Raw genomic sequence first — 55,845 nt, 5'->3', positions numbered from 1 at the left:
TGGATCGGCGCTTCGGCAAGGGCTTCACCGCCAGGGTGAAGGGCGCGATCCTCAGCTGGCGCCCCAGCAACCCGGAGCAGAAGCAGATCCTGGGGCTGTTCGGTGCCCAGCAGTTCACCGGCGCCGATGCCAAGGCCTACGGCCAGATCGAGCAGGTGGGCCGCCAGATCGGCAAGATCCGCTGAGTGCACGGGCGTCGGCTGTCGGCGGCGGTGCGCCGCGGCGGTCGGCGGCCGCTGACAGGCACGGCGGGCTCCGGCGCACGGGGTCCGCGATCTCCTGCACAATCAACGGCGAAGGGCGCCGGCTGAGCCGATGGATCTGCTGATCGATCTGGTGCTGTTGCTGGCCGGCTTCGTGCTGTGGATGCGCAGCAGCAGCGAGGGCGATGACGTCTGGTCGCTGTTCCTGCGGGTGCTGGTCTGCCTCGATCTGGCCTTCCTCGCCGTCGGCAACGGCCAGCTGCTGCTGGAACTGCCGCTGCTGGCCCTCGCCCTGGCCCTGCCCTCGGTGCGGCGGCTGGAGCAGCGGGAGCGGGAGGTGCGATGAATCCCCGCGGTCCCGATCTGCTCGAGGTGGTTCTGGTGGCGCTGATCCTGGTGCTGGTGGTGTTCCGGCTCACCCACGTGTAGCCCGACGGGCAGGATGGCTCCACTCCGGTTCCCCCCTGCCTCCCGCCCGCGCCATGGCCGTCCCGCCCGAGCCCGGCCCCCTGGGCCCGGGATTGCCCTGCGTTCCGGTGCTGGAGCTGCAGTCCGTCACGGTGGCGGGACGGGGCCGACCGCGGCTGGATGCCGTGTCGCTGCGGGTGGGGCCCGGTGAGCGGGTGGCGCTGCTAGGCCCCAGCGGCGCCGGCAAGAGCACGCTGCTGGCGGTGGCCAATGGCCTGCTGCGGCCCAGTGCCGGCGTCGTGCGCTGGCAGGGGGCGCCGCCGGCCCGATCCGCCCGGGCCCGTCGCCTGCAGCAGGCCCGCATCGGCACCCTCTGGCAGGACCTGCGCCTGATCGAGGAGCTCACGGTGCAGCAGAACCTCAATGCCGCGCGCCTGGCGGTGTGGGGCTGGCCGAAGGCCCTGCTCAACCTGCTGCTGCCCCTGGAGACCGCCGCCTGCCGCGAGGCCCTGGCGCGGATGGACCTGGATCCGGCCCTGCTGGCCCAGCCGGTGTCCGCCCTCTCGGGGGGCCAGCGCCAGCGGGTGGCGATCGCCCGGGTGCTGCGCCAGGAGCCCCAGCTGCTGCTGGCCGATGAGCCCCTGGCCAGCCTCGATCCCCGCCTGGCGACGGATCTGCTGGCCCTGCTGCTGCGCCAGGCCGAGGCGCCACGGGCCCTGCTGCTGAGCCTGCACCGCCCCGACCTGCTGGCCGGCTTTGATCGGGTGATCGGCCTGCGGGCCGGCCGGATCCAGTTCGATGGGCCGGTGGCAGCCGTGGGGGACGCGGCCCTGGCGGAGCTCTACGGCAGCGAGGTGCCGTGAGGGTGCGGTTGGCGCCGCCGCTGCTGCTGCTGGCGCCGGCCCTGGTGCTCTTGCCGATCGCCCTGGCCCTGCCGGGCCTGCTGCATGGCGGCGGCTGGGACCTGGTGGGCCAGTTCCTGCTGGCGGCCGTGCGGCCCTCCCGCGATCCCCTGGTCCTGGCCTCGGCGCTCCAGGGCCTGGCGGTGACCGCTGGCATGGCCCTGCTGGGCTGGACCGCCAGCCTGGTGCTGGGGCTGCTGCTGGGGCTGGCCAGCTCCCGCACCCTCTGGCACACCCTGGCGGGGACCCCCTGGCCCGCCCAGCTGCTGCGGCGCCTGCTGGCGATCCCCCGCTCCATCCACGAGCTGATCTGGGGCCTGCTGCTGCTGCAGGTGCTGGGCCTGCAGCCGGCCGTGGCCGTGCTGGCGATCGCCATTCCCTTCGGCGCCCTGGTGGCCCGGGTGGTGAGCGACCTGCTCGATGCCCTGCCCACCACGGGGCTGGAGGCCCTGCGGGCCGGCGGTGCCCCGGGTCCGGCGGCCCTGCTCACGGCCCTCGGTCCACCGCTGCTGCCCGGCGTGATCAGCTACGGCGGCTACCGGCTGGAGTGCGCCCTGCGCAGCGCCACCCTGCTGGGGGTGTTCGGGCTCGGGGGCCTCGGCACGGACCTCAAGCTCACCCTGCAGTCGCTGCAGTTCGATGAGCTCTGGACGGGCCTGTGGCTGTTGCTGGCGCTGATGCTGCTGCTGGAGGCCGGCATCGGCCTGCTGCGGCGCCGCTGGGGCATGCCCCAGCGCCTGGGGCTGGCGTCCGCTGGCGTGGGCCGCAGTGGCCGCGAGCTGCTGCTGGCCCTGCTGCTGCTGATCCCCCTGGTGCTGGCGGTGGCCAAGGGCCTGGAGGTGACCCCCCTGGCCCTGCTGCACTGGCAGCCACTGCCGCCCCTGCCCGCCGGCGGCTGGGAGGTGGCCCTGGCCCTGCCCTGGCCGGGCCTGGTGGGCAACACCCTGCTGCTCACCCTGCTGGCTGCCGGCCTGGCGGTGGGGCTGGCGCCGCTGCTGTTGCTGCTGGTGGCCCCCTGGCCCTGGGGCCGGCTGCTGCTGCGGCTGGCCTGGGCCCTGGGCCGCCTCTGGCCGCCGCCCCTCACGGCCCTGCTGCTGCTGCTGGTGCTCCAGCCCGGGGTGGTGACGGCGGCCCTGGCTCTGGGCTACCACAACCTGGGCATCCTGGGCCGGCTGCTGCTGGAGGCGAGCGAGGCCGCTGGCCCCGAGCGCCAGCAGGCCCTGGCCTCGGCGGGGGCGGGTCCGCGGCTGGCGCTGCTCTACGGGCGCTTCAGCGGCCTGGCCCGCTCCTACCTGGCCTACGGCGCCTACCGGGCCGATGTGATCCTGCGGGAAACGGTGGTGGTGGGCCTGGTGGGGGCCGCGGGCCTGGGCAGCCAGCTGCTGGAGACCCTCAGCGCCTTCGCCTGGGATCAATTGCTGGCCCTGCTGGCGGTCTACGCCCTGCTGACCCTGCTGGGGGAGGATCTCAGCGACCGGGCCCGCCGCCGCCTGCTGGCGTCCGCCTGAGGTCCCCTCCGTTCCCAGTCGTCCCCTGCCGCCCATGCCCCTGGCCATTCCCCGCAAGCTGATCGTGCTGGGGGACAGCGGCGTCTACGGCTGGGGTGATCCCGACGAGGGCGGCTGGTGCGAGCGGTTGCGGCGCCACTGGATGGGCCTGCCCGAGGGGCCGGTGCTCTACCCCCTGGGGGTGCGGGGCGACGGTCTGGAGCGGGTGGCGGCGCGGCTGGCGGCGGAGGTGGGCTGCCGCGGCGAGCTGCGGCGGCAGCGGCCCCACGGGATCCTGCTGGCGGTGGGCCTGAACGACACGGCCCGGGTGGGCCGTCCGGACGGCCGCCCCCAGCTGGCCGAGGACGCCTTCCTGTTCGGCCTGCAGCAGCTGCTGCGGGAGGCCCGCACGATCGCGCCGGTGCTGGTGCTGGGGCTGACGCCGGTGGTGGAGGAGGTGATGCCCTACGCCGAGGTGCTCTGGTACGGCCTGCAGGCCGTGCGCCGCTACGAGGGGCTGATCGAGGAGGCCTGCCTGGAGGCCGATGTGCCGTTCCTGCCGCTGGTGGACCAGCTGCTGGCCGATCCCGTCTGGCCCCAGTGGCTGAGCGGCGACGGGCTGCACCTCAACGGCGAGGGCCACCGGGCCGTGTACGAGCGGGTGCGGCGCTGGCCGGCCCTGCTGGAGTGGGCCGGCCTGCAGCCGCTCCTGGCGGCGACCCCCCTGGCCTGAGGGAACGGCCGGGGCCGGCGGGCGGCTCCCGCTGGGCTGTGGGCCTGTCCCCCGAACGGGGGAGGGGAATTCCCCTGCCGGCGGGAGGAGCCGATGGGACCACCGCGCTGACGCTGAATCTGAGGTTTCCCAGATCCGGCCATGCCGTCCTCCCGCACCGCCACCGCCGCCAGCCCCGAACCGCAACGGAACGCGGGTCGCCCCTGGCCCCGCCCGCAATCCCCCAGCGGCCAGCACCGGCCGGCTCCTGAGCGAGGCCCCCGCGCGGGCGGTGCCGCCCCGGCCCACCGCCACAACGCCCAGCAACTGGCGGCCTACGGCGGCAGCCGTTGCCCGCGACTGCGCAACCGGGTGGTGAGCGCCAACCTTGGCCTGGTGCGCCAGATCGCCCGGCGGGAGGCCGCCCGCTGTGCCATCCCCTTCGAGGACCTGCTCCAGGAGGGCAGCATCGGCCTGATCCGTGCCGTGGAGGTCTTTGATGGCCGCCGCGGCGCGGCCCTGAGCAGCGTGGCCGTTCCCTACGTCCGCGGCCGGATCCGTCAGCACGTGCGCGACCGTGGCTGTCTGGTGCGCGGCTGCCGCGGCCTTCGGGAGCTGCACCACCGCGGTCTGCGGCTGCAGCAGGAGCGCCTGCATCGCGGTGCCCCCGCCCTCTCCGACGTCGCCATGGCCGAGGCCCTCGGCTGCACGCCCGCCCGCTGGCGGGAAGCCCTGGGGCAGGCCCGGGCCCAGCGGCTGGGAAGCCTCGATCAGCCACTGGACGCCAACGCGCCGGCTGCAGGTGGGGGTGCCGGAGGCGGGGCCCTGGACGGACTGGTGGATCCGCGCAGCGCCGGTGATCCCCTCGACGGCCTCCAGGCCGAGGAGCAGCATCGGCTGCTGCGGCGCCAACTGGCTGCCCTCGACCCCCAGCAGCGTGCGCTGGTGCTCGGGAGAGTCCTGGAGCAGTGCTCCTGGCGGGAGCTGGGGCGTCGGCTGGGCACCAGCGCCCGGGTGGCCCAGCGCCGCTTCGAGGCTCTGCTGAGCCAGTTGCGGCTGGAGCTGGCCCCCCGGTTCGCGAGCTAGCTAGGCCAGCAGCAGGGCCTGGGCCAGACCCATGGCCAGCAGGGCGGCGATCAGGGTCTGCAGCGCGTTCACCAGCTCATTGCTGAGCCAGGCCAGGCGTGGCTGCAGTACCGCGCCGACCAGGCTTTCGATCAGGGTGGCCACCAGCCCCACTCCCGCCACCAGCAGCCAGGGCTGCCAGCCCTGCAGCAGCCCCAGCTGCAGCAGCACCAGGGCCATCAGGGCACTGCCGGCGGCGCTGGCGGCGGTGCCCTCCAGGCTGATGGCCCCCTCGGTGCCGGGCGGCACGGGGCGCAGGCTGGTGATCAGCAGCGTGTGGCGGCCCCAGCGCTTGCCGATCTCACTGCCGCAGGTGTCGGCCAGCTTGGCGGCGAAGCTGGCACTGAAGCCGATCAGCAGCAGCGTCACCGGCGCCGAGGGCAGCGTGGTGAGCAGGGCCAGGGCCGCGCCGGTGGCGGCCGAGCCCCAGACGTTCTCCGGGCCGCGCCGACCACCCCGCGCCTCCGCCAGACCCAGCTCCTGCTTGCGCCGGTAGCCGAGCCTGGTCACCAGGGAGCCCAGGGCCAGGTAGAGCACCACCGCCAGCCAGCCCCGCCAGCCCAGGCTGCCCCAGAGCAGCGTGCCGAGGATGCCGGCATGCACCCAGCCCGAGCGGGTGAGCAGCGGCAGCCGCTGGGCCAGGGCGATCAGCACGGCATTGAGCAGCAGGGCCAGCAGCCAGCCCTGGAGGCGCTCCGGCGAGGCCAGCACCATCAGCTCCAGCATCGGGGGTGGCGAACGCGAGGGACCCCAGCTCAACACGGCGGCGGACCAGCTCTGTTGCACAGCCCTAAGCCGAGCCCGTCTGGGGCGCTGCGGCGGCGGATAATCGGGCCCACCGCCTCGACTGCCGGCGCCATGGTCTTCAACCGAAAGGGCTCGTTCTTTCTGAAACTCGACGACGAGGCCCCCGAGCAGCCGGTCGCCGTCGCCCCCGTGGCGGCCGCCCCCGCCGCCGAGACACCGGCCAAGGGTGCCGCTCAGCCCGCCATTGCCGTCCAGGCCACCAGCGCTGTCAAGGTCGCCCCTGACGCAGCGGCCCCCGCTGCCGCCGCTGCCGCGGAGACGGGCCCGGTGCTGACAACGGCCGAGGCCATCGCCGCCGAGCTGCGGGCTGCCCAGGCGAACCGCCCGGCCCCCAGCACCGCCACCTTCGCCCCCGATTGCCTCACCCCCGGCAGCGCCCTGCCGATGCGCCGCCGCCGGGCCGGCGCCAACCTGGCGGAGTTCAAGGCCGTCGCCGGCAGCCTGCTCGGCAAGAAGTGAGCCTCAGCACCCCCAGCGCCTGGTCCGCCAGGTGCTGAGGCGGGCCAGCCCCGCCACCGCGGCGGTGGAGCTGCGCAGGATCTGGGGCCCCAGGCTCACCGGTCGCCAGCCGCTGGCCTCCGCCAGCCGTTCCTCTTCGGGGCTCCAGCCCCCCTCGGGCCCGCAGGCCAGCCAGAGGGCAGCTGGAGCGCGCTTCTCTGCTCCAGCCCCTCGGGTCTCGACGGCGGAGCCCGCCAGGGGGAACGCCTCCTCCAGCACCGCCTCCAGGGCCGGCAGCGCCCCACGGCGGGTGGTGGTGAACAGCCTTAGCGATTGTCCGCCCGCGCCAGGCGTCGATCCCGCCGCCGCGTCCCTGCACTCCGGGCTGGCCAGATCCTGGCGGGCGGGCCGTGGCTCCGCGATCTCCGGCAGCCACAGCCGCTCGCACTGCTCCGCCGCCTCCCGGGCGATCGTTCGCCAGCGCTCGGCCTTGAGGCCCCCCAGCACGGCGCCGTGGTCCGCGAGCCAGGGCACCAGCCGGTCGGCCCCCAGCTCCACGGCCATGCGCACCACCAGGTCGTAGTCGCGCTTCACCACCGCCGCCGCCAGCACCAGCTGGGGCGCCGGGGCCGCCAGGCGCTGCAGCGGCTCCGTCAGGGGTTGCTGCAGCCGCGCCCAGTCGCGCTCCTCCAGCACCGCCTCCCAGAGGCCGCCCGCCCCGTCGGTTACGGCGAAGCCATCGCCGGGGCCGTAGCGCAGCACCCGCGTGAGGTAGCGGCTCTCCTCCGCGGTGAGCTCCAGCCGCGGTGCCTGCCGCGCCAGCCGCTCGGGCGCGATCAGGAGCCGGCGCCGTTCGCGGGCCATGGCTCAGGCGTCCGGGTCGTCGAGGGGGAACAGGCTGTCGGGGTGCTGCTCCACGGGCCAGTCGTCGTTGACGCCGCCGATCAGCAGTTCCTGGATCTCCACCACGTCGCTGTTGAGCTGGTTGAGGCTGTTGATCAGCACGTCGAGGGCCACCCCATCGCTGGTGCCCAGGTCCACCCAGCAGCGGGCCCAGTCGGCCTGGTACTCCATCACGCCCATGTTGTGCATCAGGGCCGGCAGGGCCCGCTCGGCGCCCTCGCCGTCGTAGGCCATCCAGCTCACGTCGGCCCCCTCCTCGTGCACCTGCAGGTTTTCGGCGTTGAAGCCGCCGAGCTTGCCGAGGAAGAACCAGCTGTCGAACAGCGTCTCCACGTAGCTCCGCTCGCCCTGGCCCGGGGGCGCCGCGAAGCGCAGCCAGATCCAGCAGTTGAAGGGATCGAACTCGCGGAAGCGGATCTCCATGGGGGGCGATGCGGCGGTGGGCCCATCCAACATGCTGGGGCCACCCCCGGGCCAGCCCGGGAGGGCCAGCCTCGGCCCGATCCGGCCTCCCCCATGCTCGAGCTGCAATCCCTCCACTACCAGGCGGCCACCGCGCCGGAGCCGGTGCTGCGCGGCGCCAGCCTCACCCTGGAGCCGGGCCAGCCGTCGCTGGTGGCGGGCCGCAGCGGCAGCGGCAAGACCACCCTGCTGGAGCTGATCAGCGGCCTGGCCGACCCCCAGCGCGGCGCCATCCTCTGGAACGGCTCACCCCTCAACGCCCGTCAGCGCCGCTGGCTCTGCGGCCTGGTGTTCCAGTTCCCCGAGCGCCATTTCCTCGGGCTCACGGTGGGCCAGGAGCTCAAGCTCGGCCAGCGGCGCCTGGCCAGCGAGCAGATCGAGCGGGTGCTGGCCCAGGTGGGTCTGGCGGGTCTGCCGCTGCAGCAGGCGCCGGAGCGGCTCAGCGGCGGCCAGCAGCGGCGCCTGGCCCTGGCGGTGCAGCTGCTGCGCGATCCGAAGGTGCTGCTGCTCGATGAGCCCACCGCCGGCCTCGACTGGTCGGTGCGGGGCGAGGTGCTGCAGCTGCTCAACCAGCTCAGCCGCGAGCGGGTGCTGCTGGTGGTGACCCACGAGCCCGAACTGTTCGAGGGTGTGGTGGACCGCCGCCGCGCCTGGCGCCTGGAGCAGGGCACGCTCCGTACGATGCCCTGAGTTGTGGCCCGGCGGGCAGGGAAGACACGGGCATGGCCGATCAACTGGTACGCGCCACCGCCGCCGGGGGCGGCATCCGCCTGGTGGCCGTGAGCACCACCACCACCCTGCGCTACGCCCGGCGCCGGCACGAGCTCTCCTTTCTCACCACGGCCCTGCTGGGTCGGGCGATGACGGCCGGCCTGCTGCTGGCCAGCTCGATGAAGGTGCGCCATGGCCGCGTGAATGTGCGCATCGCCTCCGATGGGCCGGTGCGGGGGCTGATGGTGGATGCGGGCCGCGACGGCAGCGTGCGCGGCTACGTGGGCAACCCCGGCCTCGAACTGGATCTGGTGACGGAAGCGGACGGCCTGCACCACTTCGACTTCAAGGCCGCCACCGGCACCGGCTACCTGCATGTGGTGCGTGACCTGGGGGAAGGGGAGCCGTTCAGCTCCACCGTGGAGCTGGTGAGCGGCGGCATCGGCGACGACGTGGCCTCCTACCTGCTGCACTCCGAGCAGACCCCCTCGGCGGTGTTCGTGGGCGAGCAGATCGACAGCCACGGCGTGCGCTGCGCCGGCGGCGTGCTGGTGCAGGTGCTGCCCAAGGCGGCCCGCGAGCCGGCCCTGGTGGCCCTGCTGGAGGACCGCTGCCGCGAGATCCGCGGCTTCAGCAGCCGCCTGGCGGAGTGCCAGGGCAACCTGCAGGCCCTGCTGGAGGACATCTTCCCCGACCTGGATCCCCAGCTGCTGGAGGACGCCGAGGCCAAGACCGAGGTCAAGTTCCACTGCCCCTGCAGCCGCCGCCGCAGCGTCAATGCCCTCAAGCTGCTGGGCCAGGTGGAGCTGGGCGAGATCCTGCGGGAGGACGGCAAGGCGGAACTTACCTGCCACTTCTGCAACGAGGTCTACACCGTGGAAGCCGCCGAGCTGGAGGAGCTGATCGCCGAGCTGGCGGCAGCCTGAGCCGGCGCGGAGTTGCCGCGGCTCGGGCGCGGTCCGGGCGGCTCAGGCGATCAGCAGCGCCCCCAGCAGCAGCAGCAGGATCGCTGGCAGGCTCTGCACCTGCTGCGGCGACAGCGGCAGGCCCAGGGGCAGGGCCGGATCGAGCAGCTGCAGCACCAGGCCACCCACCAGCAGACCCAGGCTGAGCAGCAGCACGCTCCAGCCCACCGCCGCCAGCAGGCGGCCACTGCGCCGCTGCAGGTTCACGACCGTCACGCCCGTGGCCAGGGCCAACACCAGTTCCGCCGAGGCGGCGGGGGCGAACAGCAGCAGCGCCAGCAGGGCGCCATGGCCGGCCAGGGGGAACCAGCGCTCGCGGCCTTCGGCCAGGGCGACGCGCGGCAGGCTCAGCTTGGGGGGCTGGAAGGCGGGGCGACCCAGGGACGGCAGCGAGGGCAGCGCCGGCAGGGCCGGGCGCGTGGGGGGAGTGGCCAGGGCCGGGCGGGTGGCCTCCCGCTGGGAGGCGCTGCGGGCGGCGCTGCTCACCTTGCCCTGCTGGCGCTCCTTGAGCCGGTCCATCAGCACGGCGTCGTAGGCGGCCTCGATGCGGGCCTTGGCCTGGGGGTCATCGCCCAGCTCCGCCAGCCGGGCCTGCTTGGCCTCCTGCACGGCATCGAAGCTGGCCTCAGGGCTGATGCCCAGGCGCTCGTAGGGCGACGGCTGGTCGCCGCCGGCGCGATCGGCGAAGGGATCGGATCCGGCTCCCTGGTTCATGCCTGGCCCCTCGGGCAGCGCGTGCTGTCCCGAGCGTAGGGAGCCGCGGCTCAGAACAGCGGTTCGCTGTGGCGATAGCCACCTTGCTGCAGGCGGCGGCACTGCAGTTCGGCCTCCTCGCTCGGCAGCCATTGGCGGCGCTTGAGCAGGGGCATCTGCGGGGGCAGGTGGGTGCCCTCGCGCATCTCCACCTGATCGGCGCCAGCGCCGGACTGGTCGGCGATGGGGCTGCCGCCATGGACGGCGGCGCGGCTGGCCGCCGGCTGGAAACTCACGTAATCGCTGCCGCCGTCGGCGCGAGGCCGAACGAGCCAGAGAGGTCGGGCCATCGGGATGACAGGTGCTGTGACCTTTCGTTGCAAACGATTCTGGCGGAACCGCTCGCTCGCCGTGGCTCTAGATCTGCGGCTCAGAGCGCGATCGGCTCCACCCCACTCACCACCGGCGCCACGGCACTCAGCTCCAGCTCCGGGTGGTCCTCGGCCAGCTGCCCCAGGTTCCAGTCGTTCTTGAACAGCAGCACCGGCCGGTCCCAGGCATCGCGCACGGTCTTGCAGTTGAAGATGCGCCCCACCTGCTCCAGGGCCGGCCAGCCGCCCACCACCCAGCGGGCCACCGAGAAGCCCAGGGGCTCGATGCGCGTCTGTACGCCGTATTCATTCTCAAGCCGGTATTGCACCACCTCCAGCTGCAGCTGGCCCACCGCCGCCAGGATCGGATCGCGCTTGCTCTGGTCGGTGTCGTAGAGGATCTGCACGGCACCCTCTTCGCGCAGTTCGTTCACCCCCTTGCGGAAACTCTTGAAGGCCGAGGGGTTGGGATTGCGCAGCCAGGCGAAGATCTCCGGGCTGAAGCAGGGAATGCCCTCGTACTCCACTTTCGGCCCCACATACAGGGTGTCGCCGATGGCGAACATGCCCGGGTTGTTGAGGCCGATCACATCGCCGGGGTAGGCATCGTCCACCACCTCGCGGTCCTGGCCGAACAGCTTCTGGGGGCGTGAGAGACGGATCGAGCGGCCGGTGCGGGCGTGCTGCACCGTCATGTCCTTCTCGAACTTGCCGCTGCACACCCGCACGAAGGCCACCCGGTCGCGGTGGCGGGGGTCCATGTTGGCCTGCAGCTTGAACACGAAGCCGCTGAAGCCCGGCCGCAGCGGATCCACCGGACCCTCGCTGCTGCTGCGGGCGATCGGTTTCTGGGCCAGCTCCAGGAAGGCATCGAGGAACGGCCGCACGCCGAAGTTGGTCATGGCCGAGCCGAAGAACACCGGACTGAGTTCACCGGCGTGCACCAGCTCCAGGTCAAGGTCGGCGCCGGCCCCATCCAGCAGCTCCAGTTCCTCCAGGGCTGCAGCCAGGAGGTCCGGCTCCACCAGCCCGCTGTCCGCAGCCTCCTCGGCCGAGAGGCGCCGCTCCTCGCTCTGGCGACCCCGTTCGGCCCGCTGGAACAGGATCACCTGCTTGCTGCGGCGGTCGATCACGCCGCGGAAGCGGTCGCCGCTGCCGATCGGCCAGTTCACAGGCCAGCAGGCCAGTCCCAGCTCCTGTTCGATCTCATCGAGCAGCTCGAGGGGCTCGCGCCCCGGCCGGTCCATCTTGTTGATGAAGGTGAAGATCGGGATGCGCCGCATCCGGCACACCTCGAACAGCTTTCGGGTCTGGGGTTCGAGGCCCTTGGCCGCGTCCTCGAGCATCACCGCGTTGTCGGCGGCGGCCAGGGTCCGGTAGGTGTCTTCGGAGAAGTCCTGGTGGCCGGGGGTGTCCAGCAGGTTGATCGTGCTGCCGCTGTAGTCGAACTGCAGCACGGTGGAGGTGATCGAGATGCCCCGCTGTTTCTCCAGCTCCATCCAGTCGGAGGTCACCTTGCGCTGCTCCCCCTTGGCCTTCACGGCGCCGGCCTGCTGGATCGCACCCCCGTAGAGCAGCAGTTTCTCGGTGAGGGTCGTCTTGCCCGCGTCCGGGTGGGAAATGATCGCGAAGTTGCGGCGGCGGCCCACGGCCTCGGCCAGGGAGGCGGCGTCGGGGAGGGTCTGGGTGGGGCTGGTCATGGGGCCAGCCTGCCAGGCCAGCCGCAGTGGCGCTGGGGCCGGCGGTGTCCGTGTCAGCGCCGGACGTCGGGGGCGTTGGCCACCAGCAGCAGGCCGCCGATGATCGCCACGTTCTTGAGCAGCTGGATGCGCTGCAGCGGATCGCCCACCTCGCCGTGGAAGATCAGGCTGGTGGGCACCAGGAACACCAGCAGCAGCACCGCCCCGAGCCGGCTGCGCCAGCCGCTGATCAGCAGGGCCGAGCCGGCGGTGAGCAGCACCACGGCGGCACCCAGCAGCAGGGAGGGAACGGGAAGCCCCTTCGCCGCGATCGTGGCGGCCACGGCGCTGAAGCCGCTGAGCTTGCCCACCAGCGCGTGCACGAACACCAGGCCGATCAGCACCCGGGCGATGGCGTCCACCAGGGGGTTGCCGGGGCGGAGGCCAGGGGGCTGCTGCGGCTGGGAGTCCCTGGGGCTGGTGTTGCGCATCGGAGCGGAACCACTGCAGGCCAGTCTGGGCGGTCCGTGGCCCCGCCAGCCGCCGCACCTAGCCTTGGCGCCAGGCGATGCGCGGCCATGCAAGTTTCAGACCTGCCGCCCTCCCCGCGGCGCCCCGGGTCGGGGTCCGCCAGGGTCCCCAGCCGCCGGATCGCCAGCAAGCTGGGCCTGGCTCCTGGCACCGCCGTGTTCATCGGCGAGCGCAAGCGCCAGAGCATCCGCATCGACCTGCTGGATTTCGACGCGGCCGTGGTTCACGAGGCCCACGACGTGAGCGTGGACGACTGCGCCGGCCACCGCGACACCGCCATGGTCACCTGGATCCAGGTCAACGGCATCCACGACATCGCCCTGATCGAAGCGCTGGCGGGCCGCTTTGGCCTGCACCCGATGACGATCGAGGACATCGTCAACACCACGCAGCGGCCCAAGTGCGAGGAGTTTCCGGACTACTGCTTCGTGGCCCTGAAGATGCTGGCCTACAGCCGTGCCAGCCGCAGCATTGTGGCCGAGCACGTGAGCCTGATCCTCGGGCCGAACTACGTGATCTCCTTCCTGGAGGATGAGGGCGATGTGTTCGACAGCGTGCGCAACCGCATCCGCAAGGCCCTCGGTCGGGTGCGCACCCTGGGGGCCGACTACCTGGCCTTCTGTCTGATGGATGCGGTGGTGGACCACTACTTCCTGGCCGTGGAGCAGATCGGCGATGAGATCGAGCTGTTCGATGAGCGGATCTTGATGGGCCCCAGACCCGGGGACATTCAGGAGATCCACCACTACAAGAGTGACCTGATCAAGCTGCGCAAGGCCGTCTGGCCCCTGCGGGAGGTGGTGGCTGCGATCAGCAAGAGTGAGTCCAGGCTGCTGCGGCCTGAGATCACGGTCTTCTGGCGGGACCTGTATGACCACATCGTGCAGGTGATCGACATGGTGGAGACCTCCCGGGACATCCTGGCCTCCCTGCACGACACCTACCTCTCGGGCCTGAGCAACCGCATGAATGAAGTGATGAAGGTGCTCACGATCATCTCCACGATCTTCATCCCCCTCACCTTCATCGTGGGTGTGTATGGCATGAACTTCAAGCACATGCCCGAGCTTGACTGGCTGCCTGGTTATTACGTGGTCTGGGCGGTGATGGTGGTCATTGCCATCGGTCTGTTCACCTACTTCAGGCGTCGCCACTGGATCTGAGCGGTCGTCCCCCTCCGCGGCCCCCCTCTGTCTCAGGCCAGTCGTCCCCACACCTCCAGATAGCGATCCTCGAGCGGGCGCACCTGCAGCTGCCCCAGTCCTGTGGCCTCCAGCTGCTCGGCCACCTCCCCGGGCTCGAAGGCCGCCTGCAGGGAGGCCAGATAGTCGTGCTGCAGCACGGGCGGGGCGTCGGCCAGATGCCTGGCCAGCAGGGACTGGGCCGCCTCCAGGTTGACGGGCCGGCGCAGATCCTTGATGTAGACGGCCGCCCCCGGTGCGGCCAGCGTCGCCATGGTCCGCCACAGCACCAGCGGATCGTGCAGGTGGTGCAGCAGGCTGTTGCTCACCACCGCCGTGAAGCCTGCGGCCAGCTCGCGCGCGTCTGCCGGGGCCAGGGGCAGCAGGGCCCGGCGAAAGGCCAGGCGGTCCGGGTGCCCGGCACCAGGGCCCTGGCGCCACGGGCCCAGGCGCGCGTCGGCCACCGCCAGCATCGCGGCGGCGCCATCGAGGCCCAGCACGGAGACCTCCGCGAACCGATCCGCCAGCCGGAAGCTGATGTTCCCGGGCCCGCAGCCCAGGTCCGCCACCCGTGGCCCCAGCCCCCCAGGGAACAGCTCCGCGATCCGCTCCACCACGGCCTGATCCCCGGCGCTGAAATCGGCCTCGGCGTAGGCCTGCACCTGCAGGGCGTCGTCCATCAGCTCGGGCTCGCAGCGGCGTTCCATGGCCGGTTCGGGGTGGGGCGGGGATGGGGGTCCAGGGGCACTGTGGCTGGTGGCGGGCGTCCCTTGCACACCCCACGGGTGGCGTTAGGGTGACCGCACTCTTGGCGATATCCACCGTGACCCTCACCCCCACGCGCCCAGACCCGCTCGAGCAGGCCACCACGGTGCTGGCCGCTGCCGAGCAGGACTCCGCTGCGCCGTCCACGGGTGAGTCCCGCCGCCAGCCCTCCATCGGGGCCCAGCTGGATTTCCCGGCCACCGCGCCGGCGGCCAACCCCGTCTTCTACCGCACCTATTCCCGCAAGACGCCAGACGGCCGCGAGAGTTGGCACGAGGTGGCGGAGCGCAACCTGGAGGGTCTGCGCAAGCTGGGACATCTCAACCAGCAGGAAGTGGAGCTGCTGCGCCGCATGCAGCAGCAGCAGAAGGCCCTGCCCTCCGGCCGCTGGCTGTGGATCGGCGGCACCGAGTGGATCGAGCAGCAGCACAATTTCTCCGGTGCCTACAACTGCACCTCCACCAACCTGGTGGACTGGGAGGCCTTCGGTCTGATGATGGACCTGGCGATGATGGGCTGCGGCACCGGCGCCATCATCGAGCCGCACCTGATCGGCCGGCTGCCGGTGGTGCACAACGAGCTGCTGATCACCGGCGTCACCGACATCGGCGCCACCCCGGCGCCCCTGCGCCAGGAGCACACCACCCACACGATTGAGGGCCAGCGGGTTCACATCAAGGTGGGCGACACCCGGCGCGGCTGGGTGGACAGCTACCAGCTGCTGCTGGAGCTGAGCAGCGACGGCCGCTTCGATCCCAGTGCCCCCATCGAGGTGTCGGTGGATCTCTCCGATGTGCGGCCGGTGGGTGAGACCCTCAAGGGCTTCGGCGGCATGGCCAACCCGGTCAAGCTCAAGGATCTCTATGGCCGGGTGGCCCAGATCCTGGGCCGGGCCCGTGGCCGTCAGCTCACCTCGGTGGAGTGCTGCCTGCTGATCGATGAGGCCGCCGTCACGATCGTGGCGGGCAACATCCGCCGCAGCGCCGGCATGCGCCAGTTCAGCGCCGAGGACAACTCCGCCGCCGGTGCCAAGGAGAACCTCTGGCAGCAGGACAGCGAGGGCAACTGGCGCATCGACCCCGAGCGCGATGCGCTGCGCATGGCCAACCACACCCGCGTCTTCCACACCCGCCCCGACCGGGCCACGGTGCTGGAGGCCGTCATCAAGCAATTCCAGAGCGGTGAGGGGGCCATTCAGTTCGCCCCCGAGGCGATCGCCCGCTCCAACGCCGACCTGCTGCCCACCCCGGAGCTGCGCACGGAGTTCATCGGCATCTACGTCGACCAGGGCAAGGAGGAGGCCGGCCGCTGGCTGCAACTGCACCACCCCGGCATCGAGCCGGCGGAGCTCGAGCATCGCCTGGGCCGCTACGGCCTCAACCCCTGCGGCGAGATCCTCGGTGCCGACTTCCACTGCAATTTGGCGGAGATTCACCTCAACCGCATCGATCCCGACGACCACGTGGCCCAGGAGGAGGCCTTCACCGCCGGCGGCCTGGCGGTGGCCTGCCTGCTGAACCACCGCTTTGAGGTGGAGCGCTATCGCCAGAGCCGGGCCTGGGATCCGATCGTGGGCGTGAGCTTCACCGGCCTGTTCGACTTCTTCGTGCACGCCTTCGGCACCCCCTGGCTCCAGTGGTGGGAGGCCGGCCGTCCAGACACGGACGAGGGCCGCGCCTTCAAGGCGAAGGAGGCGGAGTACCTGAGCCGTTGGAAGGCGATCGTCAACCAGGCGGTGTGGGAGTACTGCGACCGCCACGGACTGCGTCGCCCCAACCGCTGCACCACCGTGCAGCCCGCCGGCACCAAGAGCCTGCTCACCGGCGCCTCCCCCGGCTGGCATCCCCCCAAGGCCCAGCGCTTCATCCGCCGCATCACCTTCCGCAAGAACGATCCGGTGGCCCTGGCCTGCATGGACTACGGCTACACGATCGTGCCGTCCCAGAGCGACAAGGACGAGCAGGGTCGCCTGCTCGATGATCCGTTCGATCCCCGCTGCACCGAGTGGCTGGTGGAGATCCCCACCGAGGTGAGCTGGGCCAACCTGCCCGGTGCCGATGCGGTGGAGATCAACAACTTCTCGGCCCTGGCCCAGTTCGACTTCTACATGCAGGTGCAGCAGCACTACACGGCCCACAACACCTCGGCCACGGTGGAGTTCCGCGAGAACGAGATCGAGCCCCTGGCCGAGGCCATCCACCGGGCGATCGACGAGGGCCAGGGCTACATCTCGGCGGCCCTGCTGGCCCGCTTCGATGCCAACGCCACCTTCCCCCGGCTGCCGTTCGAGCCCATCGATGCCGCCACCTACGCGCGGCTCCAGGCCGAGGTGGTGGCCCGCCGCCGCACCGGCGACTTCTTCGAGGCCCTGCAGCGCTACGACGGCGGTGAACTGCAGGAGGCCGGCCCCGCCGGCTGCGACTCGGACAAGTGCCTGCTGCCCCTGGCCAAGCCGGAGGCCTGAGCCGGCCCAGGCGGCCTGTTCAGGCCGCCTGGTGCACGCGGTAGCGGTCCCGCCCCTGCTGTTTGGCCTCCAGCAGCGCCTGATCGGCACGGCGGAATGTCTGCTCGTAGGTCTCGCCGGGCAGGTGTTCCGCCACGCCGATGCTGGCGGTCACCGCCAGTTCCTCATCCGCGAGTTCAATGCGCTGCCGGCGGATCTTGCCCACGAGGCGATGCACCACATGCTCGGCCTCGCTGAGGGTGGTATCCGGCATCAGGGCCAGAAACTCCTCCCCCCCCCAGCGGGCACAGAGATCGCCCTGACGCAGGCTGAAGCGCAGGGTCTCCCCCAGGGCTTTGAGCACCAGATCGCCCACATCGTGGCCGTAATTGTCGTTGAACCGCTTGAAGTGGTCCACATCCAGCACCGCCAGGGAATAGGTGGAGCCGCTGCGGTCTGAGCGGGCATCTTCCTGCCGGCAGCGCTCTTCCACGAGCAGACGGTTGGGGATTCCCGTGAGGGCATCGTGGGTGGAGGCCTCCCGCAGGGCTGCGTTGAGATCCTTGAGGCTGGACTGGTAGCGATCGGAGATGCGGATCACGCGCTCCAGCTGTCGAATCTGCCGCTCGAACTGCTTGGAGAGCCGCTCAATCCGCTTGGGGACGCCGAGCTTGCCGGTATCGGCAAGCTCCGTGAGCTGTTCGAGGTCTTCGATGTGCCTGAGCAGGCCCAGCCAGAGGTCCTGGAGGGCCTCCCACAGCGGATGGTCTCGGTGGGTCTCATCGGCCAGCAGCAGCTTGACCCGCTGCTCCAGTTCCGTGCTGATCGGAGGCCGGGACGGCATCAGCTCGGATCCACGGGCAGGATGGCAAACGGAAAGGAATAGTCCTCCTTGAATTCCTCTCCCAGCTCGGCGGCCCTGGGATTACGCGGGTCGTACAGCCACTGCACCAACACCTCCTTGCCGTCCGCGCCCGCCGCTTCCAGCAGTTCGAACACGTCGATGATGGCGCGAATGCTGCTGGTGTTGAGGTAATTCAGCTGCAGGTCCACCTGCAGGGGCCGCCCAGCATTCGCCAGGAAGGTCTCCACCCAGGTGAGCAGCGGATCAAAGATCTCGAAGGTGTTCTCTGGGTAAGACTCGCCTGCGATCACGATCAGGCCGCTGTCCCAGCTGCCCGTGATCGACGGCGTGGCGTGGCCGCCGGCCAGCGAGAAATCCTTGGTGTCGTCCGATGAGGGCATGACTCAGATAATCGCACGGAGGATCAGAAAACCGCGGCCCTCGGCCTGGGGCTCCAGGCCCACCTCCAGGGGCTCGCTGGCGCGGCGGGCGATCTCGATCAGGCCCAGCCCGGCACCGGTGGTGCGTTGCGGATCACGGGGCTGGCGCAGCTGCTGCTTGTAGAGGGCCTTCAGCCCCGCCTTGTCGAGGCTGGCGAGCGCCTGGATGCGCTCCACCAGGGCGTCCCCATCGGCGAGCTCCACCAGGTTGCCGGCCGAGACGGCAAAGCGACCATCGGGGGTTGTGGCGATCACCACGGTGGCGGAGGCCTCGGCTTCGCTGTACCCGACGGCGCCGGCGTAATGGCGGATGTTCTGGCTCATTTCGATGTAGACGCTGAACACATCCATGGCGGTGCTGCCATCGCCCTGGCTTCCCTCGATGTGGCTGCGCAGGGCCTGGCCGATCTCGCCGATCAGGTTGCGGGAGATCGGGCCGTTGAAGCAGATCAGGATCCGTTCGGCGTTGAAGAACTGCCGCAGGCTGGCCAGGTTGTGGATGGCGGTCGTCATGCCACCACCTCGGCTGCGGATCGGGGCGGGTTGCTCACGGTCTGGGGGGGGTAGCGGAAGGAGAGGATCGTGATGTCGTCGCGCTGGGGGTGGCCGCCCCGGAAGCGCTCCAGGGAGTCGGAGAAGGCGCGCGCCTGCTCCTGCAGGGGTTTGCCAGCGTGCTCCAGCACCCAGGCCTCAAAGCGGTCACTGCCGACGCCGTAGCCATGGCTGCCGCCCGACTGGTCGAGGAATCCATCGGTGCTGAGGTAGTAGGTGCAGCCAGGCTGAAGGGGGACCACGTGGTCGTGGTAGGTGCCGGGACGACGATCACAGAGGGCGCGGTTGTCGCCCTTGACCCGGTGCACCTGATCGCCGTCACTCCAGTAGAGCGTGATCTTGGCCCCTGCGAACAGCAGGCTGTCGGCGTCGCTGTCCAGCACCACCAGCCCCATGTCCATGCTGGTAGCCATGGCGCGGGACGCATGGGCATCGCCGAGCATGGCCCGCATCGCCGCATCCACCCGGCTCAACACCGCCGCCGGTGAGCGCAGGCCCACCTGCTCAATGGCCCGATCGATGCCGGAGCGGGCCAGCATCGTCATCATGGCGCCGGGCACCCCATGGCCTGCGCAATCGGCCACGCCCGCCAGGCAGCGGGATCCCTGGCAGTGGAGCACGTAGTAGTCACCCCCCACGGTGTCGCGGGGCTGCCAGAGGATGAAGTGCTGATCCCCGAAGGCCTGCTGCAGCTGGCGCTCCGGCAGGATCGCGCGCTGCAGCAGGGCGGCGTAGCGGATCGAGTCGTGGATCTGGCGCTGGGCGATGCGCAGCTGCTGGTTCGTTGCCTCCAGCTCCAGCATGGTCCGGCGCATGGTGGTGAGCACCTGGTTGAAGGCGGTGGCCACCCGGCCCACCTCGTCGTTGCTGAACACGCTCAGCATCAGCTCGGGATCCCCTGCCTCGATCCGGCGGGACTCCCTGGCCAGCCGGGCCAGCGGCTGAACCACCCGCATGCTGATGATCCTGGCGGAGATGGTGGCCAGCACCAGCAGCGTCAGGCTGCACAGGAGGGTGAGGTAGTGGTTCTCGCGGCCTGCGCTGCGATCGAACAGGAGCTGGACGGACGTGATGATCAGGTACAGCAGCGCGATGCCATTGGTGATGGCGATCACCAGGAAGGTGCGCTGGATCGAGATGTTCGATCGCAGGGGCCCGCGGGAAGCAAAGAGCGTGGTGTAGGCGTTGGAGGAGGGCCTGCCCATCGCTGCTGGAACCCGGCGTCTGGCCACCGAAGATTAGGTCGGACGTGGCATCCCCGCCGCGCTGACCGGATGCGTCCTGCCTGCGGCGGGTCCGAACGGCCCATGGGATGATGGGCCCAGGCCCATGGGCCTGGAGGGGTGGTCGAGTGGTTGATGGCTCCGGTCTTGAAAACCGGCGTGTCGAAAGGCACCGTGGGTTCGAATCCCACCCCCTCCGTTCTCTAAAACCCTGAAACCGCAGGCCCTGACTGCAACTGCGGTTTCAGGCCCCTCCCCCCGAGGCCGGTCAAGCCTTGACCCTTCGCACCGTTTCGCGCCGTTGCGCGTGACAAAGTGGTCAAGGTTCGGTCAAGGCCTTGACCACCCCATGCTCGACCTGGCCCCCCTCAACGCCACCCTGCGCAGCCTGGGCCTCCGCCTCAGTGTGGAGCAGCTGAACCAGGCCCTCTACGCCCGTGGCACCTTCCCCCAACCGGACGGCTCCCGCCGGCGCAGCCGGATCGCCCTGGGCCTCCGCGCCGCCCCCTCCGTCCTCGCCGAAGCCCAGCTGCGCTGCCTGCAGCTGAACGCCGCCATCGGGGCCGGCACCTACCCCCCAGCCCTGCCCTGGGCGCCTGCGGCGCCACCGTCCTCGGGGGGAGGGTCCGCCGAAGGCGCCCCCCTCTCCTGTGGGGCCGCCATCCGCCGCTTCGAGGTGTCCTATTGGGAGGCCCGGCCCCGCACCTCCGCGGCGGAGCGCACCTGGGACCGCATCGCCCTGGAGCTCCGCCGCCTCCCCGAGGGCGCCCCCTGCACGCTGCGCGTCCTGGTGGAGACCATCACGGCTGCAACGCAGCCCGGCACCCGCACCAGGCTCGAGAGCTGCAAGGTCTACAAGCGCCTGGCGAAGTTGCTGGCGCTGCCAGGCAACCTGGACGACATCTCCCGCCTGCAGGGTCACTACGAGCCGGCCCGCCGCGCTCTACCCACCGACCCCGAGATCGAGGCCCTGCTGGACGCCCTGCGCCCCACCCCCTGGGGCTGGTGCTACGCCGCCCTGGCGACCTTCGGCTGCCGCCCCGCGGAGGTCCCCTCCCTGCAGATCCACGAGGACGGCACGGCGCAGTGCCTCACCGTGAAGCGCCGCAACCGGGCGCCAGCGGTGCGGACCTGCTTCGCCCTACCCCGAGCCTGGGTCGATCGCTACGCCCTAGGGGGGAAACCGGTCCTGCCCGGCGGCGCTCGCTGGCTCTCCCCCGAGGACTACGACTCCGCCCAGGCCAAGCGCTTCGTGGATGCCTGGCGCCACAGCCGGCGCACCAAAGCCCAGCGGGCGGTCTTCGCGGCCCTGGCCCCCGAGTTCGACCTCTACGACCTGAGGCACCGCTGGGCCGTCCGCAGCATCGAGGCCGGCCTGCCCCTCACCCTCTGCGCCCGGGCCCTCGGCCACAGCGCCGCGGTCCACGAGCAGACCTACCACTCCCACATCCAGGCCTCCGATCTGCGGGCCGCCATGGCCCAGGCCAGCGCCTGACCAGGCAGCCAGTCCGAGTTGATTCTCCGTTTTTCGCGACAGCACTACGTTGGTTCATGGAAGCAACCAACTCCCTGGATCCCATGCGTCTCCAGATGGAGATTCTCTTGGAGATCCGTCATCTCCGTAGCCGACTAGATCAGGTCGACAAGGATCGTTCTGCCTCGAGCCGAATCTGGCTCACCCCAGCTGACATGGGCAAGCTGGTTGGTGTGACTCCACGAACGCTGCAGAACTACGTCAATGCAGATCGCCTGTCCAGGGCATCCTACAAAAAGATTCCCCGCGGCACAGGCTTTGTCTATCGCTATCACCGAGAGATAGTGCTCCGTGACCTCGGTATAGCCTGACGTCGGCGGTTTAAGGGTGATAAAGAGCTGGTCACCCTGTGAACAGACAGATTGAGTCGGGTCTCTATTGCAAGCTCGCTTGCTTCTGTCTTTGTGGTCGCTTTGCGGGCGCAGGCTGTATGTGTTGTGTGCCCCTCTTGGGGTTTGCTGGCTATTGTCTGAGTCTGGGGTTCTTCTTTTCATCTTGCAGAGGAGGAAGGGGCTAGCTGGCTTCTGCTAGCCCCTTCCGCAACTGCTACTGCGCAGTTGTGTGATGACTGTGCTTACCCAAAGGCGGTCTCATAGCTGTCCCACCGGGGCTGATGGGAGAGAAGTGACTTGAAATCGAGTTCTGTCGCCGCCTCGTTGCTGAGGGCCTCTCCTGCTCCGTCTGCTCGATCTCCTCGAGCAACCTCTTCACGCTCTCGGGGGAGAGGCCGGGCCTCACTTCCGCCAGCGCCTTGTAGGCCTTCCACAGCGCCGCCTGCCGGTTCGCCAGCAGCCTTCCCTTCTTCGTTGTGCGACTCAGCATTCCCAATCTGCGATGGACAAATAGTAGCCTCTGAATTTTGGCCATTGTCAATCGTTGCCCCAGAACCCGCATCAGAACAGGGGGTTTCACGATTGACACCCTCGGGGGGAACGATGGACATGTCCATCGCTGGAGCCACCCCGGAACGATGGACATGTCCATCGTTGGCGCTCGGCGTGTCCATCGTTAAATCCTGATCATCACTGGTGTCTGGGGTAACGATGGACAATGGACACTCCAACGACCACCCCACGCGAGGGGGGGTGGGTGTCGTATAGGTCTTGGTCCGAGACTTACCCACCATCTCGATCCCCCCGAGGACGAGAACCCCGTCCTCTACCCAGCGCTTCAGCCACCGGTCCACCGTCCGTCGCGACGGAGCATCGTTCACCCCGAGGCCGTGCAGCTCCTCCACCAGCTGCTCCCAGACCGCTAGCGCGGTGATCCGGCGCTCCTCCACCGGCCCTTCCCCCCGAGCACGGTCCCTGACGATCCGCAGCGCCATGGTCGAGGGCTCCGGGTCCCCCTGCCCCTCATCGGTGCGCCTCTCGGTCGGCGTGTGGTCCCAGACGCTGTAGGTGCCCTGGATGTCCCGCTCCACCATCAGCAGGTCGCCCTCCCGGCCCATCCGGCTCTTCTTGACCTGGATGAAGCGGCAGTTGCTGGCCACCTTCCCCTTGGCCCGGACCTGCTCCTTTTCCTGGTCCGTCAGGTCCCGGAGGTGCCACTGCTCGTCCACGGCCGCGGTCAGGTAGCGGGTGCCCCGCACCTCCCCCTGGGCGTTGTCGTGGTGGATCCACATGATGGTGCAGGGATTGAACCCCCCGAGGTCGAGACTCTCCCCATTCATCCGGCTGTAGTAGTACAGCGGTGAGGCGAACGCCTTGTCCTTCTCCTGCTCCTGCATATCTGTAGAACAGGAGCCGATCGAGTCGATCACCACCAGGGCCGGCTTGACGTCATTGATCCACTTCGTCAGGTCCGCGACGTAGTTCATCTGGAAGCTGCGCCTCACGATGAACCACTCGGAGTCCTTCTCAGGATCGATCCCGTTGTCTTCGCAGTCCCTGACCAGCTTCGCTGGGTTCTGGTCGTTCTGGATCCACAGCACCTTCCCGGCCTGGATCGGCACCTGAATGCCCCGGATCGTCATGGGCTCCCCGCGCCCCACCATCCGGGCAAACCCCATGGCAGCAGAGGTCTTCCCCTTCCCCGGGGCCGCATGCAGGATGATCTGCGTCGGCCGCATCATCAGGCCCGGGATCGTGAAGGTCATCTTCTCGATCTCCCACCACGGCTTCCCGTTGGTCTTCTGCGCCAGCACATAGGCGCTGTACTCCTGCTCCGCCCTGATGCAGTCAATCGCCGACATCCGCCGCCCAGTGTTCTGGGCCAGCTCCTGCATCAAGTCCTTCGCCTTGGCCGGGTTCGGATGCTCCTTGATGATCTGGCTCAGACGCTTCAGGAAGCTCTCCGAGTCCAACATCAAGTTCGGTCTCGGTGTCACCTCAGTCCGCACCACCGCCTGTGCATCATCGGGATACCGATACCCCAACGCCACCGCCAGCTCCGCGACGTAGTTCTCCAGCGACGGCCCCTTGGGCTTCCCTGCGAACTTGTCCCCGGTCTTGATCTTGTGGACGAAGTCCAAGACATCGCCGCCGACCCCGCAGGCCTTGCAGTCCCAGCACCCCGAGAGCTCCGAATACTGGAAGCTGGTGCCCGACTTCCCCCCGTGCCAGGGGCAGCCACTCATCATCTGCGGGTTCTTGCCGGGCCGGATGTCCCACCCGTACTGATCGAAGGTCGGGTGCTTGAAGACCAACTCATCGAGCCGCGGCAGCAGCTTGGCCTGCACCTCCTCGGAGAAAAACCAGCCCCGGATCTGCCGGCTCGGCAGCAGGGTCTTGCCCGCCTCCGCCTCCAGCTGCCCCATCTCCTCCTCGGACAGCCAGGCTTTCGCCTTGAGGTGGGGCCTGATCACCTCGAGCACCCACTCCGGCGCCTCGGCCGGCTGGCCGCCGTTGTAGTTGAGGAACCGATACCGCTTGCCGGTGTCCGGGTGGATGCTCTGCGGCAGCACCGACTGGCAGCGGTTGAACCGCAGCACCAGCTCCTCGTACTCCTCGCCGGCCTGCTCCTTCTTGGTCCGGTTGGTGTCCCCCTGGCCCAGGGCCCACTCCCCGTCCTCCCGCAGGATCACGGTGTTGATGTCGGCCATCAGGGGCACCATGTGCTCCGGCACCCGGTACAGCAGCTGCCGGCGCCCGGGCTTCCCGGACGTCCAGCTCATCGTCTGCTCCTCGCCGTAGGCCTCGTAGCCCGCGCCGGCCTCGGCCCGATACCGGGCATCCGCCTGGTGGCCGTCCACGTCCAGGGCGATCAGTCCCCCCGAGAGCTCCCCGGTCACGACCCCGAAGCCGTTGTACCGGCTGTCCTCGAAGAACAGGCCCTCCGAGTCGATGCGCCTCCGCTTGTGGTCACCCCATTCCTTGATGTAGGTGGCCTTGCCCGCCACCGGAATCAGGGTCCAGTCCTCGGGGAAAACCCCGGCCCGGAGCCAATCCAGGGGTGAACCGGGCGGCGGCAACTCCTTGCCCCCCGAGGGCGGATTTGCGATTTCTTCCGGTTGACTCTTCTCAAGATCGGCCATCTTTATTCATCCTCCGCGAGAGTGCGCGGAGTCCTAAGGGTTGTGGGACCTTTGTAACGTATGCGTCTTTTCGCGAAGCGAAAGTGTCTACAAGGTAGACGCTCTTCTTCTGGCTAGAGGTAGCAGAAATCTGTTTGCCTATAAGGTTGCTGCTGCCTTTATTGCAGTACGCTTCTCTATCCTTGATAAGCCAAGCAGGCTTGATCCTTTAGGTGCACTCCTTGCTCCCCTCTGTATGAGGGGTCAGGATCTTCTCGGCACATGTCAGTAAGTGTCTTCTTGAAATCAGAGGCAGCTTCGGTGCCGTTATTAGCCTGCAGGCTGGGCGCTGGATCAAGGGGGAGCAGCGGACTTCCCGGTACTTGCAGATATGAGCTGTGGCTGTTGTATTCGTAGTCCTGGGGGTGCAGGTGATGCTCAGCTCCTGCTCCTGTTTCAGAGGTCTACCCCCTCAGACCGCCTGATACACCGCCAGAGCAGCCTCCAGCTTCTGCCGGTGCTCCTCCCGCAGGGCCGCCGGACTCTCAATCCGGATCCCGGCGCCAAAGCCGAACAGCCAGTTGCGCAGGTCGATGTCGCGCTCCACGGTCCAGGCGGGCAGATCGAGTTCCACCGGGTAGGGATGGGTGTCGGCGGCGGAGCCCGGCTCCAGCACGTGGGGGGAATTGGCGTGATGCCACCAGTGCTCGCCGGGTAGGGGTTTGGAGAAGCGGGTGTGCTCGATCGGGTAGCGCTGCAGGCCCTCGCGGATGAAGGCGAAGGCCCAGCCCTGGCAGCAGAAGCGCAGGGTCACCAGCTGCCGGTTGCGCTGGCGGGCATTGGGGCTGGCCAGGCGCAGCTGCGCCTGCAGATCGTTCCCGAAGTAGATGCCGCCGCTGTGGTGCAGCAGCAGTTCCAGGCGGCGCAGGGCCTGGCTGTGGGCCTCGTCCGTGCGGCGGTTGCCGCGTTCGCTGCGGCGCAGGGCGAGGCGATCGAGGCGTTCGCTGCGGATCAGGCCCACGCCGGTGCCGATCGCGTCCTCCTCGTAGACGAGATACCAGCCGATGTTGTGGAAGAGCAGCTGCAGCGGCCACACCCGGAACGCACCGCTGGGGCTGTCCGCGAAGGACGCCACCGACACGTAGCGCTCCAGCTCGATGCGGCGCCGCTCCACGATCGCCGTTTCCAGCGCTTCCGCCTGGCGCTCGGCCGCCAGGGAATCGGGGCGCACCAGGGCGCTGCTCACGATCGAGCGATTCGCGAAGGCCCGCACCGGCGCGGCACCATCCAGGGCGATGCCGCCCCAGCTGAGCCGCTGCTCCAGTTCGCTGAGCAGATCCTGGGCGCTGGGATCGGCCAGACGGCCAGCGGCCTGGCTCACCACCCCATGGATTTCCCGCAACCGGTGGGCCGAGAGCAGCGCCGTGCCCAGGGCATAGCCGTGGCGCACGTTGTCGTTGCGGCGGCGGAAGCCATAGGGGGTGAGCAGCTTCTCGAGGTCCTTGCGCAGGGTGGCCGTCTCACCGGGCAGATAAGCGCCGGGGATGGCCTCCATCTGGGCGATCAGATGCTCCGGCAGGGCGATGCCAGGCGCCCGATCGAAGGGTTGCTGCAGCAGGTTGCGCAGCAGCGTGAACACCCGCTGAAACACCGGCCCATCCCCCAGGGGCGGATGGCCACCGTTCACGCCCCCGAGCCACTGGTCCTGCTGCGACCCCGCGAGGGGCGGCGGAGGCTGGATCGGCGCCAGCGCGGGCTCGGTGCTGCAGAAGCCATTGGCCTCCAGCCAGGCCAGATCGGCACGGATCGCTGCCACATCGGCGTAGCAGGCGCCGTGGAGCCGGCGCAGGTAGGCGGCGGCCTGATCGGCCAGGTCGCCCTCCGGCAGCGGCGACACGATCGCCTCCAGCTCGGCGCGGGTGGCCGGATCGGCGCCGGAGAGTTCGGGGTAGGTGATCAGCAGCCGCAGCAGATAGAGCAGCCGCTCCAGATCCAGCAGCCGCGAGTAGCCGTGGAGCTCAAAACGCCTCTCGCGGTTGCGGGCCGAGCGGATGCGGTGATCGAGGCGGGTCAGTTCGTCGCGCAGCAGCGGCTCAAGCTCGCGCTGGTGGGTGGGCACCACCGCCACCAGAGCCGCCAACCCCTCAGCCCGCGACGGCCCGAAGTCCGGATCCGCCAGGGCGGCGGCCATCTCGCGGATCACGGGTTCGGGCACCAGGCGCTTGCGGGTCTGGTTCCACTGCAGGCAGGTGGCGAGCGGTGTGTAGAGCCACCAGCCGATCCACTCCACCGGCGCCGGCAGGGTGAGGGCCTGGGTGATCGCCAGCCGCCAGGGGCGGCGGGCGTGGGTGGCATCCACAATCACCGGCGTGCCAGCGGCCACGCAGTCGCGGATGCGCTGGTGCAGCCGGGCCTCGATGTCCCGCCAGGGGCCCTGCACGGCCGCATCGCCGAACAGCTCGCCGCGCACCACGTCGGTGGAGAGCACCACGGCACCGGTGAGGCCGGCGAGAACGCCGGCGAGGGTGGTCTTGCCGCTGGCGGGCGGGCCGATCAGCAGGTGGCAGCGCAGGGGAGAGCTCATCAGCGCAGCCTGGCCGTTTGCGGCACCGGCGGCAACCGCTCATGCGAAGAACCACCGCAGAACCAAGGCAAGAGCTCAACTCTTTCAGGCTCTGCTGCTTTTTCGCAGCAAGAAATGGGGCTATCGCATTCAGGCCGCGGAGGCTGCCTGCATCACCCGAGAGCCCCCAATGGACTGCGCACCAGCGGCGCTGTTGCCGGCCCAGCGCTACCGCCTGCCGGACCTTCTCCAGGACATCCGCCTGCTCGATCTGCTGGAACTCAGTGGCACAACCCTGCAGGCCAGCCGGCTGCTCAGCATGAGTCAGCCCACTGTCAGCCGTCGCTATCGCGCCCTGGCCAGGGACTTTGGCCTGGAGACGAATCGGCGCCGCTTGCGGGGCTGCTGCTACGGATCCACAAACACAATGCGCCTGCTGCGTCTCGGCTGCCGGACCCATCGCCTGGAGGACGGGGTCGCCCGGATCGGGACGGATCTGCTGCGCCAACCGTTGCTCGATGGCCTCCCCTGGCTGCTGTCGAGCCCACCCCGGTTTCGCGCCGTCGCGTCCTGGCTGGAACTTGTGCGGGAGGGTGTGCTGGATGGGGCCCTCATCTCAGGGCTGGAGCTGGACGGCGTGGCTGAGCTCCAGATCGAGGAGCTGGAGCTTGTGCCGTTGGGCGGCCTCCAGCTCTTGCTGGCGGCGCTGGCCACGGGGCAGATGGATCCCTGCGCTGATCGGCCGCCTGTGCTCGTTCCCCATCGCGGCGTGGCTGCGGGCCTCCAGCGGGCCCTGCAGCAACAGGGTCTGGTGCTCCGCTCCGCCGGCAACGGCTGCCATCACACCGCCGCCTGGGTGCAGCGCCTCGGCGGTGGCGAGCTGGCAATGACCATGGCCGACCTGGATGCTGGAGAGGCGTGGCCACCGCTGCGGCGGATGGCGTTGCCTCAGCCGCTCCTCGATCCGCTATGGCTGGCGTTGCCCGCCGACTGGCGGGAGCAGGCGGTACTGGCGACCACTGTGGAGCAGCTGCGGAGCCATCCCGGGCTGGTGGCGCAGGAGGGGCCATGAGATGGCGCCCTGCCACGGTCGTTGCATGTTGCCTTCTCGAAGCGTCCTCAACCTTGAGAGCCTGAGCTCCGTCAATCAATGGGATCAGCTTTGCGTATGAAGCTGATCTCACAACCCTTCGTCAGTCTGGCCTCTTGGAGATTGGTCGCCGCATTGAAGGCTGAGTTTTCAAACCATTGGAAGATATCCAAGCCTCGATCAAGAGAGATCTTCCAGCCCGTGTCGGTTCGAATGCTGCGGGCATGGAAGTTTGGACTAGTCGAGAGCTCAAAACTGAAGGGTGTCGCCGTCTCTGCGAATGAGGCCTGAACCTGCGAGAGGTTCTCGACTTGCTTTTCGAGTTTCTCCTTGCTCTCAGTCTCTGGGCCTGTGATCAGGTGCACATTGACCTCGTCACCCGCAGGCGTGAGTTCGTTAACCATGCGAAGGAACTCCACCAAGTTCCGAATCTGGTGAAAGGCTCGGATGTAGGGATCCATGAGTGTGATCTGAGACGCGCCAACCAGGTAGTCGCCAAAGAGACGCCGGTAGCTCCAGCCCTTGGTGTTCTCTGGAAGGACGACATGCCGCTCCTGCAATAGGGGCTTGAGATCAGGAGCGGTGTGGGCTGGAACGACAGCGGCCTCTATCTCAATGTTGGGGCTGGTTTGAACGACGCCTGTTTTGCTGGGCTGTGGCTCTACGACCTCTTTGGCGTCATGGGAAAACGCGGGCCTCATCCCAGCGAACTGTGGGTACTGGCGCTCCTCCGGTGTCAGCACCGTGACGGCATGACCACCCGCCAAGGGGCGATACACGAAGTCATTAGCCTTGAAGGTATCGTCGATGCGCAGGATCTGCTCCCGCACCCGCCGGCGGCACTCCATCGCAAACTCCAGCAGCTCAGCGATCTCCTCAGGCGTTGCCTTGCCATCGGGGTGGATGATCTTCATCAGGCCCGAGAAGGTCTTCTCGAAGCCGGTCTGGTCGCGGGTAGAAACCTCCGAGCTGATCTCGAAGTGGGGCTTGTAGACGCCGGTGTAGTCCTCTGTGCGCAGGTGCTTGAGCACCTCGGCGATGTAGTCCACCACGAAGCCGTAGCCGGTGGAGAACAGCTCATGGCGCACCGGCTGCACCTCCCAGCCCGGGTTGAAGGCGTGGATGCGGTCGAGGAAAGCGGAGTCGATGTACTTATCCGGCAGCGGCTCGTAGAAGTGGGAGTGTTTGAGCATGTAGGCCACCGACTTCTGGGTGTTGCCCATGAACACCATGGAGGCCTCGGCCGAGAGCTGCTCAATGCCCCGCGAGAAGGTGCGGTTGGCCATGTAGTTCTTCATGATGTCGACCAACGTCTTGTCGACCTTCTTGTCCTTGCCGGCGAACTCGTCGAAGCAGATGCAATCCCAGTACCCCACCAGACCGATCTTGCCGTTGGCGTTGCTCACGAACAGCTTGGGCGCGGTGACCTCGGAGCCCGAGATCAACATGCCGTGGGGCGAGAACTCGGCGTAGACGTGGGATTTGCCAGTGCCCTTGGGGCCGAGCTCCAGCAGGTTGTAGTTGCGCTCGCAGAAGGGGATCAGCCGGATCAGGGTGAGCAGCTTGCCCCGGCGCGTGAACGGTTCTGGGTTGAAGCCCACGCTCTGCATGAGCACGTCCATCCACTCATCGGTGGTGAACTGGGCTCGCGCTTTCAGGAACTCGTCGTGGTCGACGCCGGCCACCTGAATCGGCTTCACCCCGGCGATCTGCCAGGGGCTGGCCTTGGGGTCGGTGGGGAGTTCGTACTCCACATCGGTGATCGCCCAGATGCCACCAACCAGCAACTTGGGATAGCGCTTGACGTAGGAATCCTCAATCGGCACCTTCTTGATGCCGAGGTTGGTGAACTCCACCTCATGGAAACCCCCTTTTTCATTGAAGGTCACAGTGATCTTGTCGATCACCTTGTGGCTGCCCTTGTCCTTGATCGTGGATTTCACCAGCTCCGCCTGGTTGCGGTGCACGTAGTGCTTGGCGAGGATCCGCCGCACCGACTCCAGCCCTTCGCTGATCAGGGCCGGATCGTCCGTGGCGCAGTGTTGCCCGAGCAGGTACTCCAGCACGTAGGTCGGCACCACAGCGTTCTGCTTGAGCTCGGTGGTGAGGTCCTTGCGCACCACCAGGCCAGGGAAGTGCTCGAGGATCTTCTGATCCAGGGGGCTGGGGGCTGCAGGGGGTGCGCTGGTGGCCATGGTGGGGATCAGAAGTCGTCGAAGTCGCTGCCGAAGGGCCGTTGCAGCTTCAGCTCCATAGTCTTGTAGGGAACGGGGGTGGCGACACCCTCCAGCAGCTGCTCCAGGCGCAGTTCCACTGGCTGGTTGTTGTAGTCGCCAGCGGCGTTGGAGAGGTCGAGGATCACCTGCTGCTCACGCTCGCGGGCTTCGCTGGCGGCAGAATCAAGCAGCAGGGCGCGGGGTTCGCAGAGGAGGGCCCCATCGGCCTTGGCCACCAGCGTGATGCGCAGCTGGAGCGGCAGGCACTTGCGGGGCTCCACCGGCTCCAGCTGGAACACCCCGAAGGCCAAGCGGCTGGTGGTGATCTTGGCGGGCACCCGCAGCAGCTCCGCCGCCACGGGGCGGCTCTCGTCCTTGCGCTCCTTCTAGAGCCGGATCACCGGCACCACCACCTCCTGCAGGGAGGTGCCGCCATGCACGAAACGCGAACCGGATCCCGAGCGGGGGAAGCGATCCAGGCCCAGGGGAAAGACAGCCTCCCACTTGCCGGACACTCCGAGGTCGGCGGCCGTGAAGACCTTCTGGCCAGCGCTGGGCTGGATGCCAGTGCCTAGAGCGAACCGGCGGTTCTTGAAGCTCAGGTCCTTGGCCTTGGGGAATTCCGAGCGATCGTTGGCATCCACCGGCTCCTGCTGGAAAAGGAAGCCGTGATCGGCGGTGATCACGGCCTGGCTGCCCTTGAGGCTGGTGATCTTGCGCAGGATCGAGTCCAGCTCCTCAAAGGCCTGCTCCACCGCCTGGCAGGTATCGGCTTCGCTCTCGCGCTTGTCGCCGATCCGGTCGATGCGGTTGTGATACACAACGATCAGGTCGTGATCCTTGATCAGTTCGGCTCCCTCCTTGGTGGTGGGCAGGTTGAGAAAGTCTTCCGCCAGGATCGCCTTGGCGCGGCCGTTGGCGTAGGCCTTGAGGATCTTGTCGCGGTTGTCGGTGCCGGTAGCGCTCTGGCCGTCCACGAGGGCGGTGCCATCGGCGGGGTTGATCCCGAGCTGGGCACCGGGCAGCAGGGCCGCCATGCCCAGCTGGGTGTAGGAGGGCAGCACCCCCAGCAGGGCATCCACCTCGGCGTTCCAGCCCTTACCGGCCTGGCTGTTGAGGCGATCGGCGAAGTCGCGCCCGGCCTCGTAGCGCAGGGCATCGGAGATCACCACAAACAGCCGCTTGAGGCCACGGGAGCTGAGCGGCGCATGCACGTAGCGCATGTGGAACTCCTTCTGCCGCGGCAGGGTGTTGGAGCTCCAGGCGCTGAGCTGGCTCACCTGATCGCTCCAGCGATTGGTGAGCGGCAGCAGCACATTGTTCACGTACTGGTTCTCCAACCACTCCCGCAGCGGCTTGAACAGGCCTGGCTGCTGGTAGGTGCGGGCATGGAAGATGCAGCGCCGGTAGGCCTGATCGAGGCGCCACCAGGAGTTGCAGTAGCGCTGCAGGCCCTCCTCGAAGCTGGGCACCTGTAGATCGGCCTTGCCCAGGAGCTGGCGGAAGGTGATGGCCTGCTCCAGGGCCCGGTAGCCGTGTTGGTGCCTCCCAAACCAGCAGGAGGCGCTGCGGTTGCGGATCGTCTCCAGCAGTTCGGCGTCAGGGGCCTCAGCCTGGAAGCGCTGCAGGAGGCGGCTGAGCACAAAGCGCTCAATCAGTTCATAGCTGTCGTCGTCATCGGGGTTGTAGCTCTCGGGGGCGTCATTGAGCTGATCCTCAATCCGCAGCACGCCAGCGAGATGGTCGCTCCACTGCTCGAAGGCGGTCCTGCCTTTGAGGCTGTCCTTCCAGATGCTCAGAAACACCCGCCCATGGGGCTGCAGGTCACCGGCAGGCCCGATCGAACTCACGCTGTTGAACAGGGCAACCGCGAAGTCACGCAGGTTGGGCTCTGGGCTGCGGTAGCCGAACTTGTCGCCGACCGCCTGCCAGAAGTGGCTGCTCAGCTGGGCACTGCCGTAGGCGGCCTCCACTGGGTCATCGCCGTCCTTGTCGGCGGGATCCAGCTGGCTGAAGGCATGCTGCAGCAGCTGGTCGATGTTGGGCTGTTGCTTGGCCAACACGGCAAGCATCTTGAGCCGCACGGCGGCTTCGTCGTCGTTGGGCCGCAGCAGCTCCTTGAGCTTGGTGGTGCGCACCGGGGAACGGAAGAAGGCCTTGTGCTGTTGGGCCAGTTCCTTGAACTCCAGCGTCAAGCCGGCCTCCTGGATATCGAGCGAGGCGCGGTCGGCGGTGAATTCATGGCCGGCCAGAAGCAGATCCAGCAGCCAGTTATCGGGCTCCGGTGGCTTGGCGGAGGGAAGGTAGAGGAGGAACCGATGAGCAAGTGGTGCCCGGCTGATCGCCACCTTCACGGAGAACTCGTTGCCCTCCACCCGCAGCTTCTGGGCAGCGGCAGTCTGGTAGTTGTCAAACTCCGAGGCCCACTCCCCGTTGGGGTCGTACCAGAGCACCACGCGCTTGCGGGCGAGGGCGGTGTCGAGGCTCTCGTGGATGCGGCTGGAGGCGGCGGGGGAGCGGGTCATGGCCTGGTATTGCCAGATCGGCCAATACAAGACCAGTATTGGCTGACCGCAGCCCTTTGCCAATACCTCGCGCCATGGCGCTGCCGAACCTCTGGGGCCTCTACAACCTGCGGTCCTCCCCCTTCTTCCAGGCCACGTTGCGGGCGGATTCGCAGGCCATGCCGCTGCGGCTTTTTGTGGGCCGCCAACGGGAGCGCCAGCTGCTGCTGACCACGATCGGGAGCAGTGCCAGCTCCCGCCAGGCCGTGGCCGGCCGCCCGGGAATCGGCAAAACCACCCTGGTGCAAACCGTGAAGGCCGATGCCCAGGCGGAGGGCTACTGGAGCTCCGACGAGATCATCCCGATCAGTGCCGACGGCGCCAGCGAGCACCTGCTTGGGCAGCTGCTCTCCGGCGTCTACGACGCCGTGCTGGCGAACTGCCCGACCGCGACGGGTCCTGAGGTGGAGGCCGCTCAGCAGCTGGTGCGCAGCATCCGCCTGCGTGGGGGCGGGCTCACGCTGTCGGCGTTCGGCCTCGGGGTTGGCGGCAGCCAGAGCGAAAGCGTGGCCACGCCACCGGGGGCATTGCTGCTGGATGGCCCGCGGGTGCTGCGCGACCTGCTGCGTTACGCCATGGACCAGGGCGCCCGCGGCATCGTGCTGCACCTGAACAACCTGGAAAACCTCAGTGAGGCAGACGCATCGCGGGCGGCTGATCTGCTCCGTGGCATCCGCGACCAGGCCCTGCTGCACGACGGCCTGCATCTGATCGTGGTGGGCACGACGGACGCGGTGCGCACGGTGGTGCAGAGCCACACCCAGATCCGCTCGGTGTTCAGCAATCCGCTGGTGCTGGAGCCTCTGGCGCTGGGGGATGTGGAGCAGTTGCTGGCCAATCGCTATGGGGCGTTGCAGCTGGACGAAGTGAGGCCCTGGCGCTCTCCCGTGGAGGGAGCCGTGGTGCAGCGGCTCTACGAGCTGTTCCGCGGTGATCTGCGCGGCCTGTTGAAGGCCCTGGAGGATGGAATCACGGCCCTTCTGGGGCTGACCAGCGCAGGAGCCGACGTGACCCCGGTGGGTCTGGATGATCTGCTGCTCTCGTTGCGGCAACGCAACCAGGCGGAACTGCAGGAGCAGCTGGGCGACACGGCCTGGGAACGGCTGCTGGCCTGGGCGGGAGTGGATGCAGCCAGCATCCAGACTCAGGCCCAGCTGGTGGAGCTGTGGCAGGTGAAGCAGCCCTCGGTTTCGCAGACGCTGCAGCAGCTGATCGAGGCTGGCGCCGTTGAGGCCTTGCCGCGCCGGGGGCGTGAGGCGATTCAGTACCTGATGACCGGCACGGCGCGGTTGGCGCTGTAAGCAGAGGTGAGACATCAAGTAGAGGCCTCGACCTGCTGATCAGCGGCGTACAGCTGTAGGAGAAGCCCCTTGAGTTCCAGGCGATGGGATGACAGGCCTTCCACAAGCTCTTTGCTGCTTGCTTCCTGGGCAAGGACCTGATCGCGTTGGGAGTTGAGCTGCTCAAGGATGAGCCCGATGACAGGGAGGTCGTACTCCTTCTGATACACATCCCGGAGCTGAGCTGCCATGGCTTCAGCCAGTGCACGAATCTGGGCCCGTGCTTCCTGAAGCTGTTGGTCATATCGACGCTGCCGTTCGTCCGCCTTGGCGTCCTCATTCACCTGTTCGTAGATTTCGTAGGCAGACATGGCAATGCCGAGAAGGCCAATGACCTGTCCAAGACCCTTGGCCATCTTCACGGCTTCCCATGGTCTGAAGTTCTTGCCGAACATCTTGCCAACGTTGTAGATCAGCTGGTGTCCGGCAGAGCCAGCCATCTGCTTTGTGCCAGTGATCAAGCCACCTGGAAGCCCAAAGCGCTCAGCACCCTTCCCGAGCAACATTTTGGCCACATCCTTGATCGGGTTCCCTTTTCCGCCTCCAGTTGCATCGTCAGTGGGTACGGAAGCAGCATGATTGGCATCCACGGTGGCGAAATAGTCAGCCACCAAAGGGTCATGAGCAAAATCATCCAGTTTGCCCTGGAGCTGCTGATACGACTCCAGGATCAGATGGTTGAGCTCGTCGTACGCAGATTGGTTGATCTCTTCGCACCTGCCCTGGAAGCTGGTTTCGGCGAGCTTTGGATCTTCACCGAGTTCGCCACTGAGGAGCTGCTCACCGAGAACCTGCATCTCATGCAGAATTCCCGATCCCAGCCTGCGGACCTCTGCTTCCGTGCGTCGCTGCTGGTTCTGGACGATCCGAAGCTGTTGATTCAGCAGGAACAACTCAGGATTCTGCTCGAAGGTCTGCTCAGGCAGAGTCGCCAGAGCCTCGTCGATCGTGCTCAGACCGAGGCGGATGGGTGGATCCAGCCGCGCCAGCAGTCCACGTTGCTTGATCCAGTCGTTCAGTAGGTCGACAAAAGCCTCAAACCGACTGAAGCGGATCAGATCGGAATTGGAGCTGGCCAGGCCATCCCTATAATCCTGGGCGTCGATAAAGGCATGGTTGAATTCGCCAAGTCGGTGCGGAGACAGGGTCCGATCAAGGGACGCCGTCAGGTTGTGGATGAAGGCAGTTGTGTCCTCCACATCCTCCATCGACAACTTGTTGATGAGTAGGAAGAGCTTGGGTGCATAGCCCTTCTCAAATGCAAGACGCCGGAAATCAGTGGCGGTGACGTTGTCGAACAGGTTCGTCGTGAGGCAATAGACGATCAGATCAGCCTCGCGCTGTGCTTGCTCGGCCTTGGCGGTGTGATCCGGCCGATCGGCATAGAGTCCCGGCGTATCCCATAGCTCAATCTCCCGCCATCGGTAGGCTTTCACCTCATCGGTGGCCACATCCGCAGAGATGCGGATGTCCTTCTGGCCAGTGAGGGCCGAGATGATCGTCGACTTGCCGGCGCTGTACTGGCCGCTGAAGGCGAGGCTCAGCAGCGGGCGGGCACGGAGATTTTGTCTGTCGGCATCCAGCGTTTCCGCCTTTGCTTGCAGCGGTGGCTCACCCCTGGAGAGCAAAAAGCTGTGCAGCCGATCCAGGCTGTTCTCGATTTGGCTTTGCAGGTCGGCGAGCTGAAAGGTGGTCATCGATGGCGCTGGAAGGAAAGGTTGAGTTGAGAGGCGTCAGCTGAGGCGCCGTGACTGCTGGTGGAGGTCGTTCTGGGTCTTCAGGAGCTGGTCATGGAAGGCCTCCATGGCCAGACGGCTGCCACCGAGGCTCTGATGCAGTGCAGCCGAGACCTGATCACGGACCTGCTTGAGGATGTCCACAAATTGTGCACGGATCTGTTCACGAGGTTCTTTGAACGTTCCCAGGAGTTTTTGCTTGAGACTGTTCTTGGCTTCCTGGCGTCTCGCTTCAGCGTTGGGGAGGATCCAATCAAGGATGGCAGGAATGAAGCCAACCACCGCCAATGCCAACGTGGCAGGCCAGCTCACCAGACCGAGTGCGACCATGGCAATCGCCATTGCCCCACTCAACACCTTGAACCCAAGACTCACATTGCGTCGAAGAGCCTCTTCGAATCCGATGTCGAAACTGAAGTCCATGCGATGTTTCAGATTGACCGTTCCGGCCTGAAACTGCAGGCGAGCAAGGATGTCAGCCTGAAGCTCCTCAAGCCTCGCAGCCAAATCGGATTTCAACCATGTCAGTTCATCCTCCAACTTGTCGTTCAGAGAGAAGCGCTCAAGGGTCTTGCGCCAGCGACGCTCGATCTCCGATCCATTGCGACGGAAGTTATCATTGGCAAAGGTTGTTGCTTCCGCCTCCAGCCTCTTGAAGAGGTCGTCAAGACGCCCTAGAAGTGTGCGACTGAGATCTTCGAAGATATCGGCCACTTGCCTCATTGCACTCTCCTCGGTGCCAGCAAAAACAGATGCTTGAGATTGAAGGGTCTGAGACAGTTCTCCCAGAGCAGTCGCAATCCTCTCCAGTTCTCTGTGCGGATTATCGCGCAGGGTTCGACGGCGGAGCATTGGAGCCTGATCGGTGATCAGCTGATCTAGTTGTTCCAGGAAGACATCCATCCGGCTCAGCTCTCGCCAGGCGTCCTTCTCCTCGGGGTCATGCACCGTGTAGGTGGCCTTGAATGCTGAAATGGCGTGGATCGGGATGATCGGCACCGCCTCAGCTGGCTGAACGCCGAGAACGCTGCTCAGATCGCGGCGGATAGCGGCGATGTTGCCACTGATGGATTGCTCTCCCTCACGGGCAAACTTGGCGTCGAGGCGTTGGCGGCAGAGATCGACGCCGCCCTGGGTGCCAGCCTTGACGTTGAGAAGAATGATGAAGGCCTTGCCGCGGTGATGCAGTTGCTGGATCAGCTCGCGGGCGCAGGGCGTGGTGGAGTCGCTATCCATCACAAAACAAACCAGGTCTGTCTCTGGGAAGATGCTGCGAGCCACTTGCGAATCGCGCTGCTCGGCCTGCTCTGAACTCTCGCCCTGGCCACCAGCGGCACCGATTCCTGGTGTGTCGATCAGGCGAATGCCGCAATAGGTATAGGCGCGGTTGTAGCGGGTGAACCCTTGGCCTCCATCACCCTTGGCGGATTGGTCGCGACCAGTCAGGGTGGCAATCACGGTGCTTTTGCCCGCCTTGGTACGGCCAACAGCCGCCATGCAGAAGCGGTTGAGGCTGCGCTGTTTGGCGAGTAAATCGTTGCGGAGTTCATCCAGATCGTCCTGCACCAGGCGATCGAGACGCTCCCGCACGCTTGCCAGCAACGACGCCAACTGCTCCTGGCTCTCCTTGGGCAGCTCGCCAGCCACCAGGCCTGTGGTGATGTGTTGGAAGCCCTGCTGCAGATCCGTCAATGAGGCCGTGGCCTGCTGCAGAACCTCCTGGGTCAGGGGCATCAGCTCCAGGGTGAGCCGATGCATCTCCTGCAGGCTGTGGCCGTAGGCCTTGTGATTGAAGAAGGTTTCCCGGCGCCAGCGACGCATGCGCAGCTGTTGGCCGAGGCGCTCTGCCCAGCTGTCCATCCTCTCCTGCCCGAGCAGGCGGTCGGCACGCCGCAGGGCACGGACGCGCTTGCGCAGGGGGGGAAGTGGCCTGTTCAACTGGCGCCTCAGAGGCTGGACGCGTTGATGGGCCTCCGCAAGTCGCTGCTCGATCGGCTGGTGCTGAAGCTGAAGCGCTGAGGCGAGGCGCGAGAGGATCGCCAGCTCGCGGGGGTCTTGGTGATCGTCGATAGCGGTGAGATCCGCAAGGAGATTGAGCAGTGCTTCCCGGTCCACCACTGGGAGTCGCCCCAGCGCCAGCTCATCCACGGCGGGATCCTCGTGGGCCGTCATCAGGCGGGAGGTGAAGGCCGCAGGCTCCAGTTGCCGCTGGCTCAGGTAGGCGCGGAACCAGGCATCAGCCTCGATCGCCTCCAGCTCGTGAACATCCACCAGCTGATCGGCGAACACCATTTCGGCGATGGCTTCCTGGACTGGGTCGGTCATGCCCTCAGTCCTCCTTTGCCGCCAGGCCAGGGATGGGCGCCAGCACGTCCTGGAGTTTGAGGTAGTTCACCTTCACGCCGTCATCGAGGTCGAGCTCGATGCGCTGCTGGGCCAGTGGCAGTAGGGCATCCTGCTCCCAGGCCTGGCATTCCTTGAGCACCTTGGTGATCTTCTCGGCTTCCTTGCGGGCGGCGGTGCGCTCGCGGGTCGGCAGGTCGTCGTTGAGCTGATCGAGCCCGAGCTGGGCTAAGCGGGCTTCCAGTTTCTGGAGGTATGGCCTGAAGTAGTTGTTAAGCACCAGGTTGAGGGTGTCTTTGGTGTAGCGGTGCAGGTAGATGAGGCAGCTGAAGCCCTTCTTGGGGCTCTGCACCAGCCAGTAGATGGGCCGCTTCTTGTAGGTCTGCAGGTGATCCTTGTAGAAGTCACTGCAGAAGTATTTGCGGATGTCCTTGCCGAGGGACTCTTCGATGAAGCGCAGGTTTTCGGTGACGGTGCTCTCGGGGAAGGTGACGGCTAGGAACTCGCGGGTGCGGGCTACGATGTCGTCTTCGAACCATTCGCCGTCGAGGACGGGGATGATGCCGTCGGGGTCGGGTTTGAACTGGACTTCGCTGATGGGCTTACCGACTTTATCTTCGTAGGCGACGAGTTGTTCAGCTTGGCTCTCGCGGGAGTCAGCCAGGATTAAGCCGGGTTGATCAAGGCTGTAGCGACCCATCATGCAGCCGGTGGCGTAGGAGAGGAAGGCAGATACATCTTTTCTAGGCTCAGCACTGGTTAGCGTGATTTCGGTTGCACTCACTTCAGCCTGTAACTCGCCTTCAAGTCCATAGGCAGATATGAGAAGTTTGTTATTCTCTGTTTCAAGTTCTTGCATCAGCCGAATAGCGGCGGAGCACTGCGATTCCCAGTTCCGCCAGCTCTCCTCGATGCCCAGATTCTTGACGCCTGGCCGTATCAGAGGCTGGTCAAAGAAGTCCCAAGATGTCTCGGAATTGTCCCAATCCGCGCGTGCGATTTCCACGCAACGTTGCTCGATGGCATCAATTTGACATCGACCCGGCATGTTTTTAATTGCATCAGGTATGCGCCTCAAATACCCAGAATTGAAGTCTAGGGCTGGTGTAAGGATCTCAAGGAACAGCGCTGCAACCTTCGAGTTCAGAAGTGCGTTGTATGCGGGCAGATCGGTTGCGCTTTCAGAAAAGAGGCATTGCCCCTTGGTATCGAAGATATGCCCGGCGTCGCATCTGCGAACAGAGATGCTGGTTGATAACGCTGACCAAGTAAGGCAAGGGCGAAAATAGAATTCTTGATTCCAGCACTTGGAATTGTTGGCAGTTATCAGGCCAGCGGCGAGATTCTTCCTCTTTGTTTCTTTGATAAGAAATCCATCATTGTAGTATAGTACTAGGTGCGTGTTGTTCCCATACCATTTTCGGGCGGCGCCGCCTTTATTGTATGGAAACCAGTGCATTTGCGACTCCACCGCGTCACGCCTTGAGGTCGAGTTAAAGCTTACTCTGGTAATAGAGACTTCATGCCAGCTGCGAAGAAAGCGACTATTGTCGTTGGTCATCATTCCACATCTGGGGTCTGCAGATTCGCCAAGGCTTGGGAGTTTATTGAAAGATTCAACTACTCTTTCTGAGGCCCAGTAGGCTACAGGTGACCCAGATATTCGGCTGAAAAGCTCTGCCGACTGGTAGAAGCGCAAGCTAGACGTGCTTCCATCGAGAGCCTGCTCAAAAAGCTTGATCTTTTCTTGTTCGCATCCACCATCCACTAGCTTGAAATAAGAGCTCTTATAGTCAGCAATGTACTTGTTCTTCGACACGAAAGCCGTGCATGCGACAACCTCTCCTCCTATCGAGTCGAATGCTCGGGCACCCAAGTGCAGCATCGACAGAATTGAATTATTGGAGATCAGGCGACGGCGAAAATTATCATAAGTAGAAAGAAACATCCAACCTTGAAGTGTTACAAGGCCGGATATGCCCGAGCTCATACTTAGCTGTGTGCACCTCTCGATGAACATTGAATAAGTATTGGCCTTTGATAGTGGGTACTCTTCGGCCGCAAACGATCTAAGCAAGCCCGTAAGCCTGTCTAAATATGGTGGATTCGCCACAACAACGTGATGACGCCGGGCGAGAGCCTCGGCTTGTTCGAGCACGCGCTGGACTTTGAGGTGCGTCTCGCGCATAAAGAGCTGGCCGCCGAGGTCGGTCGACTCGATGGCGCAGCGGACGTTGGAGATGGCCTGCTTGTCGAGGCACGGCTGGATGAGCGAGCCGAAATTCTTCGCTTCCTCGAATTGGCGGAGCAGTTTGAATAGATTTGGATCGAACAGCTCACCGAGATCGAGTGCGTCGATATAGTCGTTCAGTTCGCCATCGGCAAACCGAACATCCTGCAGCTCGATGATCTGGGGCCTTACCAGCTGCTCACGCTGGAAGAAGCGCCGCGATTGTTCCCTTGCCTTAAACACAAGTGCCAACTCGGCGAGCTGGGCGGCGCGTGGGCAGATCTCCAGCCCGTGTAGGTTGTGCTTAAGGATCAGACCAGGGATTTCGTTGGGGGAGTAGCCCTCTTCCTCATAGATCAGAACCAGTAGGTCAAAGGCATAGGTGAGCATGTGCCCGCTACCGCAGGCTGGATCCAACAGCTTGATCTCCTCTGGCTTGTTGATCACCAGAACATCGGTTTCGGCGTCGCCCTCGATGTAATAGGGCATCTGGTCGCGCAGCTTTGAGCCAGGCCGGTTCAGCAGCCAGAGCCGCCCGAGGGAGTTCTCCACCAGGAAGCGCACAATCCAGTGCGGTGTGAACAGCTGGGTAACAGCTGGGATGTCTTCTGTGGGCACCGCTTTCTTGCGGGCCATCACTTCGTCTTTCTTTTCAGCGATATAGAACTGATAAAGCCAGCCCAGGCTCTCTACATCTTGGCAGTCATCATCGGTGATTTCCTTGCGGAAGGCCCCCACAATTGAGCCATCGCTCAATAAGTCATCGGGCAGCAGCAGCTCGCTGGCATCATCGAGGCCTTCAAACAGGTTGGGAAGCAGTTCGTGGTAGCAGCGGCATACCGCCAGTACCAGCTGGCGATACACCTCACCCTGTGGATCTGCTCCGGCAATTGCCGTTTGAATTTGGCCATCCAGCAAGCCATGCAATCTGTCTTGATCGGTATGGCTTTGCAAATCCGCCGGTAAGTTCCCAGCCCGCATCAGCTTGAGCAGCTCCGGCTGGGTTTCACCTTCAGCGGCTGGCATCAACACCTTGCAGCCAAACGGGTGCCATCCCCTGGCGTCCAGATAGCGCAAGGCGCACAGCCTGTTGAACCAGGTGTAAGCCACCCGTTCCAACAGCTGCTCGCGGTTCTCCTCTTCCTGCTCCCGTAGCTCTGCAATCTGCTTGGCGTAGGTGCTAAGCGTGTCCGGGGTCTGACTGTTGAGCAGTAGATCCAGCTTGCGGCCCACCGCCTCCAGCAGCTGCCGCCGCATCGCCGGAGCAAAGGTCTTCAGGGCAGCGGTGTTGATGGGCATGGATCAGCTGTGGGGCTGGGGAACGAGTGGGGAATGAAGGAAGGCAGGGTTCAGAGACTGATTCGATGGCCTTGGTCAAGCTCTGCCTGCGCAGAAGTCCGTAGGGCATCGAGCCATTGCTGCAGCTCCTGGCTGTTGGTGATCTGGCTCAGCGGGCAGCTCACCTTCAGGGCAGAAGCCGGCACCACCTTGATCAGTTCAGGCGTTGGTCTGTCCGGCGGCGCCACCAAGGCCGCCATCCGCTCCAGCTGTTTGGGCACCTCATCGTTCCGGTAGCGGCTCACCCGCAGCAAGGCCCGTCCTGGCTGGCTCGCTGCCTCCACATCGGTTTTGGCCGCTGCGGTGGCTGCCAGCACCTGCTCCTGTTTGCTCGCCTCCAGCCTCTGGAAGTCGGCCGTTGCCTTGAGCCGGGCTTCCTGCTCGCTGATCTCCTCCAGCGCCTTGGCCTTAGCCGCCGCCAGTCGCTCGCCCAGCTGCTTCTGCAGCTCGACTATCGCGCTTTTGGCCTGGGGGATCAGGCCGCCGGCATAGGGCTTGTCGCTCTCCAGCAGTATTCGCAGCGGCCTCACCTGTTCGGCCGGCAGATCGGCGAACTCCTCGCCGTAGCGCAGTTCAAAGGCCCGAACCTCGTCATAGACCGTCTTCTGGTTGCCGTTGAGGAACTGCTTCAGGGGGGTTAGCAAGTGTTCCTCGGCATCCAGCCAGCTGTCCTTGAAGGTGCTCAGCTGGTTGAGCAAGTAGCCGTCGTCTTTTTTCGCCATCACCTCGGCCTGCTCGGCCCAGGGCTTCACGGCGGCCAGGAAGGGATAGCTGGCGGCCTGGGCTGCGATCTCGCGCAGGTCCTGGGCCTCCTCACGCATGGCCATGCGGAAGGCCTCGCAGGTGCTGCGGGCATCGGTGCCGAGGCTCTGCACGTTGAACAGCTCCTGGTGGAAGCGCTTGAGCGCATTCACCGTGCTGGTGTCGAACTGTTCCTGCTTGCGCACGCTCACACCACCCAGCCGGCGGCTGTTGGTGAGCGCCTCGATCACCTCCACGCTGCTGAGCAGTTCCTTCTCCCGCAGCTCCAGCTTCCCGAGCCGGTACAGCCGGGCAATGAACGTGAGCGTGGCCCAGTTGCTCCAGCCATAGGGCCGCGCCTCAAACTTGCGCACGAGATCTTCCGCGCTCAGGCGCTCCCCCAGCTTCTGCTGACGCTCCACATCCACGAGCACCTCCTGCTCCGCCTCCGAGAGCTGGATCGCAGCACCCTCCAGCAGGTCGTCCTGCTCCCGTACCACCTGGGCCACGGTGGCTTCGCTGAAGCTGCCGCGAATCATCTTCAGCTTGGGGAAGGCCGAGCGAATCAGCTCCTGGTAAGCCTTGCTGAAACGGGTCTTGGGGTCGCCTTCCCCCACCGAAAGGGTCTGGCCATTCACCACCAGTGCAGCGGTGCGCAGCAGTTCCTCAGCTTGGCGGGTGATCTCCTGACGCCGGGCACTGTTCTGCTTGGCGCGCACCGCCAGGATCGCGTTCAGCGTTTCGTCTTCGCTGCCGCTGTTCTGGCGGATGTAGAGGTCGGTCTTGAGGTGGCTGCGGATCTGATCGAGCAGCCGGTCCTTCGCCGGTAGGATCGCCATCAGCTCGGTGCCGCCCATGTTGCGGCTGTGGAGGATCGACTCGCTGCCGTAGTTGGGGTGCTCCGGCGTCACCAGGTTCACCACCACATCGCTCTCTTTGCCTTTGATCAGGCCGTCGTCGATCTTCTGGGCGAAGGGGTAGTCGTTGCCGTTGTCTTCAAAGCGGATCTTGTTGCTGCGAAGCACGTCGTCGAACACCACACCGTGCAGGGTCTTGACCACCACTGAATCCGATACCTCAACTCGCTTGATCTCCTGCTCCACATCCTTTTCCTTGTCGGTGAGGAACTCGTACACCTCACCGCTGCGCTGCAGGTAGCTCTGGCTCTCCAGGTTGATCAGTGCCTCCTTCACCGCCTGCTCATGGGCGCGGATATCGAAGTTGGGCTCATTGATCAGCAGGATCGCGATGTTGCGCGCGGTGCTCTTGAACGGCGTCACCCACTTGAGCAGGAACAGGGCCTTGAGGATGCGCAGCTCCAGCTCGCCCACCTGGTTCTGGGCTGTCACCATCGTCTGCTGCTTGTCGGCCCGGATCACATCGCGGATGCCGTCATACAGCTGGTCAAAGCTGGCCAGCCGGCCAACCGGCAGTTCCTTGATCGCCTTGGCCACCTCCTGGAACACCGAGAGCATCGAGCGCTCCCCCACCGCCATGTTGCGGCCCTCGAAGATGCTGTGGGACGCCAGGCTCTGGATCGCCTGCTGGAACAGGCTCAGTTGGTAGGGGTGGAACGGGTAGAGCCCGCAGAAGCTCTGGCAGTCACCCCAGCCCTTGAGCTGAATCGAGCCATCGCTGAAGCGATACAGGGTGGTGAAGTTCTCCTTCTCCTGTTCGTAGATCGAGATCAGCTGCTCCGGTTCATCCGGGGTCTTGGCCAGCAGGCGCCGCTGGATCACTTCCTGCACATCGGCGCTGGCCAGGGTGAGCTTGGTCTTGAAGCGGCCCTGGATCTTGCTCAGGTCGTCGGCCTGCTCAAACTTCACCTGGCCCAGGATTCCCTCCAGGTCGGCCTGGGAGGTGATGAACACCGTGGCCCGCCCATCGGTGGCGGTGGCCAGGCTCTCCACCACGGTCTGCAGGTTGAGCAGCCGGCTCCGTTCCTGGCCGATGAACTGGCCCGCCTCATCCACGAAGAAGTTGAGCCGGAAGCCCGGCGGTTGGCTGTCCAGGTAGTCCTTCACCCGGCCGGCAAAGCCCTCGATCGATAGGCGGTAGCTGTCCTTGGCGTCATTGATCACCTTGATGGCGTCGTCTTCGCTGCCGCCGAACTGCTCGGCATAGGCCTTGGCGAAACTGCGCTTGGTGACGGTGGCCAGCGCATCGCGGTCGTTTTCCCAGCTGCGGCCGTTCACCCGCTGGTAGGTCTGCTTGAACGCCTCGAACTGGCCGCGCTTGTTCAGGTCGTGCTCGAACTGGGCCACATAGCCCTGGTTGCCGTAGTAGCCCTGCAGCTCATTCAGCACCTTCATGAACACCTCCAGGATCGGTGCCTCGTGGGTGCCGCCGATGCCATCGAACTTCTGATCGATGTTGAAAAGCAGGCTGTGGGCCGGGATCGCCGTTGCCTTCTTCAGGTCGGCGCGGATGATCTCGTCCTCCACCTTCTGCAGCAGGATCTCAACCGGCCGGCTGTCCTGATCGCCCACCCGCTTCTCGCTGTCGAGCATCAGCGAGAGCATCTTCAGCAGGTGCGACTTGCCCGAGCCAAAGAACCCCGAGATCCACACGCCATTGGCGGTGGGGTTGTGCAGGTACGCGTCGGTGAAGGCACCCAGGCCCTTGCTCACCTCACGGGTGACGACGTACTCGTCGAGTTCGACCTGCAGATGCCGCTCGTCATCGGCCTTGATTACGCCGTCGATCGGGCGGTCAACCGGCTTGGCGAAGAGCCCTTGGATGGTGGTGGCAGTCATGAGCTCTTGATGTCGAAGTAGTCGAGGTTGGTGGCGCGGTAATGCGGGTTTTCGATCTTGCTGGCGGTGCTGGTGCCAAACAGGCGCAGGTAGGAGCCGCCGTCAGCGTCCTGGGAGTACTCACCCGGGAAAAAGATCACCACTGGGTGGCGCACCATCGCCGGCTGCAGCGCTTCGAGGATCGTGTGGGTGCGCAGGAACGGGTAGATCCGGCCTGAACCCGTGATCAGGCTGATCTGGGAATCGCCCAGGGCCTCCATCAACCTGGGCACCAGGGCTGTGGTGGGTTCGGCCACGTTCTGAAGCGTGTCGAACAGGTCGCTCTTGCTCCAGCTCGCCTCCTCCTGCATCACGGCATCGAGGTAGCCCTTGGCGTCGAGCAGCTGCAGCACCAGCTCGAACAGGTCCACATGCTCCACCCGCAGGCCGTGCTTGCGCAGGTGCTGCTCCACCCCTCGCACCACCAGCCGCAGCTGGTCGTCATCGGCTGGGCTGTAGGTCTGGATGAAGATCGGCACCTCCTTGGCGACCCCCCGCATCTCGAGGAACTCAGGGCGGGTGAGCACCTCCTGCAGGCGCTTATCGAGGCCGGTCACGCTGCTGCTCATGCCGTCTTCCTCTTGGCTGCGCTTGCCTTCTTGGCCGCAGGCTTGGGAGCAGCTTTCACCGCAGTTTTGGCCGCGGGTTTGGTTGCGGGCTTTGGCGCTGGCTTTGCGCTGGCTTTCGCTGGGGCCTTGGTCTTGCCAGCCTTGGCCGGCCGTGCAGCGGGGCTAAGCAGGAAACCCTCCAGGAGGGCGGGATCGTCGTCCTCCAAGAGCTCCTGCACCTGAGGGGACACCAATGGCCGTTGCACGGTGCCGAGCGTGCCGCCCTTGCCCGCCTTACCGACCAGTAACCCGGCTTCCCGGAGCATCTGCAGCAGGGCCGATCGCACCTTCTGCTGCGACGAGGGCGCCAGGGCCCCCAGCTCGGGATGGTCGCGCTCGGTGGCCTCGTAGAAGGCCGCCATGTCCGAACGGCGCAGCACGGGGTCCAGGCTGCTGAGCTTTCCTGTCAACACCTCTTGGGTCACGTCGGCTGCGATCTGGATGCGCTTCAGGACCGCCAACCAGGCCATGGCGGTGCGCTCGTCGCTGGTGCCCTTCGCCAGGAGCTCCAGTTGGGAGGTGGTCAGCCGCTGCAGCCTCTGGCGCAATTCCGACTCCAGCCGCTTGGCCGAGCTGGCCGAGCGGGCCTGCAGAGCGTTGCGTTCCAGCACCAGGGCTTTGGTGCACCCCCAGTCGCCTTGCTCGAGATAGATGCCGGCGATCACGGTCGCCAATTCAGGCCGGAGACTGGCGGCGGTGAAGCTCAGGCAGTACTTCGGGGCTGCCCCGGCCGCAGTCGCCAAGTGGTCCAACGGGAAATCCTGGACTGATCTTGGCACCCGTTGTGCTGTTCTGGGAGCCAAGAAGGCGAGCTCCTGCAAGCGATCTGGCCTTCAACCTATGGCCGATCCGCCCAGTGCACCGGCCATCTCCTGCGAAAAACCAGAGCTATGCAGAAATTGCATTGAATCGCGGTTGCTATCACCGGTTGAGGCCGATGGCATCACCGCGTCAGCCGTAGCCAGGAGGCAACTTCACCGACCTGCGGAAGCCTCCAGTACGCGCTCCTCCAGCAGGTCCTCCGCCTGAGTGCGCTGCAGATCCAGGCGGGAGAGGCGGTAGCCCAGGCGCCGGGCCGTGCGGATCAGCTCCCCGCGAGTCCGGCACTGACGCAGGGCACGCTGCAGGTCGGGATCGGCCTTGGCATCAGCACCAGGCGATCAAGTTCAGGCCAGCTCATCGGCCCAACCAGCCGACGTCATTGACACCAAGCAACTCCGGCTAAATCGCCGCAAACCAGGGTTGGGGTTGGTCTTTCGCAGGAGATAAGAGCTGGCCGTAGGCCAATCGGCCGACTCTGGAGGGACGTGAGTGACACGCCGAGGCCGTTGCCATTCAGCTCACCCGCCGCGGTCTGCACCCCTCGTTCCCCGATCAGCCCTGACGTTGCCCATGAGCACCCCCAAGCTTCGCTTCCGGCCCCTGCGGCCGGCGGTGGCGGCCGATGGCGCCACTGACCTGGATCTGTTGGTGACCATTGCCTGCGACGACTTGCCCCCCGAGCAGCAGGCCAGGCCTCGGCCGCCGCTCAATCTCGCCCTGGTGATCGATCGCTCTGGATCCATGGGCGGCCGCAAGCTCAGCTACGCCCGCAAGGCGGCACGATTCCTCGCTGGAGAACTCACCGCCCGCGATCGCCTCGCCATCGTCATCTTCGATGACAAGGTACGCGTCGTGGTGCCCTCGACTCCCGTTACCGATCCGCAGCCATTCATCGCGGCGATCGACATGATCCACAGCGGCGGCAGCACCGCCCTGTTCGACGGCTGGCTGGCCGGCGCCATGCAGGTGGCCGACCACCTCGATCCCAGCCAGCTCAACCGGGTGCTGCTGCTCTCCGATGGCCAGGCCAACGCCGGCCTCACCGATCACCAGGAGATCGCAACCAAGGTGGCAGGCCTCACGGCCAGGGGCATCAGCACCAGTGCCTTCGGGCTGGGGGATGGCTTTGACGAGGACCTGATGGGGGCGATGGCCAGCGCCGGTGACGGCACCCTCGCCTTCATCGAGAGCCCCTCCCAGCTCGCCGATCTCTATGCGTCCGAACTCCAGGGGCTGGCCTCCACCGTGGGGAATCGCGTGAGCATCGGCGTGCGCGCCAAGAACGGGGCCAGGCTCCTGGATGTGCTCAACGACCTCAAGACCACGGAATTCGGCAACTACCAGCTCCCCAACCTGCGGGCCGGCCAGGAGCTGAATGTGGGTCTGCGGCTGCGCCTGCCCGCCTGGCAACCGAATCTGGAGATCGCCAGCATCCGCCTGGCCTGGGATGCCCCCGGCCATGGGGAGCGCCAGAAGCAGATCGCGCAGCTCACCCTGCCGGTCATGGCCTCCGCTGATCTGGCGGGCCTGGAGGTGGACGACGGGGTGGCCGAACAGCTGGCGCTGCTGGAGGCCAACCGCGCCCGCCGGCGTGCCATTGAAGAGCTCGACCGCGGCAACCTGCAGGCAGCGGAATTCAGCCTCAATGCCGCCTCCGCCCTGTTTGCGGCAATGCCTGACTCCGCTATAGCCCGCCGGGAGATTCAGCTCCTGGACGAGAAGAAGGCGCTGCTGCAGGAGGACTGCAACCTGACCCGCAAACGCCTCAGCTGGGAGTCCCTGCGCTCCAGCACCAGGGTGTGGGAGGAGAGCGATGAGCAGGGGTGAACGCCATGGCTCCAACGCAGGTCTGCGCCCAGGCCATCAGCCAGGGGAGCTGGCCTTCCGGGGCGGGCCCCCGCGGGTATGCACGCGGGGGGCAACCAATGGCACAACCGCGACCATCGATCGGACCGTTGCCACTGTGATCCGCCCGATCTGCTGCGCCTCGTTCTGGCCCCCAGACTGGTCTCAGGTGCAAGGAGCGGTGTGACCACCTCGGCCTCGGTGTTGTTCGTGGCCCATGGCTCGCCACTGTTTGCCCTACAGCCCGGTGCCGCCGGGGCGGCGCTTGCCGAGCTCGCCACGATCCTGCAGCGGCCCCAGGCGGTGCTGGTGATCAGTCCCCACTGGGGGACGGAGCTGCCCACCGTCGGCACGGCCAGCCAGCTGCACACCATCCACGACTTCGCTGGCTTCGATCCGGCCCTCTACGCCATCCACTACCCCGCCAGCGGCAGCCCCCAGGGGGCGCAACAGGTGGTGGAGGCTCTCCAGTCCGCTGGGCTGCCCGTGACCACCGACCCTGAGCGCGGGCTGGACCATGGGGCCTGGGTGCCGCTGCGTTACCTGTTCCCCGCGGCGGATGTGCCCGTGGTGCCGCTCTCGATCCAGCACCACGGCAGGCCAGAGCACGCCTACCGGGTCGGCCAGGCTCTGGCGCCGCAGGCCGAGGGCGGCGATGGCTCTCTGATGGGTCAGCGACTATCACTGGGGTCCATGCCTCGAAGAGATGCGCTCCCGCCTTGTGTTCGCCCTCCTGCTGATCGTCTTCGCGGCCAGTCCTGCCCTGGCCAAGGTGCTGGCAGAGGGCAAGCCCAGCCCCGGCGGCTTCTACTGGCAGAAGGTCGAGAAGAGCAATGGCTCCATCCAGTACCTCTGCAGGAAAACCTCCGACTCCAAGATCCAGAAGGCGGCGGCCTGTAACGGTGCCAAGTCCGTGAAGCCGTAGTGATTCGCCCTGCTGCCTTCGCCCTGGCCCTACTGCTTGCCGGACCTGCCGGGGCTGCCACGGTCCTCTCTGTCGGGGATGGCGACACCATCCGTGTGATGGATGGCCAGCGGCGGGTGACGGTCCGCCTGGCCTGCATCGACGCCCCGGAGACCGCGCAGCGCCCCTACGGTGCTGCGGCCCGGCAACGGCTACAGCAGCTGGCTCCGATCGGCTCCAGCGTGAGCCTGCGTGTGGAAACCACAGACAGGTTTGGTCGGACCGTGGCTGAGGTATTCCGCAATGGCCAGTCGGTGAACCTGGCGATGGTGCGCGACGGGTCCGCCTTCGCCTATCGCCAGTATCTGGCCCGTTGCGATCGGGGCGCCTTCCTGGCGGCTGAGGCAGCGGCGCAGCAGCAGCGGCTGGGCGTGTGGGCCGAGCCCGGCGGGATCCAGCGGCCCTGGCATTGGCGCCATGGGTCACGGCGCCCTGCTGGCAGCGCACCAGTCCAGACGGCTGCTCCCACCACCCAGCCTGAGACCACCAGCCAGCGGTACACCTGCAAGCAGATTGGCAGCTTCGCGACAGCTCAACAGCTTCTCCAGCAGGGCCACACCTACCTGGATCGGGACGGAGATGGGGTCGCCTGCGAATCGCTCAGGTGATGCGTCTGCCGCTGGGTGCGACGAACGCTGCATCGATCCGCCAGTGAGGCGGCACCGTCGGAGCTGTACCTGGCAAGCCAACGGTATGAGCAGCGCAGGCTGATCCCGTTCCCGGTGTCGAGCTCAGCGAGGCTAAGGCTCCTCCAGGTGCTGGGCCACGAGCGGGAGGGAGCACTGTCGTAGGCTTGAAATAGAAAGCTGCTGCAACCCTGCATAGACAGAGACAGCCATATTCCGGGCAACTCTACTGACGACCACGAGTTGATCGCTGCATAAAGCCTCGCATCTTCACGAAGTCCATTATCCATAAATAAACGTCTTTATCGGTTAGCCCCGAGGCTGCGGCAATTCTCTCCCGCCGCGCTGACGAGTTGATTAAGAGACTTGGATCTTGCCTCTCCTCGATTGACATCACGTCGATCATGCTTGCGAACATTTGGAGACGGCTCTCCCCTTCTGCTAGAATCTCGCTGGGTATCTTGTCCATTCCAGGGATGAACCGCATTAGCTCGGGCAGTCCGCCAATCGCATTCATAAGTCGCATTTGCGAAATATAATCGTCAAAGTCAAAGGTGCCTTTCTGGAATTTGATATTTATGTTGCTTAAATCAACCGGATGCTTGGCGTCGTCTATTGCTGCCTGTAGCCGATCATACAGCTCCTTGTCAGGCTCTTGCTCGGCCCTGCTCTGAGTTGCGGCGTTCCCAATTGTTAACTGCCCTGCTTCGGTCCAGAGCGTATCTGGTTGGGCTGATGCCACCCAATTCGTTGGCTCAGGCTGTGCTCCTATGCCCTCGCTCTCCAGGCAGACGATCGATGCTTCGGCGGCGCACGAAAAGGCGACATCGATAAACTCGTGAGTAGCCAGTGCAACTTTTTCGCTGTATGTGTCAATGACATAAGTCTTCAGTGTGCTGATGGCAATGGTTTGGCGGATCCCCTCAAGGCAGACGGCTGCCTGCAATTGTTGATGGCCTCCGATGTCGCTCATAGCCGCTTTAAGGAATTCGTCGTTCCCCAGAGAATCCATCAAGACAGCCCTAATCGCTCTTGAGGTGACGAGCGCCCGGTCTTGAGTGGCCAGCCAAGTCTTGAAGTGCAATCCAATCTCTCGACCTGTTGTAGCCATCGATGCTTAGAGGCTTTTCGCGTGCCTTACCATCATGGTCCAGGAGGTCTCAGTTCCGCATTGGGCTGCTGCATCTGGCTACCATACTCTTGGTACCTAGTATTGTCACCAGGATCAACAGCTGCTCCAGCAGGGCCAAACGTACCTAGGCCGCAGTGGCGATGTGGTCACCTGCGAATTGCTGAGTGATGCGCCCGCCGGAATCCATCGGATTTCGGCAGCCATCACTCGGCCTCGATCCCCCTGCTGAACGTCTCCGCTAGCTCCAGCAGCTCCGTCGCCAACGGGTCGGCCAGATCCACCGCCGCAGGGTCCACCCATGCGGGCCGGATCCGGGCAGCACGGCGTAGCAGGTAGACGCCCATCAGGGGGATCCGCCGGGGGGTGAGGAAGGCCAGCCATCGCCAGCCTCCATCCACGTACCAGGTATCGAAGCTGGGATCGTTCAGGACATCGCTCTGCGCCTCCAGACGGGCACCAAGCCCCACCAGGTCGGCCACGACCTCAGCCTCTGGATTCTGGTCTTCCTTCATCGCTTCGCAGTATTGCCTGAGTCGGTGGACTGCGACCACCCGATCGGACGAACTAGCTCATCCTCCTCGGACTGGCCCTCGTCCTTGCCCTTGCTGAACAGCTCGCTGGCGCCGCCGAGCAGCTGCCACGTCCATTGGCTCGCCTGGATCGTCTTGCGGCCATAGATCGGCTCCATAGCGCTCCTGGCTTTGAACTCCTGACTGTTGGCGTGGCTCTTTATGATTTGTGGGAGCACCTCAGAGGTGCCGGCCCGCCCTAACGGTAATGATGGCGGCTGTCCAAAAAAACCGGGAATACCTTACGCGGCTGATTCAATCTGGCCTTAGTCTGTTCACTAACGCATTCCTGCACTGCTTGGCCCGGATCTAGCAATTGCCCGTTGGCATCAATGGGACTTGTCCTGTACTTCTGAAAGCATGTTATTCCCCGGCAATAAGCATGTATTCTTCTAGCAGCTCGTTTTGCAAAGGAGGATAGTAAGTCTGCCCTGTCTCTGAGACGTGACGACACCAAAGCTCTAATACAGTCTTTCGATACAGTTCTTCGGCGTATTCGCGGTCATCCTCGCTAATCCCATTTTGACGCAGCCATCCAAGGGTCTTGACCTGTCTTATATCTTCTGGTCTCGCCTCATCTTGCTCAAAGAAGACTGACCCTGAAGAAGAAGCGCTAGAGACGGCATCGCTCACATTCTGACTCGGCCTAAATTCCATAGACTGAGCGCTATTAGTAGATGAGGCCTGAGTAGGTGGAGCGCCACTCTGACTAGATGCGAGTGCCCGGCTTAGATAGCTTTCTAGTTCGTTGTCGGTTAATAAGCCCAGTTTTTCTGTGAAGTAAAACTGAGAATCCTTGCCAAGGGCCATCATTGTCTGAAGAATCTTGCTGCGCAGGTCCTCAGGTCGGCGGCCAAGGTCAGTCCAATTCATGTTCTGTGTTTAGCGAGATTTCTTGTGGCTTTTCAATTTCATGTACTGCCCGAGATATGCCGATTTCTTTCGTTCTAGATCAGGTGAGAATGATGCACATATTTCACGATTGCGCGAAACAAGCAGCAACATTATGGTTGCAGCACCTGTGAGCGTCACCGATACTCCAAATGTAAACAGCGAAAAGCCGAGACTTGCGACTTTACTTGGCTGTGAGAGCTTGGAGAAAAAGAGGCTCGTTGCCTCTCCTACTGCCAAGGTCCCATCTCTAAAAGAAAGGTCACCATTCTTTCCTTCAATAAAAGCATTTGAGAACTGTTCGGGATAGTAAGTCTTGAGAAAGGCCAGTGGCGGAAGTGACTTACTTGCTTCTTGACGTTCCTGAAGCGCCAATGTTGGCTTTGCCAGTGATGAATTCTTGTCTTCAGTTAATACTCTTACGGCAAGGCAGGCTGGCATGTTAGATGGAGATCCATACTTCTTTCTTACTTGATCGAGGGTGGCAATTCTATCTTGATACTGACCTCCCTCAGCTAGATACGCAGCCTGCCACCCAGGGTCAGTTCTCGCTAGTCGGGACAGCTGTCTACGGTTTTCATCGCATGCCTTCATTTGCTCTGCAAGCAGCGGATCTGAAAAGAGACCGTTCTTCTTGTCTGCGAGGTTCTTTCGATCAAGCTCTAGTGATTGGCCAACTATTCTTGCGGCATATTCCTGCTGGATTCCTCTAATGCCAATCACAAGGTCAGTCCCTACACCAGAGACAGCTGTCTTGGCAGCAGATAAGAGAAGAAAAGCCAACAGGCTTGCCGATGCTTTTGAGCGGTGGCCTGGACTCCTATTAGTTGCATTCTCACCTGAAATGTTAGATGCCAACAGGAGAAGGAATGAAAGGCCTGACGCGACGGGAATAGCAAATACTCCAGTCGCCAATTGAAGTGGAAACGCAAGGACCGGTATTGTTGTAACAAAGTCCCAGAGCGTTGACAGGCTCATCAGTTTGGCGACTGATTCGAGCGACGCATCACTAGACTGGCTTGCATATGCTTTCCCTCGCATGTTCTGGCCAGGAACCCATACAAGCTCAACAAACCTGCCAAGCAGGCTCTTGGTAGGCAGCTTGGTATCCGGCGAATTGACAATTATTCTTTCTTGGCTCGTTACCCCGTTAGTCTGATAGTTACAGACAGCAGAATTAGCAGCCTGCCTAATATGGGCCAATTCTGGACGAGAGTCGATCCAGTCGAGGAGATTATCAAGCTCCTCATCAGAGTAAAGGCCCGAACTATGAGGCACGGTTTAGCTGGCTTTTATTCATGCTATCGAATGTCAGGGCAATGTCTACTCGTTACCTAACAGCCCGTCACAAACCACGCATCTAAGCCCCTACCAGCGGCTTCTAGGCTTTGCAGAATTGCTCCCGCAGATACTTGATGCTGATTGAGTCCTTAATTCTACATGAGGTGGCAACGTGTACAAACAGCCCAATCTTCTTAATGGCATCAGTGCGCGCTAAGGCCTTTGTCCAATCTACTCGAACAAGCCATTCGCACATCTCGTGATTTCCAAGGTCGTGCAGTGCATTCGGCGCCTCCAGTGGGAGCGTGGTGACAGGAGTACCGTTCACTAGAAACTTATCAATGGGGACAGCGTTATGAGTCACTCGTGCTTGACCGACATAACCAAAACTACTAATGTATAAATAAACTTCGGCCCCCACTGGAAGCTTCTGCATCTGTTTCGCAAATCTTGGACCTCCACCAGCTGAGATGAAACCGTAGTTCTTGCAGTCCTCCCAGTAGCGCGCTGATCTACTTTCGGGCTTGAAGCTCCCATCATTTAGAAGGATATTGTGTTCCCCTACATTTACAAAGTATGGATAAGTGTCTGAACCACTCTGTAGACGAGATTCTAAGTCGGCAAGCTCTTGAGACTTTATTGCGATAGCTCCGCCGCTCCCATCTCGGTATATAACTCTCCCCTCGCGCTCCAGATACTCAACGACTGTCTTGAGCTTATCTTTGTCCCAGCGCAATCTAGTTCTCACATCAGAATTACAAGCCCAATCTTGGTACTCAGGAAGAATAGAAAGTAGGGCATTCATATCGGCTATGTCTGCCTGCGGCACCGCAACTGGCTGAGTTACTGGCTGTTGAGAGGTCTGTGGAGCTTGTGGTGGTGTGCTCTCTACTACTTCTATTTGAGGGACTGGAGTCATCCCAAGCGTCACTTGGAGTCGATTGTAAAGATCTCCAAAAGCCGCCTCAATGTCCATAATCCCATCAAGCCATTGAGGTAAGGCTAGGAAATATGCAAGATTGGCAGGCATGTAGCCGTCAATCTTGAATGGGATAATGACTTTCTTCTGATTATCGGCAAAGACTAACTCTTTTTTTACGTGACCAGAATCGTCAGCCTCCTTCGAGAATATCAGAACCATTACGGAGCACTGAGATAACCCATTGATGATTCCCACATCCCAATCCATGCCATATGGGATGTCTTCCGGGGCTTTCCAGCATTTGACTCCTCGAGCTTCCAGATAGCTCTTCATAGCAGAGGCAATGTCTGCATTCTTAGAAGAGTGGCTGATAAAGACCTGATGGCTCATCTACTG

General features: G+C 65.0%; 49 protein-coding genes, 1 tRNA gene and 1 pseudogene (1 of these 51 running past the window's edge). 20 read left to right on the top strand and 31 right to left on the bottom strand.

Annotated elements, in window-relative coordinates:
* The 6 genes from ACLV7J_RS11610 to ACLV7J_RS11585 all read left to right on the top strand — a co-directional run.
* Window positions 1–185 carry the 3' portion of a putative selenate ABC transporter substrate-binding protein gene (locus tag ACLV7J_RS11610; protein WP_411869249.1) on the top strand. Its footprint begins 787 nt before the window's first position, so only the last 185 of its 972 coding nucleotides appear in the window; the start codon falls outside the window, past its left edge; its stop codon occupies window positions 183–185.
* 130 nt (window positions 186–315) lie between these two features.
* Entirely contained in the window at window positions 316–549 is a 234-nt protein-coding gene (locus ACLV7J_RS11605; protein ID WP_411869248.1) for a hypothetical protein, read from the top strand.
* 136 nt (window positions 550–685) lie between these two features.
* Window positions 686–1,474, top strand: a complete 789-nt coding sequence (locus ACLV7J_RS11600) for a phosphonate ABC transporter ATP-binding protein (RefSeq protein ID WP_411869247.1) — start codon at window positions 686–688, stop codon at window positions 1,472–1,474.
* A 2-nt stretch (window positions 1,475–1,476) separates the two neighbouring features.
* Window positions 1,477–3,021 (top strand): PhnE/PtxC family ABC transporter permease, encoded by a 1,545-nt coding sequence (locus tag ACLV7J_RS11595; RefSeq protein ID WP_411869267.1) that lies wholly within the window; start codon window positions 1,477–1,479, stop codon window positions 3,019–3,021.
* A gap of 34 nt (window positions 3,022–3,055) precedes the next feature.
* Window positions 3,056–3,733 (top strand): GDSL-type esterase/lipase family protein, encoded by a 678-nt coding sequence (locus tag ACLV7J_RS11590; RefSeq protein WP_411869246.1) that lies wholly within the window; start codon window positions 3,056–3,058, stop codon window positions 3,731–3,733.
* Window positions 3,734–3,874: 141 nt separating this feature from the next.
* Entirely contained in the window at window positions 3,875–4,798 is a 924-nt protein-coding gene (locus tag ACLV7J_RS11585) for a sigma-70 family RNA polymerase sigma factor (protein ID WP_411869245.1), read from the top strand.
* On the opposite strand, the gene ACLV7J_RS11580 is transcribed toward ACLV7J_RS11585, so the two are convergent.
* Complete coding sequence (locus tag ACLV7J_RS11580) at window positions 4,799–5,563, bottom strand: TIGR00297 family protein (RefSeq protein ID WP_411869244.1); 765 nt, start codon at window positions 5,561–5,563, stop codon at window positions 4,799–4,801.
* Window positions 5,564–5,695: 132 nt separating this feature from the next.
* Here ACLV7J_RS11580 and ACLV7J_RS11575 point away from each other — a divergent pair, with 132 nt between their 5' ends.
* Window positions 5,696–6,103, top strand: a complete 408-nt coding sequence (locus ACLV7J_RS11575; RefSeq protein ID WP_411869243.1) for a hypothetical protein — start codon at window positions 5,696–5,698, stop codon at window positions 6,101–6,103.
* A gap of 3 nt (window positions 6,104–6,106) precedes the next feature.
* Here ACLV7J_RS11575 and ACLV7J_RS11570 read toward each other — a convergent pair whose 3' ends face one another.
* Window positions 6,107–6,946, bottom strand: a complete 840-nt coding sequence (locus ACLV7J_RS11570; protein ID WP_411869242.1) for an RsmE family RNA methyltransferase — start codon at window positions 6,944–6,946, stop codon at window positions 6,107–6,109.
* Between the two features lie 3 nt (window positions 6,947–6,949).
* Complete coding sequence (locus tag ACLV7J_RS11565; RefSeq protein WP_411869241.1) at window positions 6,950–7,408, bottom strand: DUF3531 family protein; 459 nt, start codon at window positions 7,406–7,408, stop codon at window positions 6,950–6,952.
* Between the two features lie 93 nt (window positions 7,409–7,501).
* Between ACLV7J_RS11565 and ACLV7J_RS11560 the strand changes: the two genes are divergently transcribed.
* On the top strand, window positions 7,502–8,137 hold the full coding sequence (locus tag ACLV7J_RS11560) for an ABC transporter ATP-binding protein (RefSeq protein ID WP_411869240.1): 636 nt from the start codon (window positions 7,502–7,504) through the stop codon (window positions 8,135–8,137).
* A gap of 32 nt (window positions 8,138–8,169) precedes the next feature.
* Window positions 8,170–9,084, top strand: coding sequence for an Hsp33 family molecular chaperone HslO (gene hslO, locus ACLV7J_RS11555; RefSeq protein WP_411869239.1), 915 nt, complete (start codon window positions 8,170–8,172; stop codon window positions 9,082–9,084).
* A gap of 42 nt (window positions 9,085–9,126) precedes the next feature.
* Here the strand turns inward: hslO and ACLV7J_RS11550 are convergent, their stop codons facing one another.
* The 4 genes from ACLV7J_RS11550 to ACLV7J_RS11535 all read right to left on the bottom strand — a co-directional run bounded on the left by ACLV7J_RS11550 (window position 9,127) and on the right by ACLV7J_RS11535 (window position 12,357).
* Window positions 9,127–9,837, bottom strand: coding sequence for a CPP1-like family protein (locus tag ACLV7J_RS11550; RefSeq protein ID WP_411869238.1), 711 nt, complete (start codon window positions 9,835–9,837; stop codon window positions 9,127–9,129).
* 50 nt (window positions 9,838–9,887) lie between these two features.
* Entirely contained in the window at window positions 9,888–10,166 is a 279-nt protein-coding gene (locus ACLV7J_RS11545) for a hypothetical protein (protein WP_411869237.1), read from the bottom strand.
* A gap of 80 nt (window positions 10,167–10,246) precedes the next feature.
* Window positions 10,247–11,887, bottom strand: coding sequence for a peptide chain release factor 3 (locus ACLV7J_RS11540; RefSeq protein WP_411869236.1), 1,641 nt, complete (start codon window positions 11,885–11,887; stop codon window positions 10,247–10,249).
* A gap of 53 nt (window positions 11,888–11,940) precedes the next feature.
* Entirely contained in the window at window positions 11,941–12,357 is a 417-nt protein-coding gene (locus ACLV7J_RS11535) for a DoxX family protein (protein WP_411869235.1), read from the bottom strand.
* 87 nt (window positions 12,358–12,444) lie between these two features.
* On the opposite strand from ACLV7J_RS11535, the gene corA reads away from it, so the two are divergent.
* Window positions 12,445–13,560, top strand: coding sequence for a magnesium/cobalt transporter CorA (gene corA / locus ACLV7J_RS11530; RefSeq protein ID WP_411869234.1), 1,116 nt, complete (start codon window positions 12,445–12,447; stop codon window positions 13,558–13,560).
* Between the two features lie 32 nt (window positions 13,561–13,592).
* On the opposite strand, the gene ACLV7J_RS11525 is transcribed toward corA, so the two are convergent.
* Complete coding sequence (locus ACLV7J_RS11525) at window positions 13,593–14,285, bottom strand: methyltransferase (RefSeq protein WP_411869233.1); 693 nt, start codon at window positions 14,283–14,285, stop codon at window positions 13,593–13,595.
* 116 nt (window positions 14,286–14,401) lie between these two features.
* On the opposite strand from ACLV7J_RS11525, the gene nrdJ reads away from it, so the two are divergent.
* Complete coding sequence (gene nrdJ / locus ACLV7J_RS11520; RefSeq protein WP_411869232.1) at window positions 14,402–16,807, top strand: ribonucleoside-triphosphate reductase, adenosylcobalamin-dependent; 2,406 nt, start codon at window positions 14,402–14,404, stop codon at window positions 16,805–16,807.
* Between the two features lie 19 nt (window positions 16,808–16,826).
* Here nrdJ and siaD read toward each other — a convergent pair whose 3' ends face one another.
* Genes siaD through ACLV7J_RS11500 form a run of 4 tightly spaced genes read right to left on the bottom strand, consistent with a single transcriptional unit; the run spans window position 16,827 to window position 19,827 of the window.
* Window positions 16,827–17,630 (bottom strand): biofilm regulation diguanylate cyclase SiaD, encoded by an 804-nt coding sequence (siaD, locus tag ACLV7J_RS11515; protein ID WP_411869231.1) that lies wholly within the window; start codon window positions 17,628–17,630, stop codon window positions 16,827–16,829.
* Window positions 17,630–18,031: a biofilm regulation phosphoprotein SiaC gene (gene siaC / locus ACLV7J_RS11510; RefSeq protein WP_411869230.1), complete on the bottom strand. Its 402-nt coding sequence runs from the start codon at window positions 18,029–18,031 to the stop codon at window positions 17,630–17,632. The genes siaD and siaC overlap by 1 nt, the downstream gene beginning before the upstream one ends.
* 3 nt (window positions 18,032–18,034) lie before the next feature.
* Complete coding sequence (siaB, locus tag ACLV7J_RS11505; RefSeq protein WP_411869229.1) at window positions 18,035–18,583, bottom strand: biofilm regulation protein kinase SiaB; 549 nt, start codon at window positions 18,581–18,583, stop codon at window positions 18,035–18,037.
* A complete protein-coding gene (locus tag ACLV7J_RS11500; protein ID WP_411869228.1) occupies window positions 18,580–19,827 on the bottom strand; it encodes a SpoIIE family protein phosphatase in 1,248 nt (415 codons plus the stop codon). Before ACLV7J_RS11500 ends, siaB begins: the two co-directional genes overlap by 4 nt.
* A gap of 132 nt (window positions 19,828–19,959) precedes the next feature.
* On the opposite strand from ACLV7J_RS11500, the gene ACLV7J_RS11495 reads away from it, so the two are divergent.
* The 3 genes from ACLV7J_RS11495 to ACLV7J_RS11485 all read left to right on the top strand — a co-directional run bounded on the left by ACLV7J_RS11495 (window position 19,960) and on the right by ACLV7J_RS11485 (window position 21,690).
* Window positions 19,960–20,044: transfer RNA gene (locus ACLV7J_RS11495), tRNA-Ser, on the top strand.
* Window positions 20,045–20,194: 150 nt separating this feature from the next.
* Window positions 20,195–21,340, top strand: a complete 1,146-nt coding sequence (locus tag ACLV7J_RS11490) for a hypothetical protein (RefSeq protein ID WP_411869227.1) — start codon at window positions 20,195–20,197, stop codon at window positions 21,338–21,340.
* A gap of 83 nt (window positions 21,341–21,423) precedes the next feature.
* Window positions 21,424–21,690, top strand: coding sequence for a hypothetical protein (locus ACLV7J_RS11485; protein ID WP_411869226.1), 267 nt, complete (start codon window positions 21,424–21,426; stop codon window positions 21,688–21,690).
* A gap of 263 nt (window positions 21,691–21,953) precedes the next feature.
* On the opposite strand, the gene ACLV7J_RS11480 is transcribed toward ACLV7J_RS11485, so the two are convergent.
* Both ACLV7J_RS11480 and ACLV7J_RS11475 read right to left on the bottom strand, forming a co-directional pair.
* Window positions 21,954–24,854, bottom strand: coding sequence for a bifunctional DNA primase/polymerase (locus ACLV7J_RS11480; protein ID WP_411869225.1), 2,901 nt, complete (start codon window positions 24,852–24,854; stop codon window positions 21,954–21,956).
* Window positions 24,855–25,305: 451 nt separating this feature from the next.
* Complete coding sequence (locus tag ACLV7J_RS11475; RefSeq protein ID WP_411869224.1) at window positions 25,306–27,417, bottom strand: AAA family ATPase; 2,112 nt, start codon at window positions 27,415–27,417, stop codon at window positions 25,306–25,308.
* Between the two features lie 169 nt (window positions 27,418–27,586).
* On the opposite strand from ACLV7J_RS11475, the gene ACLV7J_RS11470 reads away from it, so the two are divergent.
* Window positions 27,587–28,468: a hypothetical protein gene (locus ACLV7J_RS11470; RefSeq protein ID WP_411869223.1), complete on the top strand. Its 882-nt coding sequence runs from the start codon at window positions 27,587–27,589 to the stop codon at window positions 28,466–28,468.
* A 71-nt stretch (window positions 28,469–28,539) separates the two neighbouring features.
* Here ACLV7J_RS11470 and brxL read toward each other — a convergent pair whose 3' ends face one another.
* From brxL to pglZ, 3 genes are read right to left on the bottom strand one after another with little or no spacing between them, the layout of a single operon-like run.
* Entirely contained in the window at window positions 28,540–30,681 is a 2,142-nt protein-coding gene (brxL, locus tag ACLV7J_RS11465) for a BREX system Lon protease-like protein BrxL (protein ID WP_411869222.1), read from the bottom strand.
* Between the two features lie 8 nt (window positions 30,682–30,689).
* A complete protein-coding gene (locus ACLV7J_RS11460) occupies window positions 30,690–31,061 on the bottom strand; it encodes a hypothetical protein (protein ID WP_411869221.1) in 372 nt (123 codons plus the stop codon).
* A gap of 27 nt (window positions 31,062–31,088) precedes the next feature.
* Window positions 31,089–33,227: a BREX-1 system phosphatase PglZ type A gene (gene pglZ / locus ACLV7J_RS11455; protein ID WP_411869220.1), complete on the bottom strand. Its 2,139-nt coding sequence runs from the start codon at window positions 33,225–33,227 to the stop codon at window positions 31,089–31,091.
* A gap of 74 nt (window positions 33,228–33,301) precedes the next feature.
* Here pglZ and ACLV7J_RS11450 point away from each other — a divergent pair, with 74 nt between their 5' ends.
* On the top strand, window positions 33,302–34,567 hold the full coding sequence (locus ACLV7J_RS11450) for an ATP-binding protein (RefSeq protein ID WP_411869219.1): 1,266 nt from the start codon (window positions 33,302–33,304) through the stop codon (window positions 34,565–34,567).
* A 14-nt stretch (window positions 34,568–34,581) separates the two neighbouring features.
* Here the strand turns inward: ACLV7J_RS11450 and ACLV7J_RS11445 are convergent, their stop codons facing one another.
* The 7 genes from ACLV7J_RS11445 to ACLV7J_RS11415 form a co-directional block, all read right to left on the bottom strand.
* Window positions 34,582–36,303 carry a GTPase gene (locus tag ACLV7J_RS11445; RefSeq protein WP_411869218.1) on the bottom strand — a complete coding sequence of 574 codons (1,722 nt, stop codon included), beginning with the start codon at window positions 36,301–36,303 and terminating at the stop codon, window positions 34,582–34,584.
* A gap of 36 nt (window positions 36,304–36,339) precedes the next feature.
* Window positions 36,340–38,667: a GTPase gene (locus ACLV7J_RS11440; RefSeq protein WP_411869217.1), complete on the bottom strand. Its 2,328-nt coding sequence runs from the start codon at window positions 38,665–38,667 to the stop codon at window positions 36,340–36,342.
* 4 nt (window positions 38,668–38,671) lie between these two features.
* Window positions 38,672–42,214 carry a BREX-1 system adenine-specific DNA-methyltransferase PglX gene (gene pglX, locus ACLV7J_RS11435; protein ID WP_411869216.1) on the bottom strand — a complete coding sequence of 1,181 codons (3,543 nt, stop codon included), beginning with the start codon at window positions 42,212–42,214 and terminating at the stop codon, window positions 38,672–38,674.
* A 50-nt stretch (window positions 42,215–42,264) separates the two neighbouring features.
* Complete coding sequence (gene brxC, locus ACLV7J_RS11430; RefSeq protein WP_411869215.1) at window positions 42,265–45,750, bottom strand: BREX system P-loop protein BrxC; 3,486 nt, start codon at window positions 45,748–45,750, stop codon at window positions 42,265–42,267.
* Entirely contained in the window at window positions 45,747–46,358 is a 612-nt protein-coding gene (locus tag ACLV7J_RS11425; RefSeq protein ID WP_411869214.1) for a DUF1788 domain-containing protein, read from the bottom strand. Before ACLV7J_RS11425 ends, brxC begins: the two co-directional genes overlap by 4 nt.
* Window positions 46,355–47,176 (bottom strand): BrxA family protein, encoded by an 822-nt coding sequence (locus ACLV7J_RS11420; RefSeq protein ID WP_411869266.1) that lies wholly within the window; start codon window positions 47,174–47,176, stop codon window positions 46,355–46,357. Before ACLV7J_RS11420 ends, ACLV7J_RS11425 begins: the two co-directional genes overlap by 4 nt.
* Before the next feature lie 195 nt (window positions 47,177–47,371).
* A complete protein-coding gene (locus tag ACLV7J_RS11415; protein ID WP_411869265.1) occupies window positions 47,372–47,482 on the bottom strand; it encodes a hypothetical protein in 111 nt (36 codons plus the stop codon).
* A 307-nt stretch (window positions 47,483–47,789) separates the two neighbouring features.
* Here ACLV7J_RS11415 and ACLV7J_RS11410 point away from each other — a divergent pair, with 307 nt between their 5' ends.
* From ACLV7J_RS11410 to ACLV7J_RS11395, 4 genes and pseudogenes are all read left to right on the top strand, one after another.
* Entirely contained in the window at window positions 47,790–49,046 is a 1,257-nt protein-coding gene (locus ACLV7J_RS11410) for a vWA domain-containing protein (protein ID WP_411869213.1), read from the top strand.
* 78 nt (window positions 49,047–49,124) lie between these two features.
* Window positions 49,125–49,691: pseudogene (locus ACLV7J_RS11405) on the top strand (dioxygenase); the annotation flags it as partial.
* A gap of 79 nt (window positions 49,692–49,770) precedes the next feature.
* Complete coding sequence (locus ACLV7J_RS11400; RefSeq protein WP_411869269.1) at window positions 49,771–49,989, top strand: hypothetical protein; 219 nt, start codon at window positions 49,771–49,773, stop codon at window positions 49,987–49,989.
* On the top strand, window positions 49,989–50,636 hold the full coding sequence (locus ACLV7J_RS11395; RefSeq protein WP_411869212.1) for a thermonuclease family protein: 648 nt from the start codon (window positions 49,989–49,991) through the stop codon (window positions 50,634–50,636). Before ACLV7J_RS11400 ends, ACLV7J_RS11395 begins: the two co-directional genes overlap by 1 nt.
* On the opposite strand, the gene ACLV7J_RS11390 is transcribed toward ACLV7J_RS11395, so the two are convergent.
* The 7 genes from ACLV7J_RS11390 to ACLV7J_RS11360 all read right to left on the bottom strand — a co-directional run bounded on the left by ACLV7J_RS11390 (window position 50,588) and on the right by ACLV7J_RS11360 (window position 55,839).
* On the bottom strand, window positions 50,588–50,851 hold the full coding sequence (locus ACLV7J_RS11390; RefSeq protein WP_411869211.1) for a leucine zipper domain-containing protein: 264 nt from the start codon (window positions 50,849–50,851) through the stop codon (window positions 50,588–50,590). The two genes, ACLV7J_RS11395 and ACLV7J_RS11390, sit on opposite strands and share 49 nt — an antisense overlap.
* A gap of 29 nt (window positions 50,852–50,880) precedes the next feature.
* Window positions 50,881–51,765, bottom strand: a complete 885-nt coding sequence (locus tag ACLV7J_RS11385) for a hypothetical protein (RefSeq protein WP_411869210.1) — start codon at window positions 51,763–51,765, stop codon at window positions 50,881–50,883.
* 224 nt (window positions 51,766–51,989) lie between these two features.
* A complete protein-coding gene (locus tag ACLV7J_RS11380) occupies window positions 51,990–52,298 on the bottom strand; it encodes a hypothetical protein (protein ID WP_411869209.1) in 309 nt (102 codons plus the stop codon).
* Window positions 52,295–52,474, bottom strand: a complete 180-nt coding sequence (locus tag ACLV7J_RS11375) for a hypothetical protein (RefSeq protein WP_411869208.1) — start codon at window positions 52,472–52,474, stop codon at window positions 52,295–52,297. The genes ACLV7J_RS11380 and ACLV7J_RS11375 overlap by 4 nt, the downstream gene beginning before the upstream one ends.
* Before the next feature lie 244 nt (window positions 52,475–52,718).
* Window positions 52,719–53,228 carry a hypothetical protein gene (locus ACLV7J_RS11370; RefSeq protein WP_411869207.1) on the bottom strand — a complete coding sequence of 170 codons (510 nt, stop codon included), beginning with the start codon at window positions 53,226–53,228 and terminating at the stop codon, window positions 52,719–52,721.
* A 9-nt stretch (window positions 53,229–53,237) separates the two neighbouring features.
* Window positions 53,238–54,524, bottom strand: a complete 1,287-nt coding sequence (locus ACLV7J_RS11365) for a hypothetical protein (protein ID WP_411869206.1) — start codon at window positions 54,522–54,524, stop codon at window positions 53,238–53,240.
* A 103-nt stretch (window positions 54,525–54,627) separates the two neighbouring features.
* Entirely contained in the window at window positions 54,628–55,839 is a 1,212-nt protein-coding gene (locus tag ACLV7J_RS11360; protein ID WP_411869205.1) for a toll/interleukin-1 receptor domain-containing protein, read from the bottom strand.
* Window positions 55,840–55,845: the final 6 nt, after the last annotated feature.

It is taken from the genome of Vulcanococcus limneticus LL (assembly GCF_943369875.1).
GTDB lineage: Bacteria > Cyanobacteriota > Cyanobacteriia > PCC-6307 > Cyanobiaceae > Vulcanococcus > Vulcanococcus limneticus_A.
This window is presented reverse-complemented; position numbering and strand designations above follow the sequence as displayed.

What these genes read in the sequence shown, in the direction of transcription:
- ACLV7J_RS11605 (WP_411869248.1), top strand. Translation starts at nt 316, where the DNA reads ATGGATCTGCTGATCGATCTGGTGCTGTTGCTGGCCGGCTTCGTGCTG.
- ACLV7J_RS11600 (WP_411869247.1), top strand. Translation starts at nt 686, where the DNA reads ATGGCCGTCCCGCCCGAGCCCGGCCCCCTGGGCCCGGGATTGCCCTGC.
- ACLV7J_RS11590 (WP_411869246.1), top strand. Translation starts at nt 3,056, where the DNA reads ATGCCCCTGGCCATTCCCCGCAAGCTGATCGTGCTGGGGGACAGCGGC.
- ACLV7J_RS11585 (WP_411869245.1), top strand. Translation starts at nt 3,875, where the DNA reads ATGCCGTCCTCCCGCACCGCCACCGCCGCCAGCCCCGAACCGCAACGG.
- ACLV7J_RS11580 (WP_411869244.1), bottom strand. Translation starts at nt 5,563, where the DNA reads ATGCTGGAGCTGATGGTGCTGGCCTCGCCGGAGCGCCTCCAGGGCTGG.
- ACLV7J_RS11575 (WP_411869243.1), top strand. Translation starts at nt 5,696, where the DNA reads ATGGTCTTCAACCGAAAGGGCTCGTTCTTTCTGAAACTCGACGACGAG.
- ACLV7J_RS11570 (WP_411869242.1), bottom strand. Translation starts at nt 6,946, where the DNA reads ATGGCCCGCGAACGGCGCCGGCTCCTGATCGCGCCCGAGCGGCTGGCG.
- ACLV7J_RS11565 (WP_411869241.1), bottom strand. Translation starts at nt 7,408, where the DNA reads ATGGAGATCCGCTTCCGCGAGTTCGATCCCTTCAACTGCTGGATCTGG.
- ACLV7J_RS11560 (WP_411869240.1), top strand. Translation starts at nt 7,502, where the DNA reads ATGCTCGAGCTGCAATCCCTCCACTACCAGGCGGCCACCGCGCCGGAG.
- hslO (WP_411869239.1), top strand. Translation starts at nt 8,170, where the DNA reads ATGGCCGATCAACTGGTACGCGCCACCGCCGCCGGGGGCGGCATCCGC.
- ACLV7J_RS11550 (WP_411869238.1), bottom strand. Translation starts at nt 9,837, where the DNA reads ATGAACCAGGGAGCCGGATCCGATCCCTTCGCCGATCGCGCCGGCGGC.
- ACLV7J_RS11545 (WP_411869237.1), bottom strand. Translation starts at nt 10,166, where the DNA reads ATGGCCCGACCTCTCTGGCTCGTTCGGCCTCGCGCCGACGGCGGCAGC.
- ACLV7J_RS11540 (WP_411869236.1), bottom strand. Translation starts at nt 11,887, where the DNA reads ATGACCAGCCCCACCCAGACCCTCCCCGACGCCGCCTCCCTGGCCGAG.
- ACLV7J_RS11535 (WP_411869235.1), bottom strand. Translation starts at nt 12,357, where the DNA reads ATGCGCAACACCAGCCCCAGGGACTCCCAGCCGCAGCAGCCCCCTGGC.
- corA (WP_411869234.1), top strand. Translation starts at nt 12,445, where the DNA reads ATGCAAGTTTCAGACCTGCCGCCCTCCCCGCGGCGCCCCGGGTCGGGG.
- ACLV7J_RS11525 (WP_411869233.1), bottom strand. Translation starts at nt 14,285, where the DNA reads ATGGAACGCCGCTGCGAGCCCGAGCTGATGGACGACGCCCTGCAGGTG.
- siaD (WP_411869231.1), bottom strand. Translation starts at nt 17,630, where the DNA reads ATGCCGTCCCGGCCTCCGATCAGCACGGAACTGGAGCAGCGGGTCAAG.
- siaC (WP_411869230.1), bottom strand. Translation starts at nt 18,031, where the DNA reads ATGCCCTCATCGGACGACACCAAGGATTTCTCGCTGGCCGGCGGCCAC.
- siaB (WP_411869229.1), bottom strand. Translation starts at nt 18,583, where the DNA reads ATGACGACCGCCATCCACAACCTGGCCAGCCTGCGGCAGTTCTTCAAC.
- ACLV7J_RS11500 (WP_411869228.1), bottom strand. Translation starts at nt 19,827, where the DNA reads ATGGGCAGGCCCTCCTCCAACGCCTACACCACGCTCTTTGCTTCCCGC.
- ACLV7J_RS11490 (WP_411869227.1), top strand. Translation starts at nt 20,195, where the DNA reads ATGCTCGACCTGGCCCCCCTCAACGCCACCCTGCGCAGCCTGGGCCTC.
- ACLV7J_RS11485 (WP_411869226.1), top strand. Translation starts at nt 21,424, where the DNA reads ATGCGTCTCCAGATGGAGATTCTCTTGGAGATCCGTCATCTCCGTAGC.
- ACLV7J_RS11480 (WP_411869225.1), bottom strand. Translation starts at nt 24,854, where the DNA reads ATGGCCGATCTTGAGAAGAGTCAACCGGAAGAAATCGCAAATCCGCCC.
- ACLV7J_RS11475 (WP_411869224.1), bottom strand. Translation starts at nt 27,417, where the DNA reads ATGAGCTCTCCCCTGCGCTGCCACCTGCTGATCGGCCCGCCCGCCAGC.
- ACLV7J_RS11470 (WP_411869223.1), top strand. Translation starts at nt 27,587, where the DNA reads ATGGACTGCGCACCAGCGGCGCTGTTGCCGGCCCAGCGCTACCGCCTG.
- brxL (WP_411869222.1), bottom strand. Translation starts at nt 30,681, where the DNA reads ATGGCCACCAGCGCACCCCCTGCAGCCCCCAGCCCCCTGGATCAGAAG.
- pglZ (WP_411869220.1), bottom strand. Translation starts at nt 33,227, where the DNA reads ATGACCCGCTCCCCCGCCGCCTCCAGCCGCATCCACGAGAGCCTCGAC.
- ACLV7J_RS11450 (WP_411869219.1), top strand. Translation starts at nt 33,302, where the DNA reads ATGGCGCTGCCGAACCTCTGGGGCCTCTACAACCTGCGGTCCTCCCCC.
- ACLV7J_RS11445 (WP_411869218.1), bottom strand. Translation starts at nt 36,303, where the DNA reads ATGACCACCTTTCAGCTCGCCGACCTGCAAAGCCAAATCGAGAACAGC.
- ACLV7J_RS11440 (WP_411869217.1), bottom strand. Translation starts at nt 38,667, where the DNA reads ATGACCGACCCAGTCCAGGAAGCCATCGCCGAAATGGTGTTCGCCGAT.
- pglX (WP_411869216.1), bottom strand. Translation starts at nt 42,214, where the DNA reads ATGCCCATCAACACCGCTGCCCTGAAGACCTTTGCTCCGGCGATGCGG.
- brxC (WP_411869215.1), bottom strand. Translation starts at nt 45,750, where the DNA reads ATGACTGCCACCACCATCCAAGGGCTCTTCGCCAAGCCGGTTGACCGC.
- ACLV7J_RS11425 (WP_411869214.1), bottom strand. Translation starts at nt 46,358, where the DNA reads ATGAGCAGCAGCGTGACCGGCCTCGATAAGCGCCTGCAGGAGGTGCTC.
- ACLV7J_RS11410 (WP_411869213.1), top strand. Translation starts at nt 47,790, where the DNA reads ATGAGCACCCCCAAGCTTCGCTTCCGGCCCCTGCGGCCGGCGGTGGCG.
- ACLV7J_RS11400 (WP_411869269.1), top strand. Translation starts at nt 49,771, where the DNA reads ATGCGCTCCCGCCTTGTGTTCGCCCTCCTGCTGATCGTCTTCGCGGCC.
- ACLV7J_RS11390 (WP_411869211.1), bottom strand. Translation starts at nt 50,851, where the DNA reads ATGCAGGGTTGCAGCAGCTTTCTATTTCAAGCCTACGACAGTGCTCCC.
- ACLV7J_RS11385 (WP_411869210.1), bottom strand. Translation starts at nt 51,765, where the DNA reads ATGGCTACAACAGGTCGAGAGATTGGATTGCACTTCAAGACTTGGCTG.
- ACLV7J_RS11380 (WP_411869209.1), bottom strand. Translation starts at nt 52,298, where the DNA reads ATGAAGGAAGACCAGAATCCAGAGGCTGAGGTCGTGGCCGACCTGGTG.
- ACLV7J_RS11375 (WP_411869208.1), bottom strand. Translation starts at nt 52,474, where the DNA reads ATGGAGCCGATCTATGGCCGCAAGACGATCCAGGCGAGCCAATGGACG.
- ACLV7J_RS11370 (WP_411869207.1), bottom strand. Translation starts at nt 53,228, where the DNA reads ATGAATTGGACTGACCTTGGCCGCCGACCTGAGGACCTGCGCAGCAAG.
- ACLV7J_RS11360 (WP_411869205.1), bottom strand. Translation starts at nt 55,839, where the DNA reads ATGAGCCATCAGGTCTTTATCAGCCACTCTTCTAAGAATGCAGACATT.